Source organism: Rhodococcus sp. 5G237 (assembly GCF_053764735.1).
Map to the genome: position 1 here is coordinate 575,481 of NZ_JBSNCD010000003.1, position 57,671 is coordinate 633,151.

Below are 57,671 nucleotides of genomic sequence, written 5' to 3' on the forward strand. Positions count from 1 at the left end.
GCAGGTGCGGGCGGATGTCGGATTTCCCGGATCCGCCCGACTCCCGTTACGATAAGGACAGCCTTGCCTATCTATCATGTGTCCGCCGACCGACCCGGAGCTCCACGTTGACATCGAAGACCACTCCGGGCCTCCGGCTCGCCGTCGTCGTCTGCTGTTTCAGCGACGAGCGCCGCGACGACCTCGACCTCGGCGTCCGTGCCGTCCGCGACCAGCTGAACCCGGAAATCGACGAGTTGATCGTCGTCGTCGACCACAACGAGGGATTGCAGGCCTGGCTCTCCGACCACTTCCCCGACGGGGTGACCGTCGTCCCGAACCGCGAGGACCGTGGACTGTCCGGAGCCCGCAACACGGGCACCGCGGCGACGCAGGCCGACGTCGTCGTCTTCCTCGACGACGACGCGACCCTGCGCCCCGACGGACTCGACGCTGTGCGTACGGCCTTCGCCGACGAGAGCATCGTCGCGATCGGTGGTGCCGTGCACGCACGGTGGGAGGCCGGCGCGCCTCCGGCCTGGTTCCCGGAGGAGTTCGGCTGGGTCGTCGGCTGCGACTACCGGGGACTTCCCCCGCACGGCAGTGAGATCCGCAATCCGATCGGTGCCGCGATGGCGGTGCGCCGCGACGCGCTGATGAAGGCCGGCGGTTTCTCGCATCGGCTCGGTCGGGTCGGTTCGGTCCCCGCCGGGTGCGAGGAGACCCTGATGGGTATCGAACTGCGGCGACTGTTCCCGGATTCGCGCATCGTCCGGATCGAGGACTTCGCCGTCGACCACACGGTTCCGCGTTCCCGCGCGAAGCTGGCGTACTTCACGAATCGCTGTCTGCACGAAGGTCGCTCGAAAGCGATCCTGTCGGCGATGGTCGGTGCGGGCGCCGGCCTGTCCGCCGAACGCAGTTTCGTGCTGCGCACTCTCACGACCGGCACTGCCCGCTGTCTCGGCCGCGGCGTCACGGGTACGCCCTCGGCGTTCGCCCGCGCGTTCGTGCTCGTCCTCGGTCTGTTGGTCACCGCCTTCGGCACCGTCTCCCGTTCGCTCACGACCCGTGGGGCGGCAGCCGGCACCGCGCGTCCGGGCTCCTCGACGGGCCGGGCAGCCACCGAAGCCGCAATCACTGCGGACGAGCTCGTCTCGGTGGTCATCGCGACGGTCGGCCGCCCCTCGCTGCTGGACACCGCGAAAGCCGTGCTGGCCCAGACACACCGAAATCTCGAACTGATCGTCGTCGACAACCGGCCGCAGCGCGGTGCGGCCACGGCACTCGTGGCCGAACTCGACGACCCGCGCCTGCGCGTCGTGGAGGAACCCGTCCCCGGCGTGTCCGCCGCGCGCAATCGCGGCGCCTGGCATGCGCACGGACGTCTGGTGGCCTTCACCGACGACGACGCACTTCCCGATCCCGACTGGATCGCCCGGGTCCTGAAGACCTTCGTCGCCGACGAGAACGGCATCGTCGGCATCGTCACCGGTCGGGTCCTCGGTACCGACGCCGCCACCGTCGAACAGGAATGGTTCGAGGAGGCGAAGATCTTCGACAAGGGCACCGAGGCAACCGTGTGGGCGATGTGCCACGCGGGTGCCACCGCCGAACTCGGTGGGTACGGCCCGCACGGCCCGTTCTTCCCCTACACGGCGGGTGAGTGCGGATCCGGCAACAACATGGTCTTCCGGAAGACCGCGCTCGCGTCGATCGGCGGATTCGACGAACGTCTCGGCACCGGCACCCCCACCCGGGGCGGCGAGGATCTCGACTCGTTCCGCGCAGCGCTGCTCGACGGCTGGGCCGTCGCCTACAACCCGCTCGCGGTCGTGCGTCACTACCACCGCGACAACATGGACGACCTGCGCGTGCAGTCGTACGGCTACGGAACCGGGATGGCGGCGTCGCTCGCGAAGCTGCTGTTGTCGGGTCCGTCCGGGGCCTGGGCGATCATCCGTCGCTTCCCGCGCGGATTGCACATGTTGCTGTCACCCACCTCGAGCAAGAACGTCGACCTGCCCCGTGAGTGGCCGCTCGAACTGCGGGTGCGCGAGGCATGGGGCTATCTGACAGGTCCCGTTCTGTACCTGCGGAGCCGACGACATCGCGTGGGAAGCCTCGATCTCACATGAAGGTCGCAGACATTCCGGTGCGCCCGTCCCCCGACCCGACCGGCATCGCGCCGCAGTCGACACCGATCCGCTTCGGGTGGAATCCGCGCCTCGCGCTGATCGTCGCCGCCGTCGTCACCGCTCTGCTCGGCATCCAGACCCTGTTGGTCGCCGTCGGCTCCGGGGACGTGATCCCCCTCCCCGTCCGGGTTCTCGTCGCGGTCGCGGGTGCGGTGGTGATCCCCGGCATCCCGATCGTGGTGATGCTCCGCATCCCGGGTCGTGCGCTGGCCGCGTCGCTGGCCGTGTCGGTGTCGATGGCGACCACCCTGCTGAGCGCGCACTTCGCGATGGTGCTCGCCTGGTGGCATCCGGTGCTCGTCCAGATGCTCATCGTCCTCGGGTCGCTGGCGCTGTGTGCGGGTGCGGCAGGCACCCTTCCCCGCGAGTACGCCTTCCCGGCGCGGGCGACGCAGCGCCTGACGGTGATGACGCGTGAGCGCGCGGGTTCCCTCACTGCCCTCGCCGTCTCGGTCGCGTTGTTCGTCGCGGCCGCGCGCACCCTCGACTACCGCGCGGCCGGCCATTTCGGGATCATCACCGAGGTCGGCCCGTTCTACATCGTCGGTCTCGCGCTGGTGTGCTCGACGATCGCCGTCGCACTCACCCGGACCCGCGTCGACCACGTCGTCTTGGCGGTCGCGTCGCTCGTACTCGTCACCTACACGACGATGCTGGTGCCCGCCGCGACCGGGCAGACATCGGTGCCGACGGCCTTCGTCCACCGCGGCTTCATCGCCACCCTCGCCGAATCCGGTGTCCTGCCCGACGCCGTGGACGCCCGGTTCAGCTGGGCCGCATTCTTCTCCGCGGGCGCGCAGATGCTCGTCGCCTCCGGGCTGCCCGACGCCGGGGTGTTCCTGGCCGGCGCATCGCTCGTGTTCGGTGGGCTCCTGCTCTTCCCCCTCTACGCGATCGCGATCGTGGTCACCGGCCGCGCGCGCTCGGCCTGGCTCGCCGTCGTCCTCTACCAGCTCTTCAACTGGTATCAGCAGGACTACTTCGCGCCGCAGGCCGTCGCGTTGATCCTCTACGCGACCGTGATCGCAACGCTGCTGTGGCAGTTGCGCCGCGCCCCGCTGCCCGCGACGGCTCCGGGCCTGTGGGGCTTCGTCAGGACCGCACCGCGCCGCACCCCCGGACTGGTCCCGGGCTTCGGCACCGCTCGGACGACGGCCCTCGGCGCGGTCCTGCTGCTGCTCATCGGCGCGAACACCGTCACGCACCAGATCACCCCGATCCTGACGATCATCGCGCTGGCCTGCTTCGCGATCGTCGGCGCGACCCGCTACCGGACACTGTGGCTCGCCGCCGGACTGATCTTCGCCGCCTGGTTCAGCTACGGCGCCACGGACTTCTGGATGGGTCACCTGAAGTTCCTCATCGCCGAGATCGGCCAGGTGGGCAACGCCGTCGAACGCGGTGTCGGCAACCGGCTCTCCGGCGACCCGACCTACCAGTCGATGCAGTACCTGCGTATCGCCGCCTCCGCCGGATTCGCGCTCGTCGCCTTCGCGGGGTGGCTTCTGTCGCGCCGCCGGCGGCCGTGGCCGGCCGCCGGACTCGTGGCCGGAGCACCGTTCTCGCTCGTCGCGTTGCAGAGCTACGGCGGCGAGATGATCATCCGCTGCTTCGTGCTGGCGTCCCCGATGCTGGCGCCCTTCGCCGCGATCGCCGTGGTGAAGACGGTGGCATTGGTACGACGGCTCCTCACCTCCCCGCCCCGCGTCCCCGCCGGATCGACGTCACGGCGCCCCGCCGTGATCGCCGGGGCTCTGGCCCTGATCGTGGTGTCCCTCGTGCTGACGACCAACCGCGGTCTCAACACCTCGTTCGAGATGTCGACCACCGAGATGGTGGAGGTGACCGACCGTTTGATCGCCGAGGTTCCTCCGGACTCGAAGATCATGCCGTTCAGCCATGCGCCGCACGCCGTGGGCCCGCGACGGATCCTCGATCCCGAGGGCCCGATCCTGCTCTTCGTCGACAGCTATTCGTGCATCGACGATCTCGCGGGGTGTGCACTCGCGCGAGGCCCGGAGTACATGCTCGTCACCAGGCAGGGCACGGGCATGATGCGCCTGCAGTACGGCCTGTCGGAGGAGTACATCGACTCCCAGATCGCGCGTATCCGAAACAGCGGCTTCTACGTGTCGATCTTCGACCACGACGGAACGATCGTGCTGCGCCGCACGGACGCCCCCGACCTCGATCTCGGAGTCTCATGAATCTGGCCAACATCTCCTTCGTCCTCGCCGGAATCCTTCTCGTCCTCGGTGTCGTGTTGCGCGAACACGAGGTCCCGGCCACCGGTTCGATCGGCCGCACCCGCGTCGCGTGGCTGATCTCGGGTGCGCTCGCGGTGTGGGTGGTGGTCGCGGCGGTGCAGACCCTGTTGCGTTTCGGGGAGCTGGCCGCATGACCGGGCGCAGGACCGTCTCTGTTCTGGCTGCGGCTCTGACGCTTTCAGCCACCGCGGCCACAACGGCCTGTTCGGTGCTGCCCACCGCATCGTCGTCACCGGCGTGCACGGTGGCGACGGAACCGGCCGGCGGTGTCCCGATGCCCAGCGGGAACCTACCCGGCTGGACGCAGATCTTCACCGACGACTTCGACCGCTGCGAACTCGGCGACTCGTGGGGCACCTACAGCGGCCAACCCGGTGGCAACCCGCTCGGGGAATGGAACCACTCGATGGTGTCCGTGGACGGCGACGTCCTCGAACTGCATTCCGAACGCACCGACTCCGGATGGGTCAGCGGCGGGGTGTCGAACTTCCCCGTCGCACAGACCTACGGACGGTGGGAGATCCGGATGCGCGCCGACGTCAGCGACGACATCTCGTACCACATGCTGTTGTGGCCGCAGGACGAACAGTGGCCGCCGGAGATCGATTTCGCCGAGAGCGTCGACGGTCACCGCGAGGAGATGTCGGCCTTCCTGCACTGGAAGAAGTCGAACGGCGAGCGCGACAAGCACGGCGTCTCGATCGCCGGGGACTTCTCCGACTGGCACACCGTCGGCGTCGAATGGGGACCGGGAATCGTGCGGTACCTGCTCGACGGAAAAGTCTGGGCTGAGGCGCATTCCGACGAGATGGTGCCCGATGTGCCGATGTGGCTCGGCATGCAGGCCGAGGGCGGGTCGTGCGAGCGGCGCGTCGACTGGGGTCTCGAACCGTGCAGCGAGGACTCGGATCTGCGTGCGGACGAGGTGTCGGTCGAGATCGACTGGGTGACGGTGTACGAACCGGACTTCGCCGTGCTCGAACAGATGTACCGCGACGGCCAGTTCGCACCCACCGATTCCGCGATTCAGTTCACCGATCGCTGAGCGTCGCGACGCAGTTCGATGAGCGCCCTCGCCAGCGGGATCGCGAGCAGCACGGCGGAGACCGTCTCCGCGACGACGTAGGCCTGTCCGAGTGCGACGAGACCGCGATCGTCGATGAGCCAGGCGCTCACCCCGAAGATGAGGCCGGCGTTGACGACCTGCACCGCGACCGCCAGTCGCAGCCTGCGCAGCACACGCGCCACCGCGTTGTACGCGAAGGCGACGACGGCGGGAACCAGTGCGAGTGCGGCCCACCGCAACAGCGGTGTGCCCGCCTCGGCGTAGTCGGGACCGACGATCCGCAACAACCACGGGCCGATCACGGCGAACAGCACGATGCCGCCGGTGGCCACGGCGGCGAGGATGAGAAGGAACCTGCGGGTGAGTTGCCAGGTGTGAGGTCCGTCCGCGGCGGCGGCCGCGACGTACGGGCCCATGAGCATCGTCATGAGGACCATGACGGAGGTGACGAGCGACCACGTGATCGCGAAGTAGGCGTTGGCCTCGGCACCGAGACGGTCGATCACGATGAGCGGGAGCACGAGTGGCGCGAGTGCACCGACGACGTAGATGCCGTAGGCACCGGCGAGGAAGCTGCCGAGTTCCCGTCGCGGTGGGAGATCCGACCCGGTGGCGTGGTACTCCTCGTCGAGAAGTCGCCGCCGGACGCGGAGTCCGAGGATCACGACCGCGAGCGCGGCAGACCCGATCCACGTCCACACCACGGCCAGTCGTGAGGCGGTGTAGGCGAACACGATCACGAGCGCCAACTTCACCAGGGAATGGGCGACGTTCTTCGTCGCCGCCCAGCCGGCCTCACGCAGTCCGACGGAGGTGTGGTCGAGCAGCGCGAACGCCGACAGCACCGCAACGACGACGGGGAAGAGCGCGGCATCGAGTGTGCCGCGGAACATCTCGTCGGTCGGGCCCCAGAACAGGAAACCCGTACCGAGCGCTGTTCCGGAACACGCTCCGACGAGGAAGCCGATGCGCGCCATCGATCTCGCACGGAGTCCGGCGAGAGGCAGGAACCGCTCGAAGAGGGCGCCGATGCTGAGATTCCCGAAGGCCGAGAGCATCGTCGCGGTCGTGATGACGGCGGAGGCCGCTCCGACCTCGACGGCCGGATACAGCCGACCCACGATCGCCCAGTAGGCGAGTCCGACCACGCCGGTGACCAGGGCGGAAACCGCCAGCGCCATACTGTTTCGTTCGAGACTCCGTCCCGTCGTCGCGGGTACATCTCCGCCGGTGGCCGCGCCGGCAGGGCTACCGGGCGCGGTCGCGGTCACGCCGTCAGTTCACGCACGTCGGCGGCACGGGTGGCCTTGCGAATCTTCCGGACCTCGCGCCAGTGCTGCCATTCCTGGCCGATGGTGCGCAGCACACGCATGCCGTCGCTGTAGGCGTTGAGGTTGCTGCGCCCGTGCAGGCGAGGGCCTTCGAAGCTGCCGACCTCGGCGATCTCGAGACCGCTCGTCGCGAGGCGGACGTTGATGACCGTCTCGATCTCGAAGCCGTCGCCCCACTGCGGCCGGGTGTAGCTGGTGGGCGGAAGCTCGAGCAGCGGCAGGTGCTTGCGCCAGAAAGCGTTGTAGCCGTAACAGAGATCGGTGAAACCGGTGCGGAAGACCAGGTTGACCAGGCCGTTGAGCCCCTTGTTGCCGAGACTGCGGAAGGCCGTGATGTCGGTGCTCCCACCGGGTTCGACGAAGCGACTGCCCTTGGCGAGGTCGGCGCCGCCGACGAGCGCCTCGACGAACCGCGGGATCTCGGCGGGGTCGGTCGAACCGTCGGCATCGATCATCACGATGATGTCGCCGGTGGCGGCTTCGAAACCGCACGCGAGCGCGTTGCCCTTACCGCTGCGCGTCTGCTGGACGAAAGTGGCGTCGGGCCAGAGCTTCCGGGCGACCTCGACGGTGTCGTCGGACGATTTGCCGTCGACGAAGACGATCTGGTCGATGTCCTCGGGCATGCGGTAGGCCACATACGGAAGGTTCTTGGCCTCGTTCATCGCCGGAATGATCACCGACACGGTCGGTCGATCCTGCTCGGCATCGGCGTCGGCGAGGGGAGGCGGCGTCGTCGTTTCGACGTCCCCGGCTCCGAAATCGTCTCGGGGTACTGCAATACTCAAGGCAATCGTCTCCACTCGGCCACAGAAGAATTCAGGTCGAACCGTCGAGCCCGACGGCGCCGCCACCCCCCGTTGTGGTCGAGCGCCCGAGATTCAACGATATTCGTGCAGTAGATTATGTAATAGGTAAGCCTAAGCAAAGCCCTAGCATCCTCATGTGTCGGACATCACAGACATTTCGGGAACTGTGCGGGTGATTCGGACAAGAGGACTCCACGTGCGCACACAGGTAGCAATCATCGGTGCAGGCCCGGCAGGACTGACGCTGGCCCGGCAGCTCGCGCTGCAGGGTATCGAGTCGATCGTCGTCGAGCACCGCGACCGCGCATATATCGAGAACCGCACGCGGGCAGGCATCCTCGAGCAACCCACCGTCACTCTCATGCACGAACTCGGTGCGGGCACCCGACTGGCGGTGGAGGGAATGGACCACGACGGCTTCTTCCTCCGCTTCGATCGCACCACCCACCATCTGAACTTCCACCGCCTCATCGGCGGCCACGCGACCGTCTACGCGCAGCAGGAACTCGTGAAGGATCTCGTGGCCCTGCGACTCGAGGAGGACGGCCCGATCCTGTTCGAGACGAAGGTCGTCGGAATCGACACCCGAGCCGACGGGGCGACCCTCCGCGCCGAGCGGGCGGGCGAGATCGTCACGATCGAAGCGGATTTCGTCGCCGCGTGCGACGGTTTCCACGGCGTCGGACGTGCCCACATCCCCGACTCCGAACGCATCGAGATCACCCGCACCTATCCGGTGGCCTGGCTGGGCATCCTCGCGCGCACCGCCCCCGCGACCCCCGAGGGCATGTACTGCGCGCACGAGGACGGACTGTCGCTGCACAGCATGCGCGGACCCCGCATCACCCGGCAGTACCTGCAGGTTCCCGTCGACACCGATCTCGACGACTGGCCCGACGAGCGGATCTGGGACGAGCTGACGCGGCGCAGCGAGAGCATCGACCACCCCGAACTCGAACGGGGTGAGATCTTCGATCGTTCGCTCGCACCGCTGCGCAGTGTCGTGTGCGAGACGATGCAGAAGGGCAGGCTGTTCCTGCTCGGCGACGCCGCCCACATCGTGCCACCGGCGGGAGCAAAGGGACTGAACCTCGCCGTCTCCGACGCGTGCGTGCTGTCCTACGCACTCGGAGCGCACTACAAGGCCGGCATCCGCGAGCACCTCGACTCCTACAGCACCACCTGCCTGCCCCGGATCTGGCAGGCCCAGTACTTCTCCTGGCTGCTCACCACCACGATCCATGCACTGTCGAACGATCCGATGGACCTGCGGTTGCGACTGACCCGCATGCAGCGCTGGGTCGAATCCGAGGACGAGCAGCGCGCACTCGGGGAGGTCTATCTCGGGCTCCCCTTCCCCACCCCGTGGGCCTACAACTGATACCGGCCTCCGGCCGCACCCGGATTCACAACCGAGCAGCGGCACCGACATCACGAGGCCGGGGCGGATCGGCGAGCGCCACACCGAATTCGCGGCGCAGGACCTCCACGACGTTCGCGTCGTCGAGTTCGCGTGTCTCCCGGCCGTTCTCGCCGGTGATCGTGAGGCGGTAGTCGCCGCCAGGAGCACACGAGAGGGTGTACCGTCCGTCGGAACGCGTCACCGAGCAGACGATGCCGCGGGTGAAGCGCGATCCCGGCGACGTGCTGTGCCAGTGCGCCATCGCCACGAAATCGGCCAGCGGACGCAGCACTCCGTCGGTGCGATAGGCACTTCCGGATTCGAAGCGCACGTCGTAGGCGGTGCCGGCACCGGGATCGCCGTCGGTCGCCTCCTCGACGAGCGCTTCTCCCCCGAAACCCGCATCGACGAGCCAGGGATGTCCGTCGATCCGGACCACGAGGACGACGTGCCCGAGGGGCGGCCCGTACCCGGCGTCCGTCAGGACCTCGGCACCGACGAGGTGCGCGTCGAAGCCGAGTCCCCGCAGGGCGAGGGTGAGCAGGCCGTTGACCTCGTAGCAGATGCCTCCGCGACGGCGGCCGACGAGCTTGCCGACGAGAGCGGCGGGTTCGATATCGACGGGAATTCCGCGATGGATATCGAGATTCTCGAACGGGACCGAGGCGATCTGCGCGGCGACGACGGTACGGAGGAGTCCGACGTCGGCCGGCCCGTCCGCGATCGCCGCCTCGAGACCGATACGTCGCAGGTAGGAGTGCAGATCGCGACCCGTGATCGCCCTCGTCTCCCGGCGGTCGGCGACGCACGCATCCAATCGGACATTTCGAACGAGTGGCGCAGATCGCACAGGGTCCCCTATTCTCCCGTTCAGAGTTTTGTGTAGCCTACCCTAATACGACAGGGGATCCACTGTGGCCGGAGCAGGTTTCCCTGCTGGACAGGAGTAATCGATGCGGACCGTTTCAACACTCGCGTGCAAGCGCGTCGCAAGCGGCAAATCCCTTCGCATGTCCCGCATCTGCGACCCCGTCACCGGCCGGACCCTCATCGTCCCGATGGACCACTCGGTGACCGTCGGACCCCTCGGACATGCCGATCATGCCGACACGACCGTGCGCACCCTAGCCGAGGCCGGAGCGAATGCTGTCGTCCTGCATCGCGGACGCGCCCGCCACGTCGATCCCGTGCACTTCGCGCGCATGGCGCTCATCGTCCACCTCTCGGCCGGCACGAACCTCAGCCTCGACATCGACGCGAAGGTCCTCGTCTCCGGTGTCGACGACGCCCTGCGGCTCGGCGCCGACGCGGTCAGCATCCACGTCAACATCGGTTCCGACACCGAGCGTCGGCAGCTCGCCGACTTCGCCGCCGTCTCACGGGAATGCGACACCCTCGGCATGCCGCTGCTGGCCATGATGTACGCCCGGGGACCGCAGCGTTCCGGTCGGCCCACGTCGCAGGAGGTCGCGCACCTCGCCGCGATCGCCACCGATCTCGGCGCCGACATGGTCAAGCTCGACTACACCGGTGCGACGGAGACGATGCGGACGGTCGTCGACAGCTGCCCGATCCCGATCTGTGTCGCCGGCGGCGACCGCGCGGCCACCGACGACGCCGTCCTCGATCTCGCCGGTGAGATCCTCGACGCGGGGGTCGCGGGTCTGAGTTTCGGCAGGAACGTGTTCGGCGCGTCCAACCCGCTCGTCGTCGCGACGGCACTGTCCGCGATGGTCCACGGCATGCGGCCCACTCGCACGAACGAACATCTCGGTCTCGACGCCCGGCTCGAACCTCGGCTCGAAACTGCCTGACCGGCACCCGGAATCAGGAATCCGCTCCACCCGCGCACCCTGCGCACGCCACGAAGGGAATCCGTCCACCCATGGACAGCACAATCGTCACCGACCGGATCGTCCCGGTCGACGGAGCCGGCGCGGACAGCCGCCGCGCACCCGCGAGCCGCGAGGGCCACTTCGCGTGGATCGACATCCGCACTCTCGACGGGTCGCAGCGCGACGCCGTCGTCCAGGCAGCCCTGAACCAGCGGGTCGACGGCATCGTCGCCGACTCGGCGGAGGTGCTGTCCGATCTGCCGCCGACCGTGCGCCGCATCCTGTTCCTCGACGAGCCTGCGGGTGAGGACTTTCCGTACGACAAGGTCGACCTGGTCGTCGTCTCCGATCGCGCCCACGTGCACTCCGAGCACATCGGCCACACCCCCGATCGGGGTGTGCACGTCGTCGTGTCCGACGCCCCCACCCTGCAGGAGGCGTGCGAGGTGGTCCGTGAGGTTCCGTGGACGGTGCTGACCTTCACCGACCCGACGAAGATCCCGCTCGAGATCGTGATCGCCGCGGCCGAGAACTCCGGTGGACGGACCGTCACGACAGTGACCGACGTCGAGGACGCCGAGATCGTCAAGCTCGTGCTCGAGCACGGTTCCGACGGCCTGCTGCTGGCGCCGCGCAACGCCGACGACGTGGTGACGATCGCCCGCATCGTCGACCACCAGCTCGAGAAGATGGAGCTGTCGGAGCTGGTCGTGTCCAAGGTCGAGCACATCGGCATGGGCGACCGCGCGTGCATCGACACGTGCTCGCTGCTCGAGAAGGACGAAGGTTGCCTGCTCGGTTCGTTCTCGACAGGGATGTTCCTGTCGTGCAGCGAAACCCACCCGTTGCCCTACATGCCCACCCGCCCGTTCCGCTGGAACGCCGGCGCCGTCCACTCCTACGTGCTCGGCCCCGAGAACCGCACCCGCTACATCAGCGAGCTTCAGGCCGGTTTCCCGATCCTCGCGGTGCGGTCGGACGGCAGCGTGCGCGAGGTCCGCATCGGCCGCGTGAAGATCGAGAAGCGTCCGCTGCTGTCGATCACCGCTACCGCGCCGAACGGCAAGTCCGTCAACGTCATCACCCAGGACGACTGGCACGTCCGGTTGCTCGGCCCGGGTGGCTCGGTCAACAACGTCACCGAATTGAAGCCCGGCGACAAGCTGCTCGGGTACGTCCCCACCGAGGCACGCCACGTCGGTCTGCCCATCACCGAGTTCTGTGACGAACGCTAGAGCGCAGTAGAGGGAACGAACGAACATGTCGGTCGAGGACACGAGCACCCCCGATATCCTCTGGTACATCGGAGCGGTCGACGGCGAGGTGCCGTGGGATCCGCGCCATCGCTATCCGTCGACCTTCGAGGCACTGCGCGAGCAGGCACGTGTCCTCGACCGACTGGGCTACTACGGAGCCCTCACGACCGCCCGGGAACCGATCTCGCTGATCGGCGATACCGAGCACCTGCGGTTCCTGGTCCCCGAATATCCCGGGATCAAGCCGCCCGCACTGCTGGCCGAACAGGCCCAGGTCTTCGACCACTATTCGGGTGGCCGGCTGATCTACAACCAGGTCAACGGCGCCGATCCGGTGCTGGCCCGCTACGGGCGCTTCCATTCGAAGCAGGAACGCTATGCCGTCTCCGAGGAGTACTGGACGCTGTTCCGCAAGCTCTACCTCGACGACACCGAGGAATACCACGGCCGCTACTTCGATTTCGGCCCGCGCTACAAGCCGGCCATCGGCGGACCGCGTCAGCCGGGTGGCGTGCCGGTGTGGGGCACGGGTGCTTCGCCGGAGGGCATCGACCATGCCGCCGCGGTGCTCGACGCCTACCTGACCTTCATGGGACCCGCCGCCGACATGGGCCGGTTGTTCGACCGGGTCCGCGCCGCCACCGCCGGGCGTGGACGCACGATGCGCTTCGGTGTCCTCGCGAGCGTCATCGTGCGCGAGACCGAGGACGAGGCGTGGGACCGTTTCGAATGGCAGCTCGCGCAGACCGATCCGGAGTCGGTCCTTGCGACCGTCGACCGCAACCTCACGAGCTTCCACTTCCCGCCGCTGGCGGAGTTGACCTCCGACGACCCGCAGGTGACGGAGCGGATCGAGGCGCTGCGCGCGGGCCGTCTGCCCACCCGGAGCGAACTCGAGTTCGCCCCGAACATGGCCGCGGGCCTGACCATCTGGACCGCCGCCGAACCGCCCTTCGACATCGCGGGTAAGGGCACCGGCAACTATCTCGTCGGCAGCGCCGACAACGTCGCGGCCCGCATCCGGGAGATGAGCGCCGATCTCGGCATCGACATCTGGATCCTGTCGGGCTGGCCGTCGGCTCGGGAAGCGGAGATCACCGCGGAACTGCTGTTCCCCCGCCTCGGTCTGCCGTCCCCGGTCGCAGGCACGCACGCGACGTCACCGCGATGAGGTCGATCCTTCCCATCGCGGACACGCACACCGTCCGCGATCGTTTCACCCTCGTCGCCGAATCCACCCCCGAGGTGCCGGCGTTGGTGTGCGCCGGCGAATCCGTCACCTACGGTGAACTTCTCGCGCGGTCCACCGACCGCGCCCGTGCACTCGCGGCCCACGAACCGGATCCACGACGACCGATCGCGCTCGACACCACCGGCGACCTCGACACTCTCGTCGCACTGGCCTCGGTTCTGATGTCGGGTCGTCCGCTGGTGCTCCTCGATGCCCAACTGCCCGAGGAGCGTCGAACCGAGATCCACCGGCGCAGCGGTGGCCTGCGGCTGTCTCCCGCCGAACTCGGAGACCTGCCGTCGGCGGACGAGGCCGTCCTGCCCACCGTGACGGCCTGCGACACCGCGGTGTTGTTGTTCACCTCCGGCTCCACCGGCACACCGAAGGCCGTGCGGCAGGGAAACCGGCTGTGGCTCAATCAGGCTGCGGAGTTCCACGAGCGACTCGGCATCGGCGCCGACGACCGCGTCGGCCTGCCGTTGCCCATCAGTTTCGGCGGCGGTCTCGACATCGTGATGTCGGCGCTGCTGCACGGCGCCGAACTCCACGTGATCGATCCGCGGCAGACCGGGATCGAGGCTGTTCCCGCCTGGTTGCAGGCGTCCCGTCCGACCACCCTGCACACCACCCCGTCGCTGCTGCGGTCGATCCTGAAGGTCTGCGGACCCGGCGACCTGCAGGGGTTGCGACTGGTGACGACGTGCGGCGAGCCCGTCCACGGCGACGACGTCCGCGCTCTCCACGCGCGCCTCGACGCCGGCAGCACATACTGCAATCTCTCCGGCTCGTCCGAGACCGGCAACATCGCCTTCGCCCCCTTCGACACCGGATCCGACGTACCCGACGGAATCCTGCCCGCCGGGGAACCGGCCGCGCGCAAGATGATCCGTCTCGTCGACGCGGACGGCCACGACGTGTCGCCCGGTACGACAGGCACCCTGGTCATCGAGTCGCCGTTCGTCTCCGAGGGCTACTTCACCGACGTCGACGGCGTCCTCGCCGGCACCCCCGACGCGTTCGGCCACACCGAGGACGGCACCCCCGTCTTCCGGACGAGCGATCTCGGCCGCATCGGACCCGACGGACTGCTGCGCCTCGTCGGACGGCAGGACGACGCCGTGAAGGTCCGCGGTTACCTCGTCGAACCCAACGAGGTGGCCGCCGCGCTGCGCTCACTGCCCGGTGTGGACGATGCGGTGGTCACCGCGCACCGCGACGGCATGATCGTCTCGCTCGTCGGTTACGTCGCCACCGCCCCGCACGAACGCGCGCCGTCCGAGGCGGACCTGCGCCGCGAACTGCGCGACACGCTGCCGGCGTGGATGGTGCCCGGCCGGATCGTGTTGCTGCCGGTACTTCCCCGCAACGAACGCGGCAAGATCGACCGTGGCGCGCTGCCCGCCCCGCCGGGGCGCCCCACACATGTGGAACCGAACGCCGGCACCGAGAGCACGCTCGCCGAGATCTGGGCGGAGGTCCTCGGCCTCGATGCGATCGGACGCGACGACGACTTCGTCTCTCTCGGCGGCGACTCCCTTCAGACCCAGCAGATGCTCACCCGCGTGAGCGACCGGTTCGGGATCGACACGTCGTCCGCGACGCTCGCCCACAACCCGACGCTGCGACGGTTCGCCCGCCACATCGACACCGTGCGTGTCGATTCCGGGCCTGTCGATTCCGGGCGTGTCGACTCTGCTGCTCCGGCACCGACCGCACGACCCGGCTCCGTGCTCGTCGCCCTGCAGACCACAGGTACCCGTCCCCCGGTGTTCGCGTTCGCGGGCGCGGGATCGACGGCTCTGGCTCTGCTGCCGCTCGCGCGGGAACTCGGCCCCGATCAGCCGGTCTACGGGTTGCAGGCCCGCGGACTCGAGCGTCGCGGCCTGCCGGACTGGACCGTCCGTTCCGCCGCGCGCCGCTACCTGAAGCACATCCGCCGCATCCAGCCGCACGGCCCGTACGTCTTCGTCGGCCACTCCCTCGGCGGGGTGATCGCCATGGACGTCGCACGGCTGCTCGAGGATCGCGGGGAAACCGTCTCGGCCGTGGTGTGTCTCGACACCATCCTCGACGGACCGCTCACCGAGGGTGGTCCCGAGCTGCCCAGGACGTCCACCACGACGACACCGGGCGAGGCCACACCGGCCGCGGCGCCATCGCGGTCGGATCTGTGGCGCACCCGCGCGCGCCTGCTCACCGCGGGAATCGTGCAGTACCCGGCGCAGACACAGTGGGAGCTGTTCCACGAGCTCGGCCGTCGCGTCGCGTTGCTCCACCGTTTCCGCCCATGGGACGGACACGTCGAAGTGGTGATGGCCGAGGACAATCCGGACGACCCGCAGTGGTGGCCGGCGATCGCAGCGAATGTGGTGTCCGTCGAACGCGTTCCGGGCGATCACGTGGGGATGTTGCGTCCCCCGCACGTCGCGCGCACCGCAGCGTTCGTCCGGGCCGCACTCGGACGGATGCGTCCGTGAGTGTGCGTGCGGCGGTCCTGATCCAGGCCCATCGGCATCCGGAACTGTTCCGAACCCTCGTCGATTCGCTGCGACATCCCGCGATCGACATCTACCTGCACATCGACGCCACCTCGGATCTCGAACCGTTCGAGGACGCGGTGCCCGAGGACGATGCGGTGACCTATCTGCGCGGTGCGCAACGCGTCGATGTGCACTGGGGTGGGCTCAGCCAGATCGAGGCGATGCTCGCCCTGGTCCGCGCTGCACGGGCAACGGGACGCGACTACGACCGCTTCGCCCTGCTGTCCGGTTCCGACATCCGCGTCGCGCCGCTCGACGACATCCTGACGGCTTGGGCGTCGTCCACCGAGTTCCTGCGTCTGGACCGGTGTCTGACCGCTCCCGGGATGTGTTTTCCGGCGCGGGTGTCGCGCCGGCATTTCCCCGACCGGCCCGGCGGCGTGCTGCAGCACGTCTCCGGGCGCATCCCCCGCCGCGTCGACACGACCGTCGATCTCCATCAGGGTTCGCAGTGGTGGGCACTGACCGCAGCGGCGGTCGACCACGTGACGACCTTCCTCGACCGGCATCCGTCGTGGTTGCGGTTCCATCGGCACACCTTCTGCCCCGACGAGATCGTCGTCCACTCGATCCTTGCCGCCTCGCCGTTGCGGGACCGGATCGCGCAGGACCACACGGCAGGGACGGATACCGACCGACTCGCCGATCCGTTGCACGGGATGCACTACATCGACTGGTCCGATCCGCTCGCTGCGAACCCCCGCCTGCTCACCCCCGCGGACGCCCCGGTGCTGCTCGCCTCCGGGGCCTTCTTCGCGCGGAAGGCCGATCCGGCCACCGCGGCCGAACTCGTCGCGGCCCTGCGGCAGGAGACGGCGACGTGATCGCGACACTCACCCGCCGGTTGCGAGGCGGTGCGGCACCCGGCCTCGAATCGAACGCGGCCGCGCTCATGCTGTCCTCGCTCGCCACGGGGCTGCTCGGACTCGTCTACTGGGCTGTGGCCGAGCGGTTCTTTCCGACGGCCGTCGTGGGACACGCGTCCGCGGTGATCAGTACGGCGACGATGCTCGCGTCGATCTCGTGCCTGTCGCTCGGTGGTGCCTACCAACGCTTCCTGCCGGGTGCAGGTCGCGCATCGGGGCGGTTGATCGTCGGCGGTTGCGCGCTCGTCGGTGCGGTGGCGTTGCTGCTCGGCGCACTGTTCGTGCTCATCGGGCCGACGCGGACCACCCTGTTCCCCACTACCACCGAGGCCACCGTCTTCCCGCTGATGGTGTGTGCCTTCGCGCTCTACGCGATCACCGATCCGATCCTCATCGGTCTGCGGCTCGCGCGCACGGTCGCGGCGAAGAACATCGCGTTGTCGGTGCTCAAGATCGTGCCCGTGATCGCGTTGGCGGGCACCGGCTCGGCCCTGGCGCTCACCGGTTCGTGGGGCGTGCTCGCCCTCGGCATCACCGCCGTGGTCCTGATGCGCGTCCTGCGCGCGACCTTGCCGGGACGCCGCGAGGTCGAACCCGACCTGCCGCCGGTCCGGGAACTGTGGGCGTTCCAGGGCGTGTTCTTCACGATGTCGCTCGTCCTGACGCTCACCCCGCTGGCTCTGCCGCTGATCGTCATGTCCACTCTGGGCCCCGAGCAGAACGCCTACTTCAACCTGGCGTGGACGATGTGCACCGCCCTCGGCCTGCTACGCGGCGCGGTGGGATCGTCGTTCGTCGTCGAGGCATCCTCGCCGGGGGCCGATCGTGCGCACCTGTTGCGGCGGTTCGTCCGGATGCTCGGCGCGGTCACCGCCGTCTCGGCCACCGGTCTGGCGCTCGGGGGGCCCCTGATCCTGTGGCTCGTCTCCCCCGACTACTTCCACGCCGCCGCCGGGCTGGTGCTCGTCATGGCGCTCGACGCCGTCGTCGGGGCGGTCGTGGTGGTGTACTTCCTACTCGCCCAGATCCTGCGCCGGTTACATCTCATGCTCGCCGTGCAATGCCTCGTCGTCGCGATCACGATCGGCGGGGCGGCGTTGCTGGTTCCGCGGCTCGAACTGCTCGGGGTCGGCGTCGCGACCCTCACTGCGAACATGGTGGCGTTGCTGGTGATCGCGCTCCCGCTCCGCCGGTTCGTCGCCGAGTTCACGGCGGCGCCGACCGACGCGCGCGGCTGACGGGGACCGCTCAGCCGCGTGCCCGCGCGCCGCGCGCTCAGCCGCGCACCCGTGCAGCAGCTTCGAAGACCTTGCGACTCACGAAGCGCACCGTCTCGACGCCCGGCCGGCGGACGACGGCCCGCGCTGCCGGCACGGCCACCGACGACAGCTGCCGTGCCAAGGCCACGGGCAGCGAGCCGTCCGGACGTTCGGCCCACAGCAGTCGCCCGAGGTCGGCGTCGCCCAAGGCTGCCACCCCCGTCGCGGTGGCGTACTCGCGCGCGATGCGCAGGTGGGCGGCGCGTTGTTCGTCCGAGTACACGGCGCTGACCTGGTGCGGGTGGATTCGGTAGCGGTAGCCGACGATCGGCAGGTTGCCCATCCGGCCGTGCGCGGCGAGTTCCGTGAAGAAGCGGTAGTCCTCAGCGTGCGCGAACTCCGGGCGGAACCGGATTCCGCTGCGCTGCAGGACCGACGACCGGATCATCACCGACGCCCCGCAGTGGCAGCTCGCCAGGAGCAGCCGCTGACGGCACGCGGAATCGGTACGCGGCATCCGGACCCGCCCGTCGAAGGCGCCGAACAGTTCGTAGTCGGTGCCGCACACCGTCAGCTCCGGGTCGTCGGACATGGCCCGGAGCTGGGCACTCAGCCGACCGGGCGGCATGATGTCGTCGGCGTCCATGCGCGCGAGGAAGGCTCCGCGCGATTCGTCGAGTCCCCGGTTGAGGGCGCCGACGAGACCGGTGTTGTCCTGGCGAACGACGCGCAACCGCGTGTCGTCGATCGCGGCGAGGACCTGCGCGGTGTCGTCGGTCGAACCGTCGTCGACGACCAACAGTTCGAGGTCGCGGTGATCCTGCGTGAGGATCGAGTCGAGCGCCTCGCGCAGGTAGGGCGCGGCGTTGTACGCCGGGACGAGCACGGTGACGAGCGGACGCTGGGTCATCGACGAAGTTCTCCTGTAGAACGGGCGGTCGCGCTCAGCGATGACGCAGGATCGCGGAATACAGCCACGGCGCCGATTTCACGAGGACGGCGAAGATCGCCTCGCGACGGAAACCCGTGCGCGCGAGCGGCACCGCATCGGCGATGGAGATCTCGCTGCGGACCCGGCGCATCGCGGTGTCGTAGAGACCGGGGCGGTCTGCCCTCGCGTGCCGGGCGCGCATCGCGAGATGTGCAACCGAGGTGAGGACCTCCCGATAGTGGAAGCCTCGCATGTCGCCGAGCCAGGCCTGGGTGAGTCCGTGTGCGCGGACGACGGCGCGGGCATCGCGGCCGACCTTGAACAGGTCGAAGGTCCGTTCGCTCAATGCCGTGGAGATCGACCCCGCCCGGTACAGATAACGGTAGAGCGGTTCGTCGACCATCGCGACCCGCTTCGCGGACAGGGCGAGTCGCAGGACGGAGACGATGTCCTCGTAGGCCTGATCCTCATCCCACGGCCGGTCGCCGAGGATCTCGCGGCGGAACAGCTTGGTGCACGCGTACGCCTTGACGCGACCGCGGATCAGGGCGCGCGCGAAATCCTCTCCGGACAACACGGATTCACCCGTGGGCGGTTCGTCGATCTGCAACGGGCGGTCGTGTTCGTCCACGCGGGTCGTGCGGCAGCACACGAAGTCGGCGTCGGCCTCGACCAGTGCGCGTTCGAGGACCTCGACGAAGTGCGGTTCGGCCTCGTCGTCGCTGTCGAGGAACCAGACGAGATCGCCTGTGGCACGAGCCAGTCCCGAGTTGCGGGCACGACCGAGACCGAGATTGCGCGGGTGCGTGACGACGAGATAGGAGGCGCCGGCCTCGTCGAGGAAGCTCGTCACGACCGCCATCGAATCGTCGCCGCCACGGTCGTCGACGAGAACGATCTCGTCGACCGGACGAGTCTGGTACAGGACCGATCCCAGACATTTCTCGACATACGGGATACAGCGGTGGACGGGCACCACCACACTCACGCGCAGCCGGTCGGACTCCACCACGGCCTCCTCACCGACGAACGACAACCGAGTCAGGATAACCGGACATCAACCGGACCAGGGTGTGACGGACGCAACGAGACCGTGATGATCCGATCCCGGAATGTCGATGCGTGTCAAGCGATTCACGACCGCGTCCCGGGTGATCATGCGGTCGATCCCGATGACCGCCGGGTAGGCTGCGTCGGCCGGGAAGCTCGGCAACAGCCCCGCCCCGGTCTGGTCGGCCGCGTCGACGAAGCCGTCGGTGAGCAGCGCCCGGTAGCGGGTGTGCGACCAGGTGGAGTTGAAGTCGCCGCTGACGATCACGGGACCGTCGTCGCCGGCACGCTCGCGCAGCAGCACCCCGAGTTTCTCCATCTCCGCCGCCCACTGCCAGGCAGGTTCCGGATAGGGCGGCATCGGATGCACCGCGGCGAGCACGACGGTCCGTCCGTCGCCGAGATCGAGGTCGGCAACGAGATTCTGCATCGCGAACCGGCCGAGCGGCTCGGCGTCCCGGAGCGGGAACCGACTGTAGATGCCGGTGCCTCCGCCCCCTTCCGGCCGCGGGGAGACGAACTGTTCGGGCAGCAGATCGTCGATTCCGGCTGCGCGCAGACGTGTCACGGCGTCGTCGGTGAGTTCCTCGACGGTCAGGACATCCGCGTCGTACTGCCGGACGAGGTCGACGACGCCCGCGGCGTCCGCCTCCCCGAGCCGGATGTTCGCCTGCAGCACGGTGATCGGCTCCTCCACCGTCCGTTCGGGGAAGGACGGACGGCTCGGGACGAACAGCGGCAGGTGCGTCCACACGCCCGCGAGCACCACCAGCAGAGCGACCACGGCGCTGCGCCACGCGCGGAGGGCGAGCAGCATCAGCAGACCGACGGCACCGGCGGCGACGAGCAGCGGGACGAAGGACGACAGCAGGATGAGCTTGTTGCTCTCCGGACCCAGATAGTGGACCCCGACTCCGAGGGCTCCGACCACCACCGCGCCGAGCGCGAGCCCGTGGAGCACGCGGCGTACGGTCACTCGACCGCGACCGGATGCGTGCTCGGTTCCACCGCCGCGCCGCGCAGGCGCCGCAGCACCAGGGTCACGAGCAGCGCGAGGACCGCCATCGCGGCGCTGTACCAGACGACCGCGTCCGGGGCGTCGAAGATGCCGCCGAACAGGCCCGCGACGAGCGCACCGACCGACATGCCCGCGACCTCCTGGGCGGACCACAGGCCGTTCACCCGGCCGAGCAGCGTGTGGGGCGTGTGCGTCTGGATCAGCGAGTAGCGCAGCACCTCCTGGACGGCCCCGAACACACCGACGATCACGAGCAGCACGGCGGTGAGCGCCAGGACGGACGTGAAGCCGACCAGTGCCTGGACGACGAATCCGAGGATCAGTGCGGTGAGCAGCACGCGACCGGGCCGCACCGACCGGCCGAGCCACCCGCTGGTGACCGTGGCTGCGGCGGCACCGAGCGCGATCGCCGCATACATGACGCCGATGGCGACGGCGTTGCCCTCGAAACGCGCGTCGGCGAAGGCCGGGACGAGCACGAGCACACCGCCACCGAGCATCGCGACGACACCGGCGATCATCACGCCACCGACGACGCGTTCGCGGCGCAGGAAGCCGGTCACCGTCTCCGAGGGTGTGTCGGCGTCGTGCCCGGCATCCGAGTTCGGCGGGTTCAGCGCAGGCAGGCCCGAGAGCAGGGTGACGGTCACGGCGGTGCCGATCGCGGCCACCCAGTAGTTCCACGCGACCGAGAACGTCGCGATCACGAGACCGCCGAGCGCCGGGGACAGGACGGCTCCGGCGCGGGCGCTGAGGACGTTGAGCGCGCCGACGGCGACGAGCTGGTCCTTGGGGACGAGCGTGGGCACGACCGCCAGCAGAGCCGCGATGCTGATCGACCCGATCAGGCCGTTGACGACCGTCAGGGCGATGATCGCCGGCACCGAGGGCGACGACAGACCGGCGTTGACGGCCAGTCCTACGAAGGTGAGGCCTGAGACGGTGCGGGCGAACAGGATCAGGAACTTGCGGTTGTAGCGGTCGGCGAGCATGCCGCCGAGCAGCATGCCACCGATCGCAGCGCCCCCTTCGAGCGCGGAGACCAGACCCACCATCGGCGACGATCCGGTCAGGTCGTAGACCTGGATCGGCACGCCGACCATGAGCATCCCGATACCGAAGATCGAGATGGTGCGAGCGATGAAGATCCGGCGGAAGGCCGCGCTCTCGCGCAGCGGCCGCAGATCGAAGAGGGCGCCGTTGCTCATTGCCGGTCCGTCACTCGGACTTCGCGGCGGCGTCGGCGAGCATCGGGGCGATCTCGGCGGTGGCCCACTTCAGCGACAGCGCCGACGGGAAGCCCACGGCGTTCGGCATGCCGGTGTTGCGGGCGAGCGAGACGACCGCGCCACGCTCGACGGCCGGAAGACGGTTCCAGGCCTCGAACTTGGTCAGGTATCCGAGATCGCCGGTGGGCGAGACGACGACGAGCAGGTCGGCATCGAGCTGCGAGATCTCCTCGTAGGACAGCACACCGCGTCCGTCGGCATCGACCTGGAGTGTGTTCGCGTATTCGCTGAGCTCGAGGCCGAGGGAGTTCAGGAACTGTCCGATGCCGCGGTCGTCGGCGGCGAGCACCGACAGCTGGCCACCGGTGTCGCCGATGATCGCGTTGTAGGTCGTGCCCTCGAGTGCGGGGTACTGCTCCTTGGCGGCGTCGAGATCGGCCTCGGCCTGCTCGATGACCTCCTCGGCCTTCTCGGGGATGCCGAGGGCCGATGCGATCTTGCGGGTGGAGTCCTGCCACGGCTCACCGTTGGCGCGGTAGTCGAAGTGGACGACGGGGAACTGCTCGGCGAGCTGATCGTAGGTGTTCTGCTCGAGTCCCCAGAAGCCGGTGGAGACGATGATGTCGGGCTGCAGCGCGGCGATCTGCTCGGCGATCACCGTGGCACCGCCGTCCATGTTCAGCAGCGGCGGGACGTCGGCGCCGAGCGCTTCGGCCTCCCACGGCCAGACGCCGGTGCCGCCGGTCGCGGCGAGGTTCTGGGCATCGACGGGGAGCGCGAGCGGGGTGACGCCCAGCGACAGCAGGATGTCGGCGTCCTGCGGCGACAGCGGCAGGGCCCGGGTCGGGGCGGACTCGACGGTCGTGTCGCCGAACTTGCCGGAGACGGTGACCGGGAACTCGCCGTTCGCAGCCGTCGCGCTGCCGGACGAGCTACCGCTGTCGGTGTCCGAGCCGCACGCCGTGACACCGACCAGCATGGCGGTGGCGGCGAGGGCGACGCCGATCCGGCGCAGTCGCGTGTGGATCCTCATCGATTCTCCTCTGTTGGGGAACAACCAATCGACTCTGTTGTGGAACAACCAATCGGCTCTGTTGTGGAACGATCAGTCGGTTCGTGGAGGGTTGCGGCGAGTTCGCCGATCGACCCGGCGGTGAGGATCGACTCGGCGTCGATCACGTATCCGGCCGCGCGCAGTCCGCCGAGGATCCGCATCACCGAGATGCTGTCGCATCCGAGGTCGAGCAGATCGTCGTCGACGCCGACCTGCTCGATGCCGGTGACCTCGGAGGCGAGGGCGCACAGCAGTTCTTCGGCCGGTGTGGACGGTGCCCGGTGCGCTCGAGGGGCGAGTTCCGGTCGCGGCAGTGCGGCGCGGTCGATCTTGCCGTTGGCGAGCGTGGGCAGGGCGTCCAGGACGACCGTCGCCGACGGCACCATGTAGTCGGGCAGCACCCGCGCCACCGCCCGCCGCAACGTCTCGGCGTCGAGGGTGTACCCGGCGGCCGGGACGACGTAGGCGACGAGACGCGCCGTCGCGCCGAGATCGGTGCGGGCGAGCACCACGGCGGTCGCGACGTCCGGTCGCGACGAGAGCACGGTCTCGATCTCGGCCGGCTCGATCCGGTAACCGCGGATCTTGACCTGGTCGTCGCCGCGTCCGCGGTACCGGATGTGTCCGTCGGACGTCCACAGGGCCCGGTCACCCGTGCGGTACATGCGATCACCGGGGAACTCCGGATCGATCGTGTCCGCGACGAAACGGTCGGCGGTGCGAGCCGGGTCGGCGAGATAACCGCGGGCCAGTCCACGACCGGCGAGGTAGAGCTCGCCCTCCACGCCGATCGGCGCGGGGCGCATCCACCGGTCGAGGATGTAGGCCCGGGTGCCGGCCACCGGTCGGCCGGCAACGGGCGCGTCCGCGTCCGAGGCCCGTGCGACGAGCGCGTCGACGGTGCTCTCGCTCGGCCCGTAGAGGTTGTAGGCGCTCACGCCGTCCAGCCCGCGCAGCCGGTCCCACATCGGTTGGGAGACTGCCTCGCCGCCGAAACCGAGCGAGGCCGGGCACCGTCCGTCGTCCGCGAGTCCGTGATCGAGCAGCTGCGCGAGGTGTGACGGGGTGACCTCGACGAAGTCCCAGCGGGATTCGTGGGCGACGCGGACCATCTCGGCCGGGTCGCGCTGGACCTTCTCGTCGACGACGTGCACCGCGTGCCCGTCGAAGAGCCACAGCTGAGGCTGCCACGACGCGTCGAAGGCGAACGACCATGCGTGGCCGACCCGGAGCCGGTCGCGTCCGGTCCGTGCCTGCGTCGGTTCGTGCAGATCGGCGCGGTGGCTGTGGAACAGCGCGGTCAGGCCGCGGTGCAGGGCGAGGACCGCCTTGGGTGTGCCGGTGGAACCGGAGGTGTACACGACGTAGGCCGGGTGGTCTGCGCGCAACGGTGCGAGCCGGTCCGCGTCGGTCATCGGGGCGTCGTCGTAACCGGCGACCCGCTCGGCGAGCGTCTCGTCGTCGAGCGCGAGCACCGGCGCGTCCCCTGCGGGCAGCGACGACACGAGTTCTCCGGTGGTGAGCACGACGACGGGCTCCGCAGTGCCGAGGATCGTCGCGAGACGCTCGGTGGGAGTGCGCGGTTCGAGCGCGACGTAGGCGCCGCCGGAGACGAGCACCGCGAGCATCGCCGCGATCGTGTCGGCCGTGCGGGGCAGCACGAGCGCCACGCGGGTCTCGGGAGCGACACCGTGGTCGACGAGGAGGCGCGCCCACCGGCGGACCCGGGACGCGAGGTCGGCGAAGGTCCATTCGAGATCGCCTGCCACGAGCGCCGTCTCGTGCGGGTGGCGGGTGGCCGCGTCGTCGAACAGGTCCGCGACGGTAGCGGCTTCGGTGGCCTGTGCCGGTGTGGTCCGCCACTGCTCGAGCCGGGCGCGTTCGTCGGCCGGCAGCACGTCGATGGCGAACAGGCGCCGGTGTGCCTCTCCGCCGGCCAGCGTGCGTAGCACCCGGTCGAGTCCGGCGGCGAGACGTTCGACGGTGCCGCGGTCGTACAGGTCGGAGCTGTACTCGACGACGCCGACGACGGTGTCGGTGCCCGCATATTCGACGAGGTCGAAGGACAGATCGAACTTCGAGGTCTCCATCGGGTGCGGTTCGGGGGTGACACCCGCGGTGAGCCCACCCGCGCTGCGCGGATCGGGTTCGACGAGATAGACGATCATCACCTGGAACAGCGGGTGCAGGGCGCGCGAGACGGATCGATCGGAGCCGAGCACCGCGTCGACGACCTGCTCGAACGGCAGGTCCTGGTGGTCGAACGCCTCGAGGTCGGTGCGGCGGATCCGGTCGAGCAGTTCGGCGACGGTGGGGTCGCCGGACAGGTCGGTGCGCAGCACGAGGGTGTTGAGGAAGAAGCCGACGAGATCCTCGAGCTGTGCGTCGCCGCGGCCGGAGACCGGGGTGCCGAGCGGGATGTCCTCGCCGCCACCGTAGGCCGCGAGCAGCACCGCCACCGCGGCCTGGACGACCATGAACATCGAGACGTCCTGTGCGCGTGCGAGTTCCCGCAGTGCGCGCACGACCTCCGGGTCGATCGCGAACGGCACGGCGCCACCGCGATAGGAGGTGCGGGCCGGACGGGTCCGGTCGGTCGGCAGCGGCAGTTCCTCGGGCAGGCCGGCGAGGACGTCGCGCCAGTAGGCGCGCTGACGCGCGGCGAGCGACTCCGCATCCGCCGGGTCGCCGAGCAGTTCGCGCTGCCACAGCGTGAAATCGGCGTACTGCACGGTGGGTTGCGTCCACTCGGGTGCCTGCCCCGCCTGCCGCAACGCGTAGGCCGTGGCGAGGTCGGTGAGCAGCGCCTTGGTCGACCACTCGTCGACGGCGATGTGGTGGATCACCAGTGCCACCACGGTGTCGTCCCCGGCGTCGAGGACCGACAACCGCACCGGCAGCTCTGCCGACAGATCGAAGCGGTGATCGATCGCCTCGGCCAGCGCATCGCGGACATCGGCCGCGTCGACCGGACGGTGGTCGGCGAGCACGCGGACCTCGTCGGGCGTGAGCACCTGCTGGTAGGCCTGCCCGTCCGAGCTCGGGAAGACCGTGCGCAGCGCCTCGTGGCGCAGGACGACGTCGCGCACGGCGGCTTCGAGTGCCGGGACGTCGACGCGCCCGTGCACCCGCCACGTGACGGGCACGTTGTACACGCCGCCGCGGGCTCCGAGCTGGTCGAGGATCCACAGGCGTTGCTGCGCGTACGACAGCGGCACCATCGCCGGTCGCGGGTCGGCCGCGACCAGCGCGGGTCGGGGCGACCCCTGCCCGGCGGCCGCGCACCGCTGCGCGAGCGACTCCACGGTCGGGGCGTCGAAGACCGTGCGCAGGGCCAGATCCACGCCGAGCTCCGAGCGGATCGCGTTGACGAGCCGGATCGCGGCCAGCGAATGCCCACCGAGCGCGAAGAAGTCGTCGTCGATGCCGACCTCGTCGAGTCCCAGCGCATCGGCGAACAGTGTCGCGATCGTCGCTTCGAGTTCGGTGCGCGGCTGCCGTCCGGATCCGGTGTCGAACTCCGGTGCCGGCAGGGCACTGCGATCGAGTTTGCCGTTGAAACTCGTCGGAACCGCGTCGATCACGAGAACCCGTGCGGGCAGCAGGTAATCGGGCACACGTCCGACGAGTGCCTCACGGACCGCCACCGGATCCACCGCGACACCCGCTGCAGGAACGACATATCCGACGAGCACCGAATCGCCTGTGCCGGTCGAACCGGCAGAGCCGGCGGGACCGGGCTTGACCGCCGCTACGGCACGGGCGACACCGTCGACGGCGTCGAGAGCCGCTTCGAGTTCGCCGAGTTCGATGCGCAGACCGCGCAGCTTGATCTGGTCGTCGCCGCGGCCGAGATATTCGAGGTCACCGCGGGCGTCCCACCGCGCGAGGTCGCCGGTGCGGTAGAGCCGGTCGCCGGGATCACCGTAGGGGTCGGCGACGAACCGCTGGGCGGTGAGCGCCGGGCGTCGCAGGTAGCCCTGCGCGACCTGCACTCCCCCGATGTACAGCTCGCCCGGGGTGCCGGCCGGCACGGGACGCAGATACCGGTCGAGCACGTACAGGCACACGTTCGCGCCCGGCCGTCCGATGACGGAACCGCGGGTGGGCGAACCGATCCGGACCTCCGGGTCGGCGTCGAGGGTCACCTCGACCGCGGCTTCGGTCGGGCCGTACAGGTTGTGGACCTTCACCTGCGGCAGCACCTTCGCCGCGCGTTCGACGGTGCGCGGCGACAGTGCTTCACCGCTGCACACGATGCGCCGCAGGTTCGCGGCGTCCGCGGTGGCGGGCACGGCGAGGGTCTCCTCGAGCATCGACGGCACGAAATGGGCGACGGTGATGTTCCCGTCGCGCAGCAGGGTCGCCGATTCGACGGGATCGCGGTGCGCGTCGGGTCCGCCGACGACGACGCTCGCACCGTCGACGAACGGCGCGAACAACTCCCACACCGACACGTCGAAGGTCGCGGGCGTGCGCAGCAGGACCCGGTCGTCGGGCGAGACGGGCAGTTCGCGGCGCACCCATTCCAACCGGTTCGCCACGGCGCGGTGCGACACGGTGACGCCCTTGGGCAGACCCGTCGACCCCGAGGTGTAGATGACGTAGAGCGGGTGGTCGAGGATCAGCGGCGCGATCCGGTCGGTGTCGGTGACCGGCTCCGGGCTACGGGCGTCGATGCGGGCACGGACCTCGGCGTCGTCGAGGTCGAGTCGCGAATGGTCACCGGGCAAGGCGATATCGCTGCGCGTCAGCACGACTCGCGGACGTGCGTCACCGAGCAGGTACTCGATGCGCGCGTCGGGCAGCGTCGTGTCGATCGGCTGGTAGGCCGCACCGGACTTCACGACGGCGTGGATCGCGACGACCTGCTCCACGGAGCGGGGCACCGCGACCGCGACGATCGCGTCCGGGCCGGCACCGAGCGCGACGAGTTCGCGCGCGAGGCGGTTCGAGGCGGCGTCGAGCGCAGCATGGGTGAGGGTGTGGTCGGCTGCGACGAGAGCCGGCCGTTCGGCGTACTCGGCGGCGCTGCGCGCGAGCACCTCGCTCAGCGGGACGAGAGCGAAGTCGACGCGCTCGCCGGTGCCCACGGCGAGCTGTCCCGCGGTCTCGTCGGCGTCGAGGATCGTGACGTCGCCGATCCGGGTCTCGGGTGCGCTCGCGACCCGCTCGAGCAGCGTGAGCAGCGCGGCGAGCAACGTGTCGGCCGTGGTGGCGTCGAACAGGTCGGTCGCGTACTCCACCGATACGGCGACCTCACCGGTGTCTGGGGCGTCGACGAAGGTGAGGTTGAGGTCGAACTTGGCGCGGACGTTGCTCAGCGGCTCCCAGCGGGTGGGCACACCGAGCAGGTCGGGCAGCTGCGCGGGGCGCTGCAGGTAGCTCATCATCACCTGGAACAGCGGGTTCCGTCCCTCGACGCGCGGCGGTGCGAGTCGCTCGACGAGCTGTTGGAAGGGCACCTCCTGGTGCGCCATCGCCGCGAGGTCGGTCTCGCGCACCCGGTCGAGGAGTTCGGCGAAGGTGGGTTCGCCGGACAGGTCGGTGCGCAGCACGAGGGTGTTGACGAAGAAGCCGACGAGTTCGTCGAGGACGGTGTCGGACCGGCCCGAGACCGGGGTACCGACGACGATGTCGTCGCCCCCGCCGAGCCGCGAGAGCAGTGCCGCGACAGCCGCGTGCAGCGCCATGAACATCGTGCCGCCGCGGGCATCCGCGACTGCACGCAGGCGGGCGGCGATGTCGGCGGGGACCGTCGCGGTGGTGTTGCCCGCCGCGCCCGTCGGCCGCGCGGGGCGGAGCCGGTCGGTGGGCAGGACGATCTCGTCGGGCAACTGCGCGAGAGTGTCGGTCCAGTAGTCGATCTGGGTGTCGATCCGGCCGGCCTCGATCAGTTCGCGCTGCCACAGCGTGTAGTCGGCGTACTGGACGGGCAGCGGCGACCACTCTGGTGCCGCACCGGCCGACCGCGCGAGGTAGGCGCGGGTGAGGTCGCCGAGCAGCGGCGCGTCCGACCATTCGTCGGTCGCGATGTGGTGCAGCACCACCGCGAGGACGTGCCGGTCGGGCGCGACGCGCACCAGCACGACACGCAGCGGCGGGTCGGTGCGCAGATCGAACGACGCGGTGAGCCGCTCGGTGAGCAGCGCCCGGACGGCGTCCTCGGACTCCGTCTCGTGCAGTTCGAAGCGCACGGCCTCGGCTGTGGACAGGATTCGCTGGTAGGGCGTGCCGTCCTCGGACTCGACGACGGTGCGCAGGCTCTCGTGACGCTCGACGACGTCGGCGACCGCAACAGCGAGGGCATCGGCGTCCACCGTATCGTCGAGGCGGGCGACGTGCGCGTAGTGGTAGGCGAGGCTGTCGTCCTGCAACTGCTGGAGCAGCCACAGGCGTTCCTGGGCGGCCGACAGCGGCACCCGGTCGGGGCGCGTCCGCGTGGTGACCGGCGGGAGCGCCGCTGCGGCGCCGGGGATGCGGCGGGCGAGTTCCTCGACGCTGCGGGCCTCGAACAGGTCGCGGATGGTGACGTCCACACCGAGTTCGGAGCGGATGCGGCCGATGATCCGCATGGCGATCATCGAGTGCCCGCCGAGTTCGAAGAAGTCGTCGTCGGCGCCGACCTCGTCGATGCCGAGGACGTCGGCGAAGATCTCGCACAGGACCTTCTCGGTCTCGGTGCGCGGGGCGCGTCCACCGAGGCCGGTCGCGGCCTGCGGTTCGGGCAGGGCGCGGGTGTCGAGCTTGCCGTTGACGGTCATCGGCACGGAGTCGATGAGCTGCACTCCGGCCGGGACCATGTAGTCGGGCAGCTGGGCACGCAGGTGGGCGACGAGCCGCGAGGACAGATCGGACGGATCACCATCTCCCACCGGAACCGCGTACGCGGCAAGTCGTTTCGTGCCCGGCACGAGCGGGTCGTCGACGGCGATCACCGCGGCGGTGCCGACCTCGGGATGCTCCTCGAGCACGGCCGCGATCTCGTGCAGTTCGACGCGGTAGCCGCGGATCTTGACCTGGTCGTCGACGCGGCCGAGATAGTCGAGGTTGCCGTCGGACCGTCGGCGCATGAGGTCGCCCGTGCGGTACATGCGACCACCGGCCGACCACGGGTCGGCGACGAACCGGTCGGCGGTGAGGCCGAAGCGGTTCAGATAGCCGCGGGCGAGACCGACACCGGCGATGTACAACTCGCCGACGACACCGTCGACGACGGGCCGCAGCCACGGGTCGAGGATGTAGGCGCGGGTCGCGCGGATCGGGACTCCGACCGTGGGGGTCGCGCTGTCGTCGGTGCCACCGCCGAGGGTGTTGATCGTGTACTCGGTGGGGCCGTAGAGGTTGTACCCGAGGGTGCCGTCGGTCTCGCGCAGGCGCGTCCACACCGAATCCGACACGGCCTCACCGCCGAGCAGGACGAGCGGCGGGCGGTGCTGTCCCGGCCCCTCGTCGAGCATGCCGTCCGAGATCAGCTGCGTCGCGTAGGTGGGGGTGACGTTGACGACGTCGATGGCGTGGGTGTTGCAGTACTCGACGAGCGCGGTGGCGTCGCGTCGCAGGTCCTCGTCGCAGACGTGCACCTCGTGGCCCTCGACGAGCCAGAGCAGTTCCTCCCACGACATGTCGAAGGCGAACGACACGGTGTGCGCGACCCGCATCCGGCGTCCGTCCACCGACGAGACCACCGGATCGAAGATCTCGTCCTGGTGGTTGCGCTGCATGTTGGTCAGGCCCCGATAGGGGGTGACCACACCCTTCGGCTTGCCGGTGGACCCGGAGGTGTAGATGACGTAGGCGGGGTGCTCGAGCCGGCCCGGGCGGCCCGGGGCGAACGCGCCGAGTTCGGCGTCGGTCAGCGGCGTGGTATCCGCCATGAGGGGCTCGTCGAGGCGGATGCTGCGGTCGGCGGGCAGGCCGAGACGATCCCGCACTGCGGTGGTGGTGAGGAACAACGCCGGTTGCGCGTCGTCGATGACGGTACGCAACCGTTCGTCGGGCTGGTCGAGTTCGAGCGGCAGATAGGCGGCACCGGTGCGCAGGATCGCGAAGAGCGCGGCGACGGTGTCGATGCTGCGGGGCAGGCCGAGGCACACGATGGTCTCGGGTCCCGCTCCCCCGTCGATGAGGGTACGGGCGAGCGCTTCGACGCGTCCGGCGAGTTCGCCGTAGGTGCAGCTCTGCTCACCGGAGACGAGGGCGATGCGGTCGGCGTCGGTCGCGGCGCGCGCGATGAGCATCTCGGCGACGGTGGCGTCCTCGACCTCGGGGATCTCGGCGCGCAGCCGGGCTTCGGTGACAGCATGCTCGGCGGCCGTCAGTGCCGGCACGGACGCGACCGGCAGATCGACTCCGCGGGCGACGAAGTCGAGCAGCGCCACGAAGCGGTCGTGCAGAGCCCGGGCACGCGCTCCGTCGACGACGTCGGGCCGGTAGTCGATCTTGACGTGCATGGTCTGCCCCGGCGACACGACGATCGCGAGGGGGTAGTGCGTGTGGTCGAGGCTGTCCTCGGCGACGATGTCGTGCCGCGCGGACTGCCGGGCCATCTCGTCGGCGTCCTTGAAATTCTGCAACACGAACAGCGTGTCGAACAGTTCGGAATGGCCGACGGCACGGAGGATGTCGCCGAGCCCGAGATATTCGAACTCCATGCGGTCGGCGTACTCGTCCTGCATGCGGCGCAGCAGGTCCGCGACGGTCTCGGCCCCCGACAGACGCACCCGTACCGGGACGGTGTTGAGGAACATGCCGATCACGCGGTCGAGTCCGACGATCTCGGTGGGCCGCCCGGCGACGGTGGAACCGAACACGACGTCGGTGCTGCCGGATTCGGCGGCGAGGAGCAGGCCGACGACGGCGTTCATCAACGCGTTGAGGGTGACGCCCGTGCTGCGGGCCCGGTCGCGCAGTGCCGCGGTGAGCGTCTCGTCGATGTACGACTCGATGCGCAGCGGCACGATGGCGGCGCGGTCGCGGGTGGATCCGGCGAGCAGGGTGGGCTTGTCGAAATCGGCGAACTCGTCGCGCCAGGCCTGCTCGGCGGCGGCACGGTCGCGGGCGGCGAGCCACTGCAGGTAGTCGGTGAAACCTGCTTCGGGCGCGGCGATCTCGTCACCGGCGTAGCGGGCGAGGAGTTCGTCGACGAACAGCGCGCCGGACCAGCCGTCCCAGAGGATGAATTCGCGGTTGACGACGAGACGGTCGATGCCGTCGAGGTGCAGCAGCAGCATGCGCCACAGCGGCGGGGACGCGAGGTCGAACGGCTGCAGCCGATCCTCCTCGATCAGTTTCTCGGCGCGGGCCTGCTGTTCAGCGGGGGCGAGGTCGGTGAGGTCGACCTCGGTGAACGGCACCTCGAGATCCGCGGCGGCAATGAACTGCACCGGATCGGTCAGGCCGTCGTCGGTGAAACCGGCACGCACGGTGGGATTCTCGGAGAGCAGGCGTGCGGCGGCGCGGCGCAGGCGCGCGACGTCGAGGCGGTGGCCGAAGTCGAGCGAGAACTGGGCGGTGTAGATGTCCTTCGACGAGTCGAAGACCGACTGGAAATACAGGCCGCGCTGCAGCGGCGACAGCGGCCAGATGTCCTCGATCCGTGCCGGCGCGATCCGTGCGACCCGGTCGATCTCGGCCTGCGTGAGCGTGACGTGCCCGAGATCGGACGGGGTGAGGGAGGTTCTTCCCGAGGCTGCGTCGGCGCGGCCGAGCAGGTCGTCGAACGCCGCGCGCCATGCCGCGGCAAGCCGGACCACGAGATCGGGGTCGAGCGCCTCGTCGGCGGTGAGATGCACCGCGGCGCCGTCGGTTCCCCGTTCGACGTGGATGTCGAGCAGGTAGTCGCCGATGCGGTCTCCGCCGCTCCGCACGAGCACCTGCGACTGCCCGAGCGGCGCGAGGGCCGGCCCGGCCTGGACGTTGGCGTAGCGCAGCATCGGCCAGCCGATGCCCCGGTCGGGGGCGGCGCGCAGGCGTTCCTTCGCGACGCGCAGGGCGTCGAGCGGATCGGGGGCGAGCGCCAGTCGTACCGGCGTCGTCCAGTCCAGCGCGCCGACGGTGCGGGTGGGATCGGCGTCGGGGGTCAGGGCGACGCGGCCGTCGCGGACGATGTCGACGAGCAGTTCACCCTCGGCACTCTCGCGGGTGTTCGCGACCGCGGCTGCGGTCACCGCGGTCCACACATCCGTTGCATCACCCGAGACGAGTCCGGCCATCGCGGTTGTCGCCGTAGCGTATTCGTCGTCGGTCAGCGCGACGGTCACGGGGGTCCGTGTGCGGCCGGTAGCCGCCGCTGCGGCGAACTCGGCGCCGGGTGCGACGGTGGTCATCCAGTCGGATAGTTCTGCGAGTCGCTGCGGCGAGGCCGCCTGCTCGGTGAAGACGCGGGCGTGGGTGGCCGGTGAGGTGGGCACGGGCGGCAGTGCGATCTGCGTGCCGCGCCGGGCAGCGCGCAGGGCACGGTGCAGGTCGGCGGTGACGATCGCCCAGGACGTCTCGTCGACGAGTCCGGCAGGGGCGAGGAACACCAGTTCCCCGGCGGTCTCGTCCGCACCGGTGAGCCGCACCGCGGTCAGGATCCGGCCGGCGGTGGTGTCGGGGCGCAGGGGCAGGTCGGCGGTCGCGGTCCCCGCGGGCAGCGCGGCGTCCGCGACGAGGGTCCGGGCGTCGACGGCGGCGGTGTCGTTCACCGACAGCAACCACAGCACCGGGGCCGGTGCGGTGAGGGTCGTCCGCAGCGCCGGGTGGTGCGCGACCACGGCGGCGACGGCGGCGACCACGGCGTCCTCGGTGAGATCCTCCGCTGCCGGGATGCGGTATTCGCGCAGGTCGGCATCCACTGAGACTCCGGCGTCGCGGCGTCGCGCGGTGGCCGGCATGAGCGCGAGCGGCCCGGCAATGGTGTCTTCGTGCCCGGCGGCAACGCCGATCCGATCGGCCTCGGAGCTCTCGGCGAGCGACGGTGCCGGGGCGACGTCGAAGGTGCCGAGCGGCGCGTCGAGGTCGTCGAGGATCGCGGCGAGGAAGTCGTCGAGATCGGCGGCGCAGCGCTGCGCGAGCGGTGCGTCGTCGGCGTGACCGCGCAGTCCGATCTCGATCGGGTGCCCGGCCTTCTCGAGCACGAGGATGAATTCGAGTTCGCCGACCGGCCCGGAGGACAGCATGTGCGCCTGCGATTCCCGGCCGACCGAGTACCGCGAGGCAGCTGCGGGCATGATGTTCACGCCGACGGTCGGGGGCCGCCAGTCCGGGTCGATCTCGGCGAGTTCGCGACCGAGATCCTCACCGCGGTACCGGCCGTGCTTGAGCAGGCCGAGCAGTTTGCCGTCGATCACCTCGGCGACGTCGGCCAGACGCGCGTCGTCGGGGACGTCGAAACGCAGGGGCAGGACGCTGGCGACCATCGCGGGTACGGTGCGCAGTTCGCGGGTGCCACGCGCGGTCGTGGGCAGGCTGATCACCACGTCGCGACGGCGGGTGGCCCGGGCCAGATAGGCACCGAGGAGGGCGATGAGCACGGTGGCGGGCCGGGTGCCGTGGGCCTTGGCGTACCGCTCGAGCCGGCCGCGTCCGTGGGCGTCGATGTGCGACCAGGCGACGAGTTCGCCGGGACTCGACAGACGACCCGAGCCGAGCAGACGCGTCACCTGCGGAAGGTCGGCGAGTTCGTCGAGCCAGTAGCGGCGGTCGAGTTCGCGCTGTTCGCTCGCGACGTACTCCTCGTCGACGCGGACGTACCGTTCGAGGGTCCACTCCGTGGCGCGGTCGGGTCCCTTTCCCTCGACGTACGCCCTGGTCATCGCGGTGGTCGCCAGGCCGATGCCGTAGCCGTCGTTCACGATGTGGTGGTACTGCTGGTACAGCCGCACCGTGTCGTCGGACAGGCGGTGGATGGCGAATCGGAACAGCAGGTCGTGGGCGAGATCCTGCGGTTCGCTCATCGTCTCGCGCATCCAGCGGGCGGACGCCGCCGCCGGGTCGTCCTCGCCGCGGAAGTCGATGACGGGCAGGTCCCATTCGCGGGTCGCGCGCGGGATCTGGACGACGTTGCCGTCGGCGTCGATGTGGAAGTTGACGTGTAGGGTCTCCGCGACGTCGAGCACCGAGTGGATCGCCGTGATCATCCGGTCGATGTCGATGTCGTCGCCGATGGTCTCGGTGTACATGCCGGTGTTGTAGAGGTGCCCGGTGGCGTCGAGCTGATGACCGAAATAGATGGTCCGCTGCGCGCGCGTGACGGGATACACCGACTGCATCGAATTTCTCTCTCCCACGGATGCCGCGACGAGCCGCGGGCGCATACCGACTAGCTAATGGTTAGGCTAACCATACTAGGCGCCCGAGGGGGTGCTGAAACCTGCTCCCACCGGCGCGTTCATCGCCGTCGTCCAGGCCTCGGAAAGCGCTCGGATTTCTTCCGAAGGAATTCGTCCGTCCGACCGCATCGTGGCCGCGAATATACGACCGTCCGCCTTGTCCTCGAATCGCACCGACAGCTCGAGGGCGTGCCCGGACGGGGTCCGCCGCTCCGTCGGCACCGTGTCGACCCGGACGAGGACGTCGGGCCGGGCCAGCGCCATGAAGGCCGGTGCGGCCTGGGCGTTGAGGTGCCGCAGCAGCGCATATCCCGAACCGTCACCGGGCACGGCGCCCAACGCGGCGGACACACCGGCCGACACCGCGTCCGGATCGTCGGCGACGGGAACCCGCACGGGCACACCGACGGCGAACGGCCCGAGAGTTCGGGTGCAGTCCGGCTCGCCGTCGGAGAATCCACGTGCGTCGCGTTCGATCTCGACCAGCAACTGTGCCGGCGTGGCCTCGCGGACGCGTGCGACGGCGACTGCCAGCGCGGTCACCGCCGCGACAGCGGGGTCCTGTTCACCGGACGGACCGGCGGTGACCTCGACTGCGGCGATCTCGACCGGATCGCCGACGGGGAGCACCGCGGTGCTCAGCGCGGCGCCCGGGGCGAGGACCTGCGCCCAGTGCGCCAGTTCACCGAACAGCGCCGGGTCCTGCGCCCGCTCGTTGATCCGGGTCGCGAGTCCCCGCGCGGTAGCGGCGGGAACGGCGACCGCTCCCCCGGTCACCGCCGCCGTCAGGTCGGCCGCGAGCACGCCGACGGAGACACCGTCGGCGACGATCGGGTGGAGAGCCACCACGAGGCGACCCGCCTGTCCGGTGGTCAGCAGGACGGTCGAGAGCACCGGTCCGGCTTCGGGGTCGACAGTCGCGGCGGCCTCGATGTGGGCCTGCTGCTCGGCGGCTGCGAGATCGGTGGTCTCGACGACCCGCACCGGCACCTCGTCGGCGGGATGGGTGTCGAGCGACCACAGCACCGACGCCACGCGGGTCAGCCGCATGCGCAGCGCGTCGTGCGCGGCGACCACCGCGCGCACGGCTGCTGTGACCTGTTCCTCGTCCGCCGGGGTGTCGACGGCGAACACGATCGCCGCACCGGCCGGTTCGGTGCCGGTCTCCCGCAGCGCGTGCACGGCCGGCGGGACGGGCACCGGGCCCGGATCCCGATCGTCCACGGGACCGGCCGGCTGTTCGGCCGTCTCGGCGAACTGTGCGACGGCAACGAGACCGGCCGGTGTGCGCCACCGGAAGATCTCGCGCGGGCCGAATTCGATGCCCTTGCGACGCGCGGCCGTGACGACCTGCATCGAGACGATGCTGTCACCACCGAGCACGAAGAAGTCGTCGTCCGGCCCGACGACGTCGAGACGCAGTGCCTCCGCGAACAATTCGCACAGTGCGGCCTCGGCGGCGGTCTCCGGGTCGCGGCGCGTCGTCGCGGCCGGTTGCGGGTCGGGAAGTGCCCTGCGATCGAGTTTGCCGTTCGGTCCGAGCGGCAGCGCCTCGAGCACGGTCACGGTCACCGGGACCATGTGGTCGGGCAGGGTCGTCGCGGCGTGCGCGAGCAGATCCGCAGTTTCGACGGTGCGCGCGGCCAGGGGCACCACATAACCGGCGAGCATGCCGTCGCGCACGACGACGGCACTCTGCGCGACGTCCGGATGCGCGACCAGCGTCGCCTCGATCTCCCCGAGTTCGATGCGCAGGCCGCGGAGCTTGACCTGGCCGTCGGCGCGGCCGATGTAGTCGAGTTCGAGGCCCGCGCCCCGGTCGCGCCACCGCACGAGGTCGCCGGTGCGGTAGAGCCGCTCCCCCGCGTCGCTGTAGGGGTCGGCGACGAACCGGCCCGCCGTCAGGCCTGCGCGCCGGTGGTAGCCGCGGGCGAGCTGGACACCACCGAGATACAACTCGCCGACGACGCCCGGTGCCACGGTCCGGAGCCGTTCGTCGAGGACGAGGGTGCGGGTGTTGTCGATCGGTCGTCCGATCGGGACCCACGGGATGTCCTGCGCCGGAATCGATGCCGCGGTGACGTCGACGGCCGCCTCGGTCGGGCCGTAGAGATTGTGCAGTTCGGCGTCGACGAGGGTGTGGAAGCGATCGCGGTGGTCGGCGGTCAGCGCCTCACCACTGCAGATCACCCGGGTCAGGCGCAGTGCCCGGTCCTGCTCGGCGGCGAGCACGTCGAGCAGCGCCGCGAGCATCGACGGGACGAAGTGCGCCGTGGTGATCGACTGCCGGGCGATCACGTCGCGCAGATAGTGCGGGTCGCGGTGGCCGTCGACGGTCGCGACGACGAGCGTGGCACCGGCGATCAGCGGCCAGAAGAACTCCCACACCGACACGTCGAATCCGGACGGGGTCTTCTGCAACACCCGATCGTCGGCCGTGAGACCGTATTCGTCCTGCATCCACCGCAACCGGTTGGCCACGGCGCGATGGCCGACGACGACGCCCTTCGGGGTTCCGGTGGATCCGGAGGTGTAGAGCACGTACGCCGCGCGGTCGAGGGGCATCGCGGTCGGTGCTGCGACCGGCTCTGCGGGATCGGTACCGACGCAGCCGGATTCGTCGACCTCGAGCACCGGCACGACGGAGTCGAAGGACATCGCCACACCGGCGGCCGCCACGACCGCGACGGGCTGCGCGTCGGAGAGCATGTACGCGAGCCGCTCGGCGGGATAGTTCTCATCGAGCGGCAGATAGGCCGCACCGACGCGGTGGATCGCGAGGAGGGCGACCACGAGTGCGGTGCTGCGTGGGATCGCCACGGCCACGACGGCATCCATTCCTACTCCGGGAACGGAACGCAGGTGTCCGGCCAGAGCGGCGACGGCACGGTCGAGTTCGGCGTAGCTCCACCGCCGTCCGGTGGCGTCGTCGACGAGCGCGAGGGCGTTCGGTGTCGCAGCGACCTGCTGCGAGAACAGCTCGGGGACCGTGTGATCGGGACCGTTGTCGCGGACCGTGTCGATCTCCGCTGCAGCCAATGCCTTCCGGTCGTCGGCGGTGAGCACGCTCAGCTGCGACAGCGAGGTGTCGGGATCCGCCGCGATCTCCGCGAGCAGGACCGTGAGTCGCTGCGCGAATCCGTCGACGGTGTCGTGGTCGAACAGATCGGTCGCGTACTCGATGCGGCCGCGGATCCCGCCGTCGTCGGTCTCGGCGAGGTCGAAGGTCAGGTCGAACTTCGACGTGCCGGTCTCGACGAAGACCGGTTCGGCGTCGAGCCCGGGCATGCGGATCTCGTCGAGACGGTCGCGGTACTGCACCATGATCTGGAACAGCGGTTGGCGCGCGAGCGACCGTGCCGGGGTGAGTCGTTCGACGAGCACCTCGAACGGCAGGTCCTGGTGCGCGTAGGCGTCGAGGTCCACCTCCCGGACCCGTGTGAGCAGGTCGCGGACGGTGGGGTCGCCGGACAGGTCGGTGCGCAGCACGAGCGTATTGACGAAGAAGCCGACGATCCGGTCGAGGGCAGCGTCGGGACGCCCCGCGACGGGAGTGCCGAGGACGATGTCGTCCCCGGCGCCGTGCGCGCGCAGCAATGCCGCGACGACGGCGTGGGTGAGCATGAACATCGTCGCGCCGGATTCGGCGGCGATGTCGGCGAGTGCTTCGCGGGTCCGCGGGTCGACGGTGAACGGGACCGCGCCGCCGCGGTAGCTGCTGACAGCGCCGCGCGGCCGGTCGTGCGGGACGGCGAGCTCCTCGGGTGCTCCGTCGAGGACGCGTGCCCAGTACTCGGTCTGGATCTCACGCAGAGACTCGTCTCCGGTACCGAGACGTTCGTCCTGCCAGAGGGTGAAGTCCCGGTACTGCACCGGCAGCGGCGCCGGAGCGGGCGCCCCGGTGGTCAGGTGCGCGTACCAGGCCGACAGATCGGCGACGAGCGGTGTGGCGGACCACTCGTCGGCGGCGATGTGGTGCACGAGCACCATCAGGTGCGCGTCGTCGGGCGCGGTGCGCACGAGGGTCGCGCGGATCGGCAGGTCGTGGGTGAGATCGAACGGGCGTCCCGCTTCCTCGGCGAGCAGCGCGTCGAGATCCGCCCGGGCCGCGTCGACGATCCGCAGGTCGACGGTGCAGTCCTCGGCGGGCAGCACCCGCTGGTAGCCGATCTGCTCGACGTCGTCCTCGTCCGGCTCGGTGAACACCGTGCGCAGCGTGTCGTGCTCAGCGATCAGGTGCTGCAGGGCTCCGCGCAGGGCATCGACGTCGAGAGCGCCGCGCAACCGCATCGTGTACGGGATGTTGTAGGTCGCCGACGCGCCCTCCAGGCGGAAGAGGAACCACAGCCGGCGCTGCGCGGCCGACATGGGGACGAGTTCGGCGTGGTCGCGGCGCACGAGTTCCGGGCCGGCGACGGTGGCCGGGACCGTTGCCGCGAGTCGCGCGGGGGTGCGCAGGTCGAAGATGTCGCGGATCGACGGGTTCCGGCCGGTGCGCACGCGCAGCGCCGCCGACAGACGTGTCGCGAGGAGCGAATTGCCGCCGAGGGCGAAGAAGTCGTCGTCGGGGCCGACCTGCGGGACACCGAGGAGTTCGGCGAGCACCTCGCACACGGCGCGTTCGTCGTCGGTGGCCTCGCGTGTGCTGTGACTCTGGGCGGGATCGGGCAGGGACGCGCGGTCGACCTTGCCGTTGGGCAGGGTCGGCATGGCGTCGAGCACGAGGAAGACCGCGGGAATCATGTAGTCCGGCACCATGGTCCGCAGATGGTCCTGCAGGTCGGTGGCCGCCGGGCGCGGCGCGGCCGGATCGGCGACGACGTAACCGACGAGCAGATCGGTTCCGGACGCCGACGGGCGCACGGTGACGAGGGCCGCGGTCACCGCCCGGTGGCGCAGCAGCGCGGCCTCGACCTCGCCCGGTTCGATGCGGAAACCGCGCAGGCTCAACTGGTGGTCGGCGCGCGAGACGAAGTCGAGCTCTCCGGAGGAACTGCGCCGCACCAGGTCTCCGGTGCGGAACAACCGGGCGCCGCTTCCGGTGGGGTCGGCGACGAACCGCGCCGCGGTCAGGTCCGGGCGGCCGAGATAGCCGCGGGCGGACTGCACTCCCCCGACATAGAGTTCGCCGGTCACCCCGTCCGGGACGGGACGCAGGTGCCGGTCGAGGATGCGTGCGGTCACGCCGTCGACGGGGGCACCGATGCGGACGCGGTCGACGCCGAGATCCGGCGCCGTCCAGATCGTGACGTCGCCGGCGACCTCCGACGAACCGTACGAGTTGATCACCCGCGCACCCGGCAACGCCGCGATCACGCTCGTGCCGAGCGGTTCTCCGCTGAGGAACCACGTGTCGACGAGTTCCGCGGCCTCGGGACGCAGGGCCGCGAGGGTCTCGGCGAGGCTCGGCACGGCGGTGAGCATCCGGACGCGATGCCGGACGACGAGATCGGCGAGGGCCTCGGCGTCGCGGGAGGCCGTATCGTCCGCGAGGACCATGGTCGCGCCGGAGAGCAGGCCGGCGAACAGTTCGGTGGATCCGTCGATGAAGCTCAGCGAGCTCTTGGCCAGGCGCACGTCGTCGCCGGCCGGGCGGACGCGTGCCGCCTGCCAGGCCAGCCGGTTCGCCAGCGCCGCAGCGGTTCCCACGACGCCCTTGGGGACACCCGTCGAGCCGGAGGTGTAGACGACGTACGACCCGTCCGCCGGATGCAGCGGCCGGGTGCGGTCGAGGTCGGTGACCGGGGCCTCGGAACGGCCCTGTGCCGCCTCGGACAGTGCGGCAAGAGTCAGCTGCGGCGCGTCTCCGGGCACGGCGCCTTCCGTATCGACGAGCACGAGATCGGGTTCGGCGTCGGTGAGCATGAACTCGATGCGCGCCGGCGGGTACGACAGGTCGACGGGCAGGTAGGCGGCACCGGAGAGCACGACGGCGGCCAGGGCCACCACGGCGGCGTCGGAACGTGCCGCCGCGACCGCGACGACACTGCCGGGTCCGATGCCCCGCTCGGCGAGCGCGCGAACCGAACGATGCACGCGCGCCCCGAATTCCCGATAGCTCAGGGTCTCTGGACCGAACACGAGCGCCGGGTGATCCGGGTGGGCGGCGAAGGCCGCCGCGAGCAGATCCGGCAGCAGCTGCGTGGTGGCGGGCACCGCCTCGGCGGTGTCGGCGGCGCGCTCCTCGTCGGTGCGCACGTCGATCGTCGAGAGGTGTCGCGGTTCGGGTTCGGCGAAGGCCGCGAGCACCGACAGCAGACGCTGCCCGAGGGTCCGTACGCTCGTACGGTCGTAGAGGTCCTCGGCGTACTCGAAGCGGATCGACAGACCGTCGGTCGCGTCGACGAAGTCGACGAAGTCGACGGTGAGATCGAACTTCGACGTGCCGGTGGACAGATACGACACGGTCGCGGTGGTGTCGCCGATCTGCGGGACGACCGGTTCGGTGCGGTACTGCACCATCGTCTGGAAGAGCGGGTGCCGCGCGAGCGACGGGGTGACACCGACGGCGTCGACCACCTCGTCGAAGGGCACCTCCTGGTGGGCGAGGGCGGCGAGGTCGGCGCGCCGTACGCGCGTCAGGATCTCGGCGGTGTCGGGATCGCCGGACAGATCGGTGCGCAGGGCGACGGTGTCGACGAAGAAGCCGACGATGTCCTCGAGCCCACTGTCTGCGCGACCCGCGACGGGCGCGCCGAGCACGATGTCGTCGCCCGCCCCGAGGGCGGTGAACAGAGCGGCCACCGCGGCGTGGGTGAGCATGAACATGCTCGTCCCGGAACGAGTGCACGTATCTCGCAGGGCCGCAGTCAGTTCCGAACCCACCTGCACGTGCACCTCGCCACCGCGGTGACTCGGCACCGCGGGTCGCGGACGGTCGTGCGGCAGGACGAGTTCCTCGGGTGCCCCGGCGAGGATGGAGCGCCAGAACGCGAGGTCGCGGTCGCGGAGTGCGGCGCCGGCCGGGTCGTCGCCGAGTCCGCGCTGCCACACCGCGAAGTCCGCGTACTGGGGACGCGGAGCGTCGTCGGGCACACGACCCGCCGAGAGATCCGCACAGGCGGCGGCGAGGTCGGCGAAGACCGTCTCGGCCGACCACTCGTCGCCCGCGATGTGGTGCACGACGAGCAACAGCACGGCATCGTCCGGTGCGCGCCGCACGAGATGTGCACGGAACGGACGATCCTGTCCGAGATCGAAGGGTGCCCGCGCGGCCGCGTCGAGAAGCGTCCCGGCGTTCCCGTCGCGCGCCTCGGTGACCTGCAGGACCGTCGACGGCGTGTCGGTGACGACCTGCACGGGCTCACCCTCGACGACGTCGACGACGGTGCGCAGCACCTCGTGCCGGGCGGCGACGTGCACCAGGGCACGGTCGAGCAGGTCGGCGTCGAGCCGGCCGCGCAGTTCGAGGGCGAAGGGGATGTTGTAGGTCGGCGACGGCCCTTGGGCGCGGTCGAGGAACCACAGGCGTTGCTGGGCCGACGACAGCGGGATCCGCGCCGGTCGCGGTCCTGCGACGAAGCGGGGACGTGCCGGACTCGCGCCGTCGACCACCACCGCCAACTCGGCCACGGTGGGAGCGTCGAAGACGTCGCGCAACGACACCTCGACGTCCAGCGCCGAGCGGACCCGCGCGACGAGACGGGTGGCGGACAGCGACGTTCCGCCGAGAGTGAAGAAGTCGGCGTCGACACCGACGGCCGGGAGTCCGAGCAGGTCGGCGAAGACACCCGCGAGGGTGTGTTCGGTGGCGGTCTCGGGATCGCGACCGGTGTCGGGGGCGCCGATCTCCGGGGTGGGCAGTGCCTTGCGGTCGACCTTGAGGTTCGCGGTGAGCGGGAACTCGTCGAGTGCGACCGTCACGGACGGCACCATGTACTCGGGCAGACGCGTGCGGAGGAAGTCGTGCAGCGCCGCGGTGTCGACGTCGGTGCCGGTCACGTAGCCCACGAGACGGGCCGCACCGGTGGCGTCGGGCCGGGCGACCACGACGGCCTGCGTCACGCCGGGGAAGTACGCTGCGGCGGTTTCGATCTCACCGAGTTCGATGCGATGTCCGCGGACCTTGACCTGGTCGTCTCCGCGTCCGAGATACTGCAGGGTGCCGTCGGCAGTCCAGCGCACGAGATCGCCCGTGCGGTACATCCGGCCGGCGCCGAAGGGATCGGCGACGAAGCGGGTGGCGGTGAGGGCGGGGCGGCCGCGGTAGCCGCGCGCGAGCTGCTGCCCCACGACGTACAGTTCGCCGGCCGCGCCGACCGGCACGGGCTGCAACTGCCGGTCGAGCACGCGCACACCGGTTCCCGGATAGGGGCGCCCCACCGATCCGGTCCACGGCAGACCCGGCGCGACCGGCGCGGAGGTGCACCACACCGTCGCCTCGGTGGGTCCGTACATGTTGACGACCGAACGTGCTCGCGCAGCGAGGGTTCCGGCCAGGGCAGCGGGCAGGGACTCGCCGCCGACGAGCACGTCCGCACCGGCGAGATCCAGACCGTCGTGCTCGACGATCGCACCCCACAGCGACGGAGTGGCCTGGATGCAGTTCACCGACTCGGTCGCGGCGAGTATGGCGAGAGCCGCCGGATCGCGCGCCTCGTCGTCACCCGCGAGCACGACGGTTCCGCCGCGGCACAGCGGCACGATCAGTTCGAGCACCGAGATGTCGAACGACAGGGTGGTCAGGGCGAGAAGCCTGGTGTGCGTAGCGATTCCGGCGAGACCGGTCGCGGCGTCGACGAACCGGGCAAGTGCGCCGCGCGAGAGGACGACACCCTTCGGACGGCCGGTCGATCCCGAGGTGTAGATGACGTAAGCGGACTGGTCGGGCACTACCCGCCCTGAGGGAGCGTCGCCGACGGGGGCGTCGCCGCGCCAGCGCAGGCGGCCGTCGCGGAAGCTCGCAGTGGCGGCCGGGGTCGACGCGCGGAGACGGTCGGCGAAGTCGTCGGTGGTGAGCAGGATCGCCGGTCGCGCGTCGTCGAGCATGTACTCGAGTCGCTCGGCGGGGAAGGCGGGATCGAGCGGCAGGTACGCCGCGCCCGTCCGCAGCACGGCGAGGAGCGCGACCACCATATCGGCGGTGCGCGGAAGGGCGAGCGCGACCGTCACCTCGCGCCGCGCACCGGCCCGCGCGAGTTCGTCTGCGACGGCATCGATGCGCGCGTCGAGTTCGGCGTAGGTGAGACGTTCGGCGCCGGCGACGAGCGCGGGCGCGGCACCGGCGGCGGCCACCTGCTCGTCGAACAGATCCATCGGGTCGGGCGCGATGGACTCGGATATGGTTCCGTGCCAACGTGTTTCGAGTTGGTCTCGGAAATTCGAATCCAGCAGGTCCGCGTGGGCGAGCGGACGTTCGTCCGCGTCCTCCCGAGCGGCGAAGGTGAGCAGTCGCGCGATGGCCGCGGCGTGACCGGCGACCTCCTCAGCGGTGTACCGGTCGGCGTCGGCGTCGAGGGTCAGTTCGAGTGCGCGGGTGCTGTCGACGCGACGGGCGACCACCGCGAGGTCGTGGACGGGACCGCGCGCGAGCGAGTGGACGGTGGCGGTCGCGTCGCCGAACCGCACGGTGTCGCCGAACGGCTTGATGTTGACGGTGGGGCCCACCGGACCGGGGCTGGTCGCGGGCAGACGCAGGTCGCGGTGGATGTCCTCGCCCCGGTAGCGGGTGTGGCGTCCCTGCGCAGCGACGGTGGCGCGCACGTCGGCGGCGAGCCCCGCGAGACTTGCCGCCGGGGCGACCTCGAGGCGGAGGGGCACGACATTGACGGCGGTGGTGAGCACCTTCGCGGCGACGCTGCCCATCCGGTTCATGGCCGGGAAGCCCAGTACCACGTCGCGGACCCCGGTGACCCGGGTGAGATAGGCGGCGGCCGCGGCGGTGACGAAGTCGGGCCAACCCACCCCGGCGCGGCGTGCCGCTGCGTCGAGCGCCTCGGCGACGTCCCCGGGGACCTGCACCGATTCGGTGACCACCGCGCGGGCGAGCGAGGACGCGGCGGGTACCGCGGTCTCTGCGAGTCCGAGTGCATCGGGGGCGCCGCGCAGCGTCTCGGTCCAGAAGTCGCGGTCGGCGGTGATGCGATCGCCGCTGCGATACTCGCTGTCCTCGGCGACGACCTGCTCGACGGAACCGAAGGTCGCGGGCGAGATCTCCTCGCCGCGCACCAGTGCGGTGTACACGGCGACGATGCGACGTTCGATCAGGCTGTAGCCGTAGACATCGAGCAACGAGTGATGGGCGCGCAGGAACAGCAGCACGCGGTCCGATCCGAGGACGAAGACCCGGGCGCCGATGCCGGCTTCGGTAGTGGGATCCATCGGCACGCGCAGGATCGCACGCATCGTGTCGACGGCCGTCCGCCGCGGATCGGCATCCGCCGTGAGGTCGGTGACCTCGACGTCCGGTGCCGGATGGGCACCGGGGAACTGGACGGGCGCCTCGTCGACGACGGCGATCCGAGCGCGCAGTTCGGCGGACTCGGCGAAGACCGCGTGGACGGCGCGGGCGAGAACCGCCGGATCGATGTCGCCGTCGATCTCGAGGAAATGCCCGGTGACGAGTGTCGCGTTGGATGGGTCGATCGTCTGCGCGAACCACATTCCCGACTGGGCAGCAGTCAAGGGCAGAGGCACGATCGATTCCACGGGTACTCCTCGCCATTCCTGGACCCGCCCCCTCGGATCCGCCCCTCCGTCCGGATATAGTTAGGGCCGCCTAACCATACCAGCAGCGACGCGCCCGCCCGAATTGTCCGGCCGGTCCCGTCCGGAAGGAGCTCACCATGCCGGTGACGACGCCCCCGACCCGCGTCTCTCTGCCCATCGTCCTGCGGCGCCTGACCGTGCTCCGCGCGGTGGACGTGACACCGCGGATGCGTCGGATCACCCTGGGCGGCGAGCAGCTCGGCGCCTTCCGCAGCGGCGACTACGACGCCCCGGCGTTCACCACCGAGGGTGCCGACGACTACGTCAAGATCTTCCTGCCCGAACCCGGCAGCGACACCCCGGCCCTGCCCGAACAGCACGACGGGCACCTGCACTGGCCCCGCAAACCCGCACCCGTGGCCCGCGCCTACACGGTGCGTCGCTTCGATCCCGTGGCCGGGGAACTCGATCTGGACTTCGTCCTGCACGGCCACGGCCCGGCCGGCGATTGGGCCCGCACCGCCGAACCCGGCAGCGTGCTCCACCTCGCGGGACCCAAGGTCGCGATCATCCCGCCGCAGGGCGCCGACTGGTGGCTGCTCGCCGGCGACGAGACCGCGCTTCCCGCGCTGGGTCGCTTCGTCGAGACCTACGGCGGCACAGTGCCGATGCACGTCTTCGCGCTGGTCGACGGTCCGCAGGAGGAACAGTCCGATCTCGCGGGCGTGACGTGGGTGCACCGCCGCCCCGGCGTCTCCGACGCCACCGTGCTCGCCGAGGCCGTCGAGTCGGGTGCGCCGCGCGGCGGCGAGGGGTGGATGTGGATCGCCGGTGAGGCGTCGATCGTGAAGGAACTGCGCGCCGTGTCGAAGCGACTCGGCATCGCCAAGCCGATGCTCGACGCCTCGGGCTACTGGCGCAGCCCCGAGTCCGATCGTCCGCTGGCCCGCCTGCGGCTGCTGCGCGAGCAGGCCGTCGAGACGCTCGAGGCGCGTCGTCGCGGCACCACCTAGACGATCCGGACGATTTCGGTGTTCTCGACAGCGCCCGGCGACGTCGAGAACACCGAAATCGCTGCATGTGCTGAAGGTCCCGATTCTCGGACCGTGTCGGTCAGCGCAGCGACGCGGTGAGTTCTTCGGTCTCGCGGTCGCGGCGACGCGCTGACGCGGTGATCGACTCGATCAGTGCGTCCGTGGTCTCGACCCGGCCGACCCGCTTGGCGACGTACTGCAGTGCCATGAGGTGCTCGTCGCGGGAGAAGTCGGCGGTGGCATCGAGGGCCATGAACGGCGCGACGTCGCTCATGAAGGCGTCGGCGGCGCTGAGCATGCAGCCCATGTGTGCGTAGACGCCGGTGACGATGAGCTGGTCGCGGCCGTTGTGCGCGAGCAGCTGACGGAAGTCGGTGCGCTGGAACGCCGAGTACCGCCACTTGGTGACCTGGATGTCGTCCGGGCCGGGGGTCAGCTCGTCGATGACCTCGGTGTCGCGGCCGGTGCTCAGTCCGACGCCCCAGAAGTCGGCGAGGATGCCGCGACGCGACGGATGCTGGTCGCCGGGCTGCATCGTGTAGACGACGGGGATACCGGCGGCCAGGCACGCCTCGCGGAGGCGGACGATGTTGGGGACCACGGTCGCGAGGGGTTCGGCGTCGCGCTGGTACGCGTCGATGAAGTACTTCTGCATGTCGTGGATCAGCAGTGCGCAGCGGGACGCATCGAGCGTCCAGTCCACCCGAGCAGCGGGAATCTCGTCGCCGGTGGGCAACTCGTACGGATCGATGCTCGGGATGGCCATGCGACTTCCTTCTACTGTTCGGGGTACGCGTGCGGTCACCGACCGTGTCGGCATGCGTAGGCTACCCTAACCAACCCTGCGGTGGGAGGTCTCGTCCCCCCGATACGCGACCGGCCCGCACCGGAGATCGGTGCGGGCCGGTCGGCGACAGCGGAAACCGTCAGCGGAAAACCGTCAGATCAGACGCCAGTCCTCGAGGCCCTCGTACAGCGGCACGGACTGCGCCAGAGCGCTCACGCGGGTGCGCAGCGACTCGGCGTCGGCGCCCCCGATGAGCGTCTGCGCGATGATCTCGGCGACCTCGGTGAACTGCTCGTCGCCGAAACCGCGCGTCGCGAGCGCCGGGGTGCCGATGCGCAGACCCGAGGTGACCATCGGGGGACGCGGGTCGAACGGCACGGCGTTGCGGTTGACGGTGATGCCGACCTCGTGGAGGGCGTCCTCACCCTGCTGGCCGTCGAGCTGCGAATTGCGCAGGTCGACGAGCACCAGGTGCACGTCGGTGCCGCCGGTGAGCACCGAGATGCCCTTGTCGGTGACGTCGGACTGCGACAGGCGGTCGGCGATGATCCGGGCACCGGAGAGGGTGCGCTGCTGACGGTCCTTGAACTCGTCGCTCGCGGCGATCTTCAGCGCGACGGCCTTCGCGGCGATCGCGTGCATGAGCGGGCCACCCTGCTGGCCGGGGAAGACGGCCGAGTTGATCTTCTTCGCCCATTCCTGCTTGGCGAGGATCAGACCGGAACGCGGTCCACCGAGGGTCTTGTGCACGGTGGTGGAGACGACGTCGGCGTAGGGCACGGGCGACGGGTGCAGGCCCGCGGCGACCAGACCGGCGAAGTGCGCCATGTCGACCCACAGGTAGGCACCGACCTCGTCGGCGATGGAGCGGAAGGCGGCGAAGTCCTCGTGGCGCGGGTAAGCGGACCAGCCGGCGACGATGACCTTCGGCTTCTCGCGCAGCGCGATGTCGCGGACCTCGTCCATGTCGATGCGGTGGTCGTCCTTGCTGACCCCGTAGGACGCGACGTCGTACAGCTTGCCGGAGAAGTTGAGCTTCATGCCGTGCGTGAGGTGGCCGCCGTGCGCGAGGTCGAGACCGAGCAGCTTCTCGCCGGGAGTCATCAGCGCCATGAGCACCGCCGCGTTCGCCTGCGCACCCGAGTGCGGCTGAACATTCGCGAAATCGGCGCCGAAGAGCTCCTTGGCGCGGTTACGGGCGAGGTCCTCGACGACGTCGACGTTCTCGCAGCCACCGTAGTAGCGACGGCCGGGGTAACCCTCGGCGTACTTGTTGGTCAGGACGCTGCCCTGGGCCTGGAGGACGGCGCGCGGCACGAAGTTCTCCGACGCGATCATCTCGAGCGTGTCGCGCTGACGCGACAGCTCGCCGGCCATGGCCTCGGCGACCTCGGGGTCGAGGTCGTTCAGTGCGGCAGTGTTCACGTCGGCGCCGGGCGCAGCGGTCATCGAGGTTTCTCCAAGCAGAGGGCGTCAGGGATACGGCCTCCAGTCTACGAAGGCCGTCCACCGCTGCGGAAGCCGGTCCCCGAGCTACCTGCGGTTCACCGCAGGCTGCTGGGCACCAGGGGTTCGTCGAGCAGGCGCCGGAAACGGTCGGCGCGCTCGGCTCCGGCCGGAACCTGCTCGAGCCAGCCGCCGAGGAGCCGGTAGCCCTCGACATAGGTGCTGATGTAGGCGCGCCACAACGGCGACGACAGGAACCGCAGCGACTGCCGGGCACGTTCGGGGCTCGACAGCGACCAGCGCTGCAGGAATTCGACGACCTCGTCGTGGCCGCGCCCGCGGTCGTGGAGCAGCAGCGCGGCGTCCTGCCGCACCGACAGCAACTGCTCGGACGCCTCGGACAGTTGTTCGGCGAGTTCGCCGTCGAACCGCAGCCCGAGATCGGCGTAGATCTCCTGTGCCCACATGCCCCAGCCCGGGCCGACGATCGCTTCGAGCGCGAGATCGGCGAGTCCTTCGGCCATGAGGCACTGCGGGGTGTTGACGAGGAACAGCGTCTGCTCGGCCTGTCCGCCGGCGACGAGACCGGCCTCCTTGCGGCAGTGCTCGGTGTGGTGACCGGGATACGCCTCGTGCGCGATCAGCCGCGGCAGGTGAGCCATCGTCTGTTCGAGATCGGAGTTGATCGCGACCCGCGAACGGTAGTCGCCGAGGTAGTAGTTGAAGCCCGACCACGGCTTGTCGCCGACGACCTCGTACTCGACGCGCTCGGTATCTGGCAGCGGATAGACCGCCCGCACCTTCTCCCGCAGCGCACTCGAGAACGCTTCGACGCATTCGGCGAGACGATCGGCGGGGATCACCTCGGACTTGCGATGGGCCTGCATCCGTTCGGTGAGCGATCCGGTACCGGACAGCAACGCGTCGAGGCGACGGTGCGCGTCGCGATAGGCGTCCTCGTCGCCGGGCGCGATGCGGACGTCGAAGTACGCCTCGACCTCGTCGACGAACCCGATTTCCTCCCCCGCGAACTTGCGGGCCGAGCAGTCGAGGGCACGCAGATGCACCTCGAGGAAACGGGCGCGCTCGTCGGACAGTGCCACACCGGGCAGTTCGTCCCGCAGCCGTCGCGCGGTGTGTGATAGATCACGGGGATCGGGAGTCGTGGCGTTCTCGACCTTCCGCCGCAGGGCGGGATCGCCGGTGTAGGCGTCGACGAACCCTTCCTCGAGCCGGTCGAAAGCCAGGCCCAGCAGCAGATATTCGTTCACGAAGTCGTCGGCTCCCATACCGGCCGAGCCTAGTCGCTCGTCGGCGACCCGACACGGGAGAACCCGCCGGAGTGGGGACCCCGAGGAGGCATCCGCCTGTGTCAGCGAGCACAATCCGTTACATGGACATGCAACGCCGCATCCGCCGCGCCACCGGGAAGCCGTGCCGATGGCTCGTCTGAACGAACCGAGCCCGTATGTCGAGTTCGACCGCAAGCAGTGGCGGACGCTGCGGAAGTCGACTCCCCTCGTCCTCACCGAGGACGAACTGATCGGGCTTCGGGGCCTGGGCGAGCAGATCGACCTCGCGGAGGTCGCGGAGGTGTACCTCCCCCTCGCCCGGTTGATCCACCTGCAGGTCGCAGCGAAGCAGCGGTTGTTCGCCGCGACCGCGACCTTCCTCGGGGAGAAGCATCCCGACCAGCAGGTGCCGTTCGTGATCGGTGTGGCCGGTTCGGTGGCGGTCGGCAAGTCCACCACGGCCCGTGTGCTGCAGGCGTTGCTGGCACGCTGGGACCACCACCCGCGGGTGGATCTCGTGACCACCGACGGGTTCCTCCACCCCACCAAGGAGCTGGTGCGGCGCAACATCATGCACCGCAAGGGTTTTCCCGAGAGCTACGACCGGCGCAAGCTGCTGCGGTTCGTCACCGAGGTCAAGTCGGGAGCGAAAGAGGTTGCGGCGCCGATCTACTCCCACATCTCGTACGACATCATCCCGGGTCAGTACCACATCGTGCGGCAACCGGACATCCTCATCATCGAGGGCCTCAATGTGCTGCAGACCGGTCCGCGTCTGATGGTCTCCGACCTGTTCGACTTCTCGATCTACGTCGACGCGCGTATCGAGGACATCGAGAAGTGGTACGTGGAGCGCTTTCTCGCGCTGCGCAAGACGTCCTTCGCCGATCCCGAGGCGCACTTCCACCACTACGCGAACCTGTCGGACCGGGACGCGATGAGTGCCGCGAAGGAGATCTGGCACTCGATCAATCTGCCGAACCTGGTGGAGAACATCCTGCCGACGCGACCGCGCGCGACCCTGGTCCTGCGCAAGGACTCGGATCACGCCATCAACCGGCTCCGGTTGCGCAAGCTCTGACGCGGCCCGCCGCTCGGCCCTGCCTCAGGCGCCGAACCGGCGGTGCCGTCAGGCGCCGAACCGGCGGTGCCGTCAGGCGCCGAACCGGCGGTGCCGTGCGGCGTAGTCGCGCAGCGCGCGCAGGAAGTCGACCCGGCGGAACTCGGGCCAGTACGCCTCGGTGAACCAGATCTCCGAGTAGGCGGACTGCCAGAGCAGGAATCCGGACAGTCGCTGCTCACCGGAGGTACGGATCACGAGGTCCGGATCGGGCTGACCGGAGGTGTAGAGGTGACTGTCGACGCCGTCGACCGTCACCGACTCGACGAGCTCCTCGCCACGCAGCCCCTGCGCGTAGCGCACCCGCAGAAGCGACTGCACCGCATCGACGATCTCCTGGCGACCGCCGTACCCGACGGCCACGTTGACGTGCGTGCCCGTCCGGCCCGCAGTGCCGGCGGCGGCCTCGTGCAGTCGCTTGGCGTGGTCGGCCGGGAGCAGGTCGGTGGTGCCGACGATCTTCACGCCCCAGTTCTGGCCGGGCGCGGAGATCTCCTCCACCACGTCGGAGATGATCTCGAGCAGCGCATCGAGCTCCTCCGGATCGCGCCGGAGGTTCTCGGTGGACAGCAGGTAGATCGTCGCCGTCTCGATGCCGGCCGCATCGCACCAGCTCAGCAGCTCGGCGATCTTCTTGGCACCTTCGCGGTGGCCGTGACTGACGTCGGTGAAGCCGTTCTCGCGCGCCCAACGCCGATTGCCGTCGCACATGACCGCGACGTGTCGCGGATGCCGTGCTCCGTCGAGTTCCTTCAGCAGCCGGCGCTCGTAGAGCCGGTACAGCAGTCCGCGGACGCTCACCCCGTCATCACCACGCGAGTCACATTACGCCCAGGCGTACGGACGGTCGCGGCGGTGGTCACAGAGTCTCCCGGAGCGCCCTCGCAGGCTGTAACGTTGCAACGGAACAAACCTACGGGTGCGTAGGTTACCGCTCGGTACCGGAAGGAGCGCACGCATGACGGCCTTCGGCCTCGAGGAACTGCCCGTCAAACCGCGGATGCGGGGATGGATCCACGCGTGGGCGTTCGGTGTGGCCGTCGTCGCCGGTGCCGCGCTCGTCGCGGCCGCGGCTTTCCTCGCCGACCGTCCGGACGCCGTACTCCCCGCGACGGTCTACGGCCTCACCGTGTGCGGTGTGTTCGGCGTCAGTGCCCTCTACCACCGCCTCAACTGGGGTCCCCGAGCCCGCGTGTGGATGAAGCGCGCCGACCACTCGATGATCTTCGTGTTCATCGCCGGCAGCTACACGCCGTTCGCGACGCTCGCCCTGCCCCCGGAGTCCGGGCGGCCGCTGTTGAGCGTCGTATGGGCGGGCGCGCTGGCGGGCGTGGCCCTGAAGATGCTGTGGCCGACGGCGCCGCGCTGGGTCGGTGTGCCGCTGTATCTGTTGCTCGGATGGGCGATCGTGCCCGTCGCCGGACAGCTGGTCGCCGAGGTCGGTCTGCCCCCCATGCTGCTACTGCTGGTCGGCGGGTTGTTCTACAGCGGCGGAGCGATCCTCTACGCGACCCGCTGGCCCGATCCGTGGCCCGCGACCTTCGGACACCACGAGTTCTTCCACGCCGCCACGGTGATCGCAGCCCTGTGTCATGCGGTAGCGGTGTGGCTCGTGATTCTCGGTTGAAACCTCACGAGCTGCTTCGTGCAACTTCTCACACCACCTGAAGCAACCGGCACCCGTTTGTAGACTCGCGAGGGATGTCTATTCCGTTGCTCGCCTTCGAACTGACCGAGACCAACCGGGACTGGCTGATCCACCGGCCGCTGGCGATCGTGAGTTACATCGCCGTCGCGATCGCGCTTCGCTTCGTCCTCCACCGGTTGATCGACCGCATGACGAAGCCGCGCGAGAGATCCGGCAAGCCGCGCCGATCGTTCCTCGCGCCGCTTCAGGAACGCGCCGAACGCGCCATCGGTGATCCCTACGCGCGCGAACGTCGGATCCAGCGTGCCCAGACGATCGGCTCGGTGTTCAAGTCCGGCGTGTCGGTCGTCGTGCTCGTCTGGGTGGTGCTGCAGACGCTCGACACCCTCGGCTTCAACGTCGCGCCGTTCATCGCCTCGGCCGGTATCGCCGGTGTCGCGCTCGGTTTCGGTGCGCAGAACCTCGTGCGGGATTTCATCTCGGGCATGTTCATGCTGCTCGAGGACCAGTACGGCGTGGGCGACGTGGTGGACCTCGGCGACGCGGTGGGCACCGTCGAGTCGGTCGGCCTGCGCGTGACGACCGTCCGCGACATCGACGGCACCCTGTGGTTCTGCCGTAACGGCGAGATCCTGCGCGTCGGCAACATGAGCCAGGGCCACGCCGTCTCCGTGATCGACGTGCCGATCGCGCCGACCTCCAATGTCGACCGCGCCTGCCAGATCGCGCTGCGGGCCGTGCTCGAGGGCGTCGAACGCGACGACATCGCACCCGACGTCCTGGAGAAGCCCGAATTGCTCGGGGTCAACTCCGTGACGGCGGGTGCGGTGACGCTGCGGCTGACCGTGCGCGTGCGGGCCGGCAAGCAGTGGGCGATCCGCCGCAGCCTCACCCGCGCGGTGCTCGAGGCGTTCGATCAGCACGGCATCGAGTCGCCGAATCTCGCGGTCGCAGCCCCTGCGACCGGTTAGACCTTCTCGGTCACGCGCTCCTGCGCCGGTTCCTCGGCGGTCTGCGGGCCGCCGCGGAACCGGTCGAAGGCAACCACGAACAGCAACGAGACCGCACCCCAGATCACGAACGTGATCAGGTGCGTTCCGACGGCATCGCCCCCGAAGTAGAGGATCGACCGCACCGATTCCACGGCCGCCGGCATCGGCAGCACGCCGTGCAGGAACTTGAAGATCTCCGGCGTCATGTAGACCGACATCGCACCGTTCGAGGCGGGTACGCCGATGAACATCAAGATGCCGACGGCGGGGATGACGGAGAGCAGACCGAACAGGCGGTGCAGCGCCAAAGTGAACATCGATGTCGTGAACGTCGCGACGATGCCGACACCCCACAGCGGGAGGAAATGCCCGTCGACAGCTCCGGTGATCGGGTCGGCGATCACCCAGAGCAGGGCCGGCATGAACAGCGCCCACCCGGCGGAGATGGGCACGATCTGTCGCAGGACCATCGCGGCGGGCTGCGCACCGCCGGCTACGACGACCACCATGAAACCGGACATGATCCAGCCCATGGCGACGTAGAGCGTCACCGTGCCCATCGTGTCGGAACCCGGCAGCGGCGCGATGTTCTCGACGACGAGCGGCAGCTGCATACCCGCGGCGACCTGCTCGAAGGTCTGCTGCACGACCTGCTGCTGGCTCATCCCTGCGGCCTCGTTGGTGATGATGGTCGCGGTGGGCGAGGTGGCGGACGGCAGGACGAAGGCGGCGACGATCTCACGGTCCTGCACGGCAGCGCGGGCGTCGTCGATGGAGTCGGACGTACGCAGGTCGAACAGACCGGCCATGTTCTGTTCGAGCCCGGCGACCGTCTGTTCCGCCTGTTCGGTTGTCGCGGCGACCACGGTGACCGGCATCTCGCGCGGCGTCGGCTGGTACATCGCGCCGAGCATGATCGAGAGCATCAGTACGACCATGGCGAACGGGAAGAACGCCAGCGTCAGGTACCGGACGCGGTTGCTCTTCGGACGGGGTCCGGAGGTGAGCGAGGGCATCGTGATCTCGGGATCGCCCGCGTCGGGGTTGCGGCGACGCTTGAGGGCATCGACACCGAGCGTCGCGGCGAGGGCGAGCAGCGCGCCGATCACCAGGACCGTGATGTGGCCGCCGAGTCCGTCACCACCGAAGTAGACGACCGACCTCAGGGCTTCTCCTGCGGCCGCAGTGGGCAGGAAACCGTGGAGCGGGACGTAGATCGACGGCAACGCGTAGATCGACATGCCGAGGTTCGACGCGGGGACGCCGAGGACCATCACGAAGAGCATGCCCACCAGGACCGCCATCGGTCCGAGGATCCGGGTGAGGAACAACTGCACCGAGCCCACGGCGAAGATGGACAGCCAGCTGATTCCCAGCAGCGTCGCGGTGGGGCCCTCGACCGCGCCGAGGATCGGGCCTGCGACGACACACACGAGGGTGCCGATCAGCACCGACCAGGCTGCGAGCAGGGGCACGATGCGACGGAAGCGCAGCAGCTCGGGCGAGTTGGACAGCATGATGCTCAGCGGCATGTAGCCCGCGAGCATCAATGCCTGCGCCATGAACATCACGCCCAGACCGGCCATGTCGTGGTCCGGCAGCGGAGCCAGGTCCTCGACGGTGAGGTCGAGGCCCGATCCGATGATCGGCGGGGCCACCAGACCGGTGACCATGTTCGACTGCGAGGCCCCGGCGGCGCCGGCGGTGTACACGGCGGCGGTGCCCGCGTCGGACAACGAGACCGCGCCCGCCACCTCTCGCGAGAGCACGAGGTCGCGTGCCTGCTCGTCGGTTCCGACGACGCGGACGTCGACCGCCTCCGGATCGGCGCCCTCGAGCGCGCGGGCGAAGTCGTAGGCCTGCTGCGACGATCCGGCGACGGCGATCGGCATGTCGTGCGGAGCAGGCGCATGCATCGCGTACAGGTAGCCGGTGATCATCATGCCGACCATCAACAGCGGCATCACGAAGATCGCGACGTAGCGCCCGATCTGTTCCTTACGGGCGCGGGCGAGCTCGGCCTCGGTCGCGCCGTCACCTCCCGGTGGATCGTTCTTCTCGGTCGTAACGGTGTCGGTCACTGACGAACTCCTCGATATCCGGTCACGGACTGAACGCTTCCCGGCCGGTACCGGCAACTCGGAAATACGCTGACTGACTTAAAAATCTACGCCGCGTGTCTTAAAGTGAACAACCTGAGACACTGGTGACGTTCGTCCCACCTACCGATGAGCCGTACGGCAGAACGAGAGAGCAGCGGGTTCCAGCGTGAGCACCTACGGCGACCAGGCACGGCGAGCACTACTCGACTCCGCGGAGGAGCTGTTCGCGACCCACGGCGTCGACGGTGTCTCGAACCGCCGCATCGCCGAGCACGCGGGCAACGCGAACCACTCGGCCGTCAACTATCACTTCGGGAGCAGGGAAGAACTCGTCCGTGCCATGGTCACCCGCTACGCCGAGGACACCCGCCGACGACGAGCCGAACTCGTCGGGTTGCTCGGCCCCGAACCGGGACTGCGCGACTACCTGAGCTGCCTCGTCGTCCCGTTCACCGATCAGCTCGCATCGATGCCCGTCCCCGGTTGGCGCGCCCGGTTCCTCCGACAGCTGCGGACGGTCCCCTCGATGGTCGACATCGCGGCCCGGAACGTCGTCGAGGATCCCTATCTCGACGCTCTGATCGAACGGGCCAGGGCGTGCGTCGCCGACATCCCCGACGTGGTGATCACCGGCCGGTCGTGGCTACTGGGGAAACTCGTCGTGGACGCATGCGCCGACTACGAAGCACGCCTGGAACGGGAACGGGTGGAACCCGACTGGACGGGTTTCGCCCTGTTCCTCGTCGACGCGATCGCCGGAATGCTCGAAGCACCGGTGACGAGCACGGGCGATTTCCTCGGCTCGCGCACCGTCTCCGCGTGGCCGTGACAGGTCAGACCGCGGTGAGGACCTCGCGCAGTTCCGTCGCCGTCGTCACCGGCCGATCGCACACGAAGCCCCGGCACACATAGGCCGCGGACGCTCCGTCGACGAGCGGCCGACCGTCGAGCAGCGGCGACGAGTCGGG

Annotated in this window: 33 protein-coding genes (2 of these 33 cut by a window edge); 17 read left to right on the forward strand and 16 right to left on the reverse strand. The window is 69.7% G+C overall.

The genetic code is table 11. The features are described 5' to 3' along the window. The 5 genes from ACWPOC_RS09260 to ACWPOC_RS09280 form a co-directional block, all read left to right on the forward strand. Positions 1–55, forward strand: partial view of a hypothetical protein gene (locus tag ACWPOC_RS09260; protein WP_455408451.1) — the end only. It extends 1,256 nt beyond the left edge of the window; the window shows 55 of its 1,311 coding nt (coding positions 1,257–1,311); its start codon lies beyond the left edge, outside the window; it ends in the stop codon at positions 53–55. A gap of 52 nt (positions 56–107) precedes the next feature. Then, the gene (locus ACWPOC_RS09265; protein WP_455408452.1) at positions 108–2,117 is read left to right on the forward strand and encodes a glycosyltransferase; all 2,010 of its coding nucleotides are present in this window, start codon (positions 108–110) and stop codon (positions 2,115–2,117) included. Beyond that, on the forward strand, positions 2,114–4,384 hold the full coding sequence (locus ACWPOC_RS09270; protein WP_455408453.1) for a hypothetical protein: 2,271 nt from the start codon (positions 2,114–2,116) through the stop codon (positions 4,382–4,384). The genes ACWPOC_RS09265 and ACWPOC_RS09270 overlap by 4 nt, the downstream gene beginning before the upstream one ends. Next, a complete protein-coding gene (locus ACWPOC_RS09275; RefSeq protein ID WP_120281763.1) occupies positions 4,381–4,578 on the forward strand; it encodes a hypothetical protein in 198 nt (65 codons plus the stop codon). Before ACWPOC_RS09270 ends, ACWPOC_RS09275 begins: the two co-directional genes overlap by 4 nt. 140 nt (positions 4,579–4,718) lie before the next feature. Next, on the forward strand, positions 4,719–5,489 hold the full coding sequence (locus ACWPOC_RS09280; protein ID WP_120284029.1) for a glycoside hydrolase family 16 protein: 771 nt from the start codon (positions 4,719–4,721) through the stop codon (positions 5,487–5,489). On the opposite strand, the gene ACWPOC_RS09285 is transcribed toward ACWPOC_RS09280, so the two are convergent. Together ACWPOC_RS09285 and ACWPOC_RS09290 are read right to left on the reverse strand one after the other, a co-directional pair. After that, positions 5,471–6,691 carry a lipopolysaccharide biosynthesis protein gene (locus tag ACWPOC_RS09285; RefSeq protein ID WP_455408454.1) on the reverse strand — a complete coding sequence of 407 codons (1,221 nt, stop codon included), beginning with the start codon at positions 6,689–6,691 and terminating at the stop codon, positions 5,471–5,473. The two genes, ACWPOC_RS09280 and ACWPOC_RS09285, sit on opposite strands and share 19 nt — an antisense overlap. 86 nt (positions 6,692–6,777) lie before the next feature. Next, positions 6,778–7,629 carry a glycosyltransferase family 2 protein gene (locus ACWPOC_RS09290; RefSeq protein WP_455408455.1) on the reverse strand — a complete coding sequence of 284 codons (852 nt, stop codon included), beginning with the start codon at positions 7,627–7,629 and terminating at the stop codon, positions 6,778–6,780. A gap of 217 nt (positions 7,630–7,846) precedes the next feature. Between ACWPOC_RS09290 and ACWPOC_RS09295 the strand changes: the two genes are divergently transcribed. Next, positions 7,847–9,031 carry a 4-hydroxybenzoate 3-monooxygenase gene (locus tag ACWPOC_RS09295; RefSeq protein WP_120281761.1) on the forward strand — a complete coding sequence of 395 codons (1,185 nt, stop codon included), beginning with the start codon at positions 7,847–7,849 and terminating at the stop codon, positions 9,029–9,031. Between the two features lie 25 nt (positions 9,032–9,056). Here the strand turns inward: ACWPOC_RS09295 and ACWPOC_RS09300 are convergent, their stop codons facing one another. After that, positions 9,057–9,869, reverse strand: a complete 813-nt coding sequence (locus tag ACWPOC_RS09300) for an arylamine N-acetyltransferase (RefSeq protein WP_147414383.1) — start codon at positions 9,867–9,869, stop codon at positions 9,057–9,059. Between the two features lie 136 nt (positions 9,870–10,005). On the opposite strand from ACWPOC_RS09300, the gene ACWPOC_RS09305 reads away from it, so the two are divergent. The 6 genes from ACWPOC_RS09305 (at position 10,006) to ACWPOC_RS09330 (ending at position 18,018) form a co-directional block, all read left to right on the forward strand. Further along, positions 10,006–10,866, forward strand: coding sequence for a 2-amino-3,7-dideoxy-D-threo-hept-6-ulosonate synthase (locus tag ACWPOC_RS09305; RefSeq protein ID WP_120281759.1), 861 nt, complete (start codon positions 10,006–10,008; stop codon positions 10,864–10,866). A 71-nt stretch (positions 10,867–10,937) separates the two neighbouring features. Then, positions 10,938–12,122, forward strand: coding sequence for a 3-dehydroquinate synthase II (locus tag ACWPOC_RS09310; RefSeq protein WP_120281758.1), 1,185 nt, complete (start codon positions 10,938–10,940; stop codon positions 12,120–12,122). Between the two features lie 25 nt (positions 12,123–12,147). Continuing rightward, a complete protein-coding gene (locus ACWPOC_RS09315) occupies positions 12,148–13,314 on the forward strand; it encodes an LLM class flavin-dependent oxidoreductase (protein WP_349536168.1) in 1,167 nt (388 codons plus the stop codon). Then, positions 13,311–15,851: a non-ribosomal peptide synthetase gene (locus tag ACWPOC_RS09320; protein ID WP_120281757.1), complete on the forward strand. Its 2,541-nt coding sequence runs from the start codon at positions 13,311–13,313 to the stop codon at positions 15,849–15,851. Before ACWPOC_RS09315 ends, ACWPOC_RS09320 begins: the two co-directional genes overlap by 4 nt. Further along, positions 15,848–16,738, forward strand: a complete 891-nt coding sequence (locus ACWPOC_RS09325; protein ID WP_179161759.1) for a beta-1,6-N-acetylglucosaminyltransferase — start codon at positions 15,848–15,850, stop codon at positions 16,736–16,738. The genes ACWPOC_RS09320 and ACWPOC_RS09325 overlap by 4 nt, the downstream gene beginning before the upstream one ends. Then, positions 16,735–18,018 (forward strand): lipopolysaccharide biosynthesis protein, encoded by a 1,284-nt coding sequence (locus tag ACWPOC_RS09330; RefSeq protein WP_085468915.1) that lies wholly within the window; start codon positions 16,735–16,737, stop codon positions 18,016–18,018. Before ACWPOC_RS09325 ends, ACWPOC_RS09330 begins: the two co-directional genes overlap by 4 nt. Before the next feature lie 37 nt (positions 18,019–18,055). On the opposite strand, the gene ACWPOC_RS09335 is transcribed toward ACWPOC_RS09330, so the two are convergent. From ACWPOC_RS09335 to ACWPOC_RS09365, 7 genes are all read right to left on the reverse strand, one after another. Then, positions 18,056–18,949, reverse strand: coding sequence for a glycosyltransferase family 2 protein (locus ACWPOC_RS09335; protein WP_085468916.1), 894 nt, complete (start codon positions 18,947–18,949; stop codon positions 18,056–18,058). A gap of 34 nt (positions 18,950–18,983) precedes the next feature. Next, positions 18,984–20,006 (reverse strand): glycosyltransferase family 2 protein, encoded by a 1,023-nt coding sequence (locus ACWPOC_RS09340; RefSeq protein ID WP_455408456.1) that lies wholly within the window; start codon positions 20,004–20,006, stop codon positions 18,984–18,986. A gap of 21 nt (positions 20,007–20,027) precedes the next feature. Further along, the gene (locus ACWPOC_RS09345; RefSeq protein ID WP_120284023.1) at positions 20,028–20,981 is read right to left on the reverse strand and encodes an endonuclease/exonuclease/phosphatase family protein; all 954 of its coding nucleotides are present in this window, start codon (positions 20,979–20,981) and stop codon (positions 20,028–20,030) included. Positions 20,982–20,992: 11 nt separating this feature from the next. Beyond that, positions 20,993–22,246 (reverse strand): enterobactin transporter EntS, encoded by a 1,254-nt coding sequence (gene entS / locus ACWPOC_RS09350; protein ID WP_455408457.1) that lies wholly within the window; start codon positions 22,244–22,246, stop codon positions 20,993–20,995. A gap of 10 nt (positions 22,247–22,256) precedes the next feature. Continuing rightward, complete coding sequence (locus ACWPOC_RS09355; RefSeq protein WP_120281754.1) at positions 22,257–23,300, reverse strand: ABC transporter substrate-binding protein; 1,044 nt, start codon at positions 23,298–23,300, stop codon at positions 22,257–22,259. Continuing rightward, positions 23,297–35,575, reverse strand: coding sequence for an amino acid adenylation domain-containing protein (locus ACWPOC_RS09360; RefSeq protein ID WP_455408458.1), 12,279 nt, complete (start codon positions 35,573–35,575; stop codon positions 23,297–23,299). Before ACWPOC_RS09360 ends, ACWPOC_RS09355 begins: the two co-directional genes overlap by 4 nt. A gap of 75 nt (positions 35,576–35,650) precedes the next feature. After that, positions 35,651–46,282, reverse strand: coding sequence for an amino acid adenylation domain-containing protein (locus ACWPOC_RS09365; protein WP_455408459.1), 10,632 nt, complete (start codon positions 46,280–46,282; stop codon positions 35,651–35,653). Positions 46,283–46,419: 137 nt separating this feature from the next. On the opposite strand from ACWPOC_RS09365, the gene ACWPOC_RS09370 reads away from it, so the two are divergent. Further along, positions 46,420–47,295: a siderophore-interacting protein gene (locus ACWPOC_RS09370; RefSeq protein ID WP_455408460.1), complete on the forward strand. Its 876-nt coding sequence runs from the start codon at positions 46,420–46,422 to the stop codon at positions 47,293–47,295. Between the two features lie 100 nt (positions 47,296–47,395). Here the strand turns inward: ACWPOC_RS09370 and ACWPOC_RS09375 are convergent, their stop codons facing one another. The 3 genes from ACWPOC_RS09375 to ACWPOC_RS09385 all read right to left on the reverse strand — a co-directional run bounded on the left by ACWPOC_RS09375 (position 47,396) and on the right by ACWPOC_RS09385 (position 50,838). Further along, positions 47,396–48,082, reverse strand: coding sequence for an isochorismatase family protein (locus ACWPOC_RS09375; protein ID WP_120281751.1), 687 nt, complete (start codon positions 48,080–48,082; stop codon positions 47,396–47,398). A 174-nt stretch (positions 48,083–48,256) separates the two neighbouring features. Further along, complete coding sequence (gene glyA, locus ACWPOC_RS09380) at positions 48,257–49,552, reverse strand: serine hydroxymethyltransferase (protein WP_120281750.1); 1,296 nt, start codon at positions 49,550–49,552, stop codon at positions 48,257–48,259. A gap of 95 nt (positions 49,553–49,647) precedes the next feature. Beyond that, a complete protein-coding gene (locus tag ACWPOC_RS09385) occupies positions 49,648–50,838 on the reverse strand; it encodes a DUF885 domain-containing protein (protein ID WP_120281749.1) in 1,191 nt (396 codons plus the stop codon). Between the two features lie 151 nt (positions 50,839–50,989). Here ACWPOC_RS09385 and coaA point away from each other — a divergent pair, with 151 nt between their 5' ends. Continuing rightward, positions 50,990–51,922, forward strand: a complete 933-nt coding sequence (gene coaA / locus ACWPOC_RS09390; RefSeq protein WP_120281748.1) for a type I pantothenate kinase — start codon at positions 50,990–50,992, stop codon at positions 51,920–51,922. A 72-nt stretch (positions 51,923–51,994) separates the two neighbouring features. Here the strand turns inward: coaA and ACWPOC_RS09395 are convergent, their stop codons facing one another. Continuing rightward, positions 51,995–52,762, reverse strand: coding sequence for an isoprenyl transferase (locus tag ACWPOC_RS09395; RefSeq protein ID WP_006553884.1), 768 nt, complete (start codon positions 52,760–52,762; stop codon positions 51,995–51,997). Between the two features lie 157 nt (positions 52,763–52,919). Here ACWPOC_RS09395 and trhA point away from each other — a divergent pair, with 157 nt between their 5' ends. Next, positions 52,920–53,588: a PAQR family membrane homeostasis protein TrhA gene (gene trhA / locus ACWPOC_RS09400; RefSeq protein ID WP_120281747.1), complete on the forward strand. Its 669-nt coding sequence runs from the start codon at positions 52,920–52,922 to the stop codon at positions 53,586–53,588. Between the two features lie 74 nt (positions 53,589–53,662). After that, positions 53,663–54,580, forward strand: coding sequence for a mechanosensitive ion channel family protein (locus ACWPOC_RS09405; protein WP_120281746.1), 918 nt, complete (start codon positions 53,663–53,665; stop codon positions 54,578–54,580). Here ACWPOC_RS09405 and ACWPOC_RS09410 read toward each other — a convergent pair. After that, positions 54,577–56,682 carry an ABC transporter permease gene (locus tag ACWPOC_RS09410; protein WP_085468925.1) on the reverse strand — a complete coding sequence of 702 codons (2,106 nt, stop codon included), beginning with the start codon at positions 56,680–56,682 and terminating at the stop codon, positions 54,577–54,579. The two genes, ACWPOC_RS09405 and ACWPOC_RS09410, sit on opposite strands and share 4 nt — an antisense overlap. 187 nt (positions 56,683–56,869) lie before the next feature. On the opposite strand from ACWPOC_RS09410, the gene ACWPOC_RS09415 reads away from it, so the two are divergent. Beyond that, positions 56,870–57,532, forward strand: a complete 663-nt coding sequence (locus ACWPOC_RS09415; protein WP_085468926.1) for a TetR/AcrR family transcriptional regulator — start codon at positions 56,870–56,872, stop codon at positions 57,530–57,532. Positions 57,533–57,536: 4 nt separating this feature from the next. Here the strand turns inward: ACWPOC_RS09415 and ACWPOC_RS09420 are convergent, their stop codons facing one another. Next, on the reverse strand, positions 57,537–57,671 hold the 3' portion of the coding sequence (locus tag ACWPOC_RS09420) for a thioredoxin domain-containing protein (protein ID WP_455408461.1). The gene runs 1,860 nt beyond the window's last position; only the last 135 of its 1,995 coding nucleotides appear in the window; its start codon lies off the right edge, out of view — the gene reads right to left on this strand; it ends in the stop codon at positions 57,537–57,539.

Excerpts from the sequence above, each read along its gene's own strand:
- ACWPOC_RS09335 (WP_085468916.1), bottom strand. The coding sequence starts at position 18,949 with ATGACCCAGCGTCCGCTCGTCACCGTGCTCGTCCCGGCGTACAACGCC.
- trhA (WP_120281747.1), top strand. The coding sequence starts at position 52,920 with ATGACGGCCTTCGGCCTCGAGGAACTGCCCGTCAAACCGCGGATGCGG.
- ACWPOC_RS09385 (WP_120281749.1), bottom strand. The coding sequence starts at position 50,838 with ATGGGAGCCGACGACTTCGTGAACGAATATCTGCTGCTGGGCCTGGCT.
- glyA (WP_120281750.1), bottom strand. The coding sequence starts at position 49,552 with ATGACCGCTGCGCCCGGCGCCGACGTGAACACTGCCGCACTGAACGAC.
- ACWPOC_RS09305 (WP_120281759.1), top strand. The coding sequence starts at position 10,006 with ATGCGGACCGTTTCAACACTCGCGTGCAAGCGCGTCGCAAGCGGCAAA.
- ACWPOC_RS09285 (WP_455408454.1), bottom strand. The coding sequence starts at position 6,691 with ATGGCGCTGGCGGTTTCCGCCCTGGTCACCGGCGTGGTCGGACTCGCC.
- ACWPOC_RS09315 (WP_349536168.1), top strand. The coding sequence starts at position 12,148 with ATGTCGGTCGAGGACACGAGCACCCCCGATATCCTCTGGTACATCGGA.
- ACWPOC_RS09275 (WP_120281763.1), top strand. The coding sequence starts at position 4,381 with ATGAATCTGGCCAACATCTCCTTCGTCCTCGCCGGAATCCTTCTCGTC.
- entS (WP_455408457.1), bottom strand. The coding sequence starts at position 22,246 with ATGAGCAACGGCGCCCTCTTCGATCTGCGGCCGCTGCGCGAGAGCGCG.
- ACWPOC_RS09375 (WP_120281751.1), bottom strand. The coding sequence starts at position 48,082 with ATGGCCATCCCGAGCATCGATCCGTACGAGTTGCCCACCGGCGACGAG.
- ACWPOC_RS09360 (WP_455408458.1), bottom strand. The coding sequence starts at position 35,575 with ATGCAGTCGGTGTATCCCGTCACGCGCGCGCAGCGGACCATCTATTTC.
- ACWPOC_RS09280 (WP_120284029.1), top strand. The coding sequence starts at position 4,719 with ATGCCCAGCGGGAACCTACCCGGCTGGACGCAGATCTTCACCGACGAC.
- ACWPOC_RS09310 (WP_120281758.1), top strand. The coding sequence starts at position 10,938 with ATGGACAGCACAATCGTCACCGACCGGATCGTCCCGGTCGACGGAGCC.
- ACWPOC_RS09320 (WP_120281757.1), top strand. The coding sequence starts at position 13,311 with ATGAGGTCGATCCTTCCCATCGCGGACACGCACACCGTCCGCGATCGT.
- coaA (WP_120281748.1), top strand. The coding sequence starts at position 50,990 with ATGGCTCGTCTGAACGAACCGAGCCCGTATGTCGAGTTCGACCGCAAG.
- ACWPOC_RS09355 (WP_120281754.1), bottom strand. The coding sequence starts at position 23,300 with ATGAGGATCCACACGCGACTGCGCCGGATCGGCGTCGCCCTCGCCGCC.
- ACWPOC_RS09270 (WP_455408453.1), top strand. The coding sequence starts at position 2,114 with ATGAAGGTCGCAGACATTCCGGTGCGCCCGTCCCCCGACCCGACCGGC.
- ACWPOC_RS09405 (WP_120281746.1), top strand. The coding sequence starts at position 53,663 with ATGTCTATTCCGTTGCTCGCCTTCGAACTGACCGAGACCAACCGGGAC.
- ACWPOC_RS09370 (WP_455408460.1), top strand. The coding sequence starts at position 46,420 with ATGCCGGTGACGACGCCCCCGACCCGCGTCTCTCTGCCCATCGTCCTG.